Source organism: Novosphingobium sp. (assembly GCF_024642085.1).
In the GTDB taxonomy this organism is placed as follows: Bacteria; Pseudomonadota; Alphaproteobacteria; order Sphingomonadales; family Sphingomonadaceae; genus Novosphingobium.
In genome coordinates this window covers 1-56,597 of the sequence record NZ_JAHEBV010000015.1, presented here as the reverse complement: position 1 = coordinate 56,597, position 56,597 = coordinate 1, and the positions used below count along the sequence as shown (strand labels likewise).

At 60.1% G+C, this 56,597-nt stretch carries 55 protein-coding genes and 2 tRNA genes (1 of these 57 running past the window's edge); 19 read left to right on the top strand and 38 right to left on the bottom strand.

Features of this window, described 5'->3' with window-relative positions:
* Window positions 1-750, top strand: the 3' portion of a protein-coding gene (locus Q0L62_RS08270; protein WP_296678774.1) for an MFS transporter. 561 nt of this gene lie to the left of the window's left edge; only the last 750 of its 1,311 coding nucleotides appear in the window; the start codon falls outside the window, past its left edge; it ends in the stop codon at window positions 748-750.
* Here the strand turns inward: Q0L62_RS08270 and Q0L62_RS08265 are convergent.
* A complete protein-coding gene (locus Q0L62_RS08265; RefSeq protein ID WP_296678772.1) occupies window positions 747-929 on the bottom strand; it encodes a hypothetical protein in 183 nt (60 codons plus the stop codon). The two genes, Q0L62_RS08270 and Q0L62_RS08265, sit on opposite strands and share 4 nt — an antisense overlap.
* A 147-nt stretch (window positions 930-1,076) precedes the next feature.
* On the opposite strand from Q0L62_RS08265, the gene Q0L62_RS08260 reads away from it, so the two are divergent.
* On the top strand, window positions 1,077-2,747 hold the full coding sequence (locus Q0L62_RS08260; RefSeq protein WP_296678770.1) for a thiamine pyrophosphate-binding protein: 1,671 nt from the start codon (window positions 1,077-1,079) through the stop codon (window positions 2,745-2,747).
* Here Q0L62_RS08260 and Q0L62_RS08255 read toward each other — a convergent pair.
* Window positions 2,744-3,169: an EVE domain-containing protein gene (locus Q0L62_RS08255; protein ID WP_296678768.1), complete on the bottom strand. Its 426-nt coding sequence runs from the start codon at window positions 3,167-3,169 to the stop codon at window positions 2,744-2,746. The two genes, Q0L62_RS08260 and Q0L62_RS08255, sit on opposite strands and share 4 nt — an antisense overlap.
* A gap of 62 nt (window positions 3,170-3,231) precedes the next feature.
* On the opposite strand from Q0L62_RS08255, the gene Q0L62_RS08250 reads away from it, so the two are divergent.
* The 8 genes from Q0L62_RS08250 to Q0L62_RS08215 all read left to right on the top strand — a co-directional run bounded on the left by Q0L62_RS08250 (window position 3,232) and on the right by Q0L62_RS08215 (window position 11,483).
* Window positions 3,232-4,170, top strand: a complete 939-nt coding sequence (locus Q0L62_RS08250; protein WP_296678766.1) for a 2-oxoglutarate and iron-dependent oxygenase domain-containing protein — start codon at window positions 3,232-3,234, stop codon at window positions 4,168-4,170.
* 107 nt (window positions 4,171-4,277) lie between these two features.
* On the top strand, window positions 4,278-5,930 hold the full coding sequence (locus Q0L62_RS08245) for an EAL domain-containing protein (protein WP_296678764.1): 1,653 nt from the start codon (window positions 4,278-4,280) through the stop codon (window positions 5,928-5,930).
* 47 nt (window positions 5,931-5,977) lie between these two features.
* On the top strand, window positions 5,978-6,790 hold the full coding sequence (dapF, locus tag Q0L62_RS08240) for a diaminopimelate epimerase (protein ID WP_296678762.1): 813 nt from the start codon (window positions 5,978-5,980) through the stop codon (window positions 6,788-6,790).
* Between the two features lie 57 nt (window positions 6,791-6,847).
* Window positions 6,848-7,966, top strand: a complete 1,119-nt coding sequence (locus Q0L62_RS08235; protein ID WP_296678798.1) for a MiaB/RimO family radical SAM methylthiotransferase — start codon at window positions 6,848-6,850, stop codon at window positions 7,964-7,966.
* Entirely contained in the window at window positions 7,963-8,886 is a 924-nt protein-coding gene (gene ftsY / locus Q0L62_RS08230) for a signal recognition particle-docking protein FtsY (RefSeq protein ID WP_296678760.1), read from the top strand. Before Q0L62_RS08235 ends, ftsY begins: the two co-directional genes overlap by 4 nt.
* Entirely contained in the window at window positions 8,886-9,563 is a 678-nt protein-coding gene (locus Q0L62_RS08225; RefSeq protein WP_296678759.1) for an inner membrane-spanning protein YciB, read from the top strand. Before ftsY ends, Q0L62_RS08225 begins: the two co-directional genes overlap by 1 nt.
* Window positions 9,564-9,680: 117 nt before the next feature.
* Window positions 9,681-10,253 carry a urate hydroxylase PuuD gene (locus Q0L62_RS08220; protein ID WP_296678757.1) on the top strand — a complete coding sequence of 191 codons (573 nt, stop codon included), beginning with the start codon at window positions 9,681-9,683 and terminating at the stop codon, window positions 10,251-10,253.
* A gap of 81 nt (window positions 10,254-10,334) precedes the next feature.
* Window positions 10,335-11,483 (top strand): aminotransferase class I/II-fold pyridoxal phosphate-dependent enzyme, encoded by a 1,149-nt coding sequence (locus Q0L62_RS08215; protein WP_296678754.1) that lies wholly within the window; start codon window positions 10,335-10,337, stop codon window positions 11,481-11,483.
* On the opposite strand, the gene Q0L62_RS08210 is transcribed toward Q0L62_RS08215, so the two are convergent.
* The 10 genes from Q0L62_RS08210 to Q0L62_RS08165 all read right to left on the bottom strand — a co-directional run bounded on the left by Q0L62_RS08210 (window position 11,480) and on the right by Q0L62_RS08165 (window position 19,700).
* Window positions 11,480-13,438, bottom strand: a complete 1,959-nt coding sequence (locus Q0L62_RS08210; RefSeq protein ID WP_296678753.1) for a potassium transporter Kup — start codon at window positions 13,436-13,438, stop codon at window positions 11,480-11,482. The genes Q0L62_RS08215 and Q0L62_RS08210 overlap by 4 nt on opposite strands.
* Window positions 13,439-13,556: 118 nt before the next feature.
* On the bottom strand, window positions 13,557-14,204 hold the full coding sequence (locus Q0L62_RS08205; RefSeq protein WP_296678751.1) for a tetratricopeptide repeat protein: 648 nt from the start codon (window positions 14,202-14,204) through the stop codon (window positions 13,557-13,559).
* Window positions 14,201-14,614: a cytochrome c-type biogenesis protein gene (locus Q0L62_RS08200; RefSeq protein WP_296678749.1), complete on the bottom strand. Its 414-nt coding sequence runs from the start codon at window positions 14,612-14,614 to the stop codon at window positions 14,201-14,203. Before Q0L62_RS08200 ends, Q0L62_RS08205 begins: the two co-directional genes overlap by 4 nt.
* Window positions 14,611-15,171 carry a redoxin family protein gene (locus tag Q0L62_RS08195; RefSeq protein WP_296678747.1) on the bottom strand — a complete coding sequence of 187 codons (561 nt, stop codon included), beginning with the start codon at window positions 15,169-15,171 and terminating at the stop codon, window positions 14,611-14,613. Before Q0L62_RS08195 ends, Q0L62_RS08200 begins: the two co-directional genes overlap by 4 nt.
* Window positions 15,168-17,111: a heme lyase CcmF/NrfE family subunit gene (locus Q0L62_RS08190; protein WP_296678745.1), complete on the bottom strand. Its 1,944-nt coding sequence runs from the start codon at window positions 17,109-17,111 to the stop codon at window positions 15,168-15,170. Before Q0L62_RS08190 ends, Q0L62_RS08195 begins: the two co-directional genes overlap by 4 nt.
* A complete protein-coding gene (gene ccmE / locus Q0L62_RS08185) occupies window positions 17,108-17,554 on the bottom strand; it encodes a cytochrome c maturation protein CcmE (protein WP_296678796.1) in 447 nt (148 codons plus the stop codon). Before ccmE ends, Q0L62_RS08190 begins: the two co-directional genes overlap by 4 nt.
* 8 nt (window positions 17,555-17,562) lie before the next feature.
* Window positions 17,563-17,703 carry a heme exporter protein CcmD gene (locus Q0L62_RS08180; RefSeq protein ID WP_296678743.1) on the bottom strand — a complete coding sequence of 47 codons (141 nt, stop codon included), beginning with the start codon at window positions 17,701-17,703 and terminating at the stop codon, window positions 17,563-17,565.
* Window positions 17,696-18,427, bottom strand: a complete 732-nt coding sequence (ccmC, locus tag Q0L62_RS08175; protein WP_296678741.1) for a heme ABC transporter permease CcmC — start codon at window positions 18,425-18,427, stop codon at window positions 17,696-17,698. The genes Q0L62_RS08180 and ccmC overlap by 8 nt, the downstream gene beginning before the upstream one ends.
* 94 nt (window positions 18,428-18,521) lie before the next feature.
* Window positions 18,522-19,586 (bottom strand): Glu/Leu/Phe/Val dehydrogenase dimerization domain-containing protein, encoded by a 1,065-nt coding sequence (locus Q0L62_RS08170; RefSeq protein WP_296678739.1) that lies wholly within the window; start codon window positions 19,584-19,586, stop codon window positions 18,522-18,524.
* A gap of 37 nt (window positions 19,587-19,623) precedes the next feature.
* Window positions 19,624-19,700, bottom strand: a tRNA-His gene (locus tag Q0L62_RS08165).
* A 342-nt stretch (window positions 19,701-20,042) separates the two neighbouring features.
* Here Q0L62_RS08165 and Q0L62_RS08160 point away from each other — a divergent pair.
* Window positions 20,043-20,330 (top strand): PilZ domain-containing protein, encoded by a 288-nt coding sequence (locus Q0L62_RS08160; RefSeq protein ID WP_367183277.1) that lies wholly within the window; start codon window positions 20,043-20,045, stop codon window positions 20,328-20,330.
* A gap of 67 nt (window positions 20,331-20,397) precedes the next feature.
* On the opposite strand, the gene rpmE is transcribed toward Q0L62_RS08160, so the two are convergent.
* The 10 genes from rpmE to pyrH all read right to left on the bottom strand — a co-directional run bounded on the left by rpmE (window position 20,398) and on the right by pyrH (window position 29,928).
* On the bottom strand, window positions 20,398-20,625 hold the full coding sequence (gene rpmE, locus Q0L62_RS08155) for a 50S ribosomal protein L31 (RefSeq protein WP_296678737.1): 228 nt from the start codon (window positions 20,623-20,625) through the stop codon (window positions 20,398-20,400).
* An 80-nt stretch (window positions 20,626-20,705) separates the two neighbouring features.
* Window positions 20,706-21,194: a 3-hydroxyacyl-ACP dehydratase FabZ gene (gene fabZ, locus Q0L62_RS08150; RefSeq protein WP_296678735.1), complete on the bottom strand. Its 489-nt coding sequence runs from the start codon at window positions 21,192-21,194 to the stop codon at window positions 20,706-20,708.
* A gap of 22 nt (window positions 21,195-21,216) precedes the next feature.
* Window positions 21,217-21,921, bottom strand: coding sequence for an OmpH family outer membrane protein (locus tag Q0L62_RS08145; protein ID WP_296678733.1), 705 nt, complete (start codon window positions 21,919-21,921; stop codon window positions 21,217-21,219).
* Entirely contained in the window at window positions 21,921-24,743 is a 2,823-nt protein-coding gene (gene bamA / locus Q0L62_RS08140) for an outer membrane protein assembly factor BamA (protein WP_296678731.1), read from the bottom strand. Before bamA ends, Q0L62_RS08145 begins: the two co-directional genes overlap by 1 nt.
* A gap of 178 nt (window positions 24,744-24,921) precedes the next feature.
* Window positions 24,922-26,034: an RIP metalloprotease RseP gene (gene rseP, locus Q0L62_RS08135; RefSeq protein WP_296678729.1), complete on the bottom strand. Its 1,113-nt coding sequence runs from the start codon at window positions 26,032-26,034 to the stop codon at window positions 24,922-24,924.
* 4 nt (window positions 26,035-26,038) lie between these two features.
* Complete coding sequence (gene dxr / locus Q0L62_RS08130; protein ID WP_296678727.1) at window positions 26,039-27,193, bottom strand: 1-deoxy-D-xylulose-5-phosphate reductoisomerase; 1,155 nt, start codon at window positions 27,191-27,193, stop codon at window positions 26,039-26,041.
* Window positions 27,190-27,948, bottom strand: a complete 759-nt coding sequence (locus Q0L62_RS08125; RefSeq protein ID WP_296678725.1) for a phosphatidate cytidylyltransferase — start codon at window positions 27,946-27,948, stop codon at window positions 27,190-27,192. Before Q0L62_RS08125 ends, dxr begins: the two co-directional genes overlap by 4 nt.
* The gene (uppS, locus tag Q0L62_RS08120) at window positions 27,935-28,579 is read right to left on the bottom strand and encodes a polyprenyl diphosphate synthase (protein ID WP_296678794.1); all 645 of its coding nucleotides are present in this window, start codon (window positions 28,577-28,579) and stop codon (window positions 27,935-27,937) included. The genes Q0L62_RS08125 and uppS overlap by 14 nt, the downstream gene beginning before the upstream one ends.
* A 67-nt stretch (window positions 28,580-28,646) precedes the next feature.
* Window positions 28,647-29,204 (bottom strand): ribosome recycling factor, encoded by a 558-nt coding sequence (gene frr, locus Q0L62_RS08115; protein WP_296678723.1) that lies wholly within the window; start codon window positions 29,202-29,204, stop codon window positions 28,647-28,649.
* 4 nt (window positions 29,205-29,208) lie between these two features.
* Complete coding sequence (pyrH, locus tag Q0L62_RS08110; RefSeq protein ID WP_296678793.1) at window positions 29,209-29,928, bottom strand: UMP kinase; 720 nt, start codon at window positions 29,926-29,928, stop codon at window positions 29,209-29,211.
* Between the two features lie 87 nt (window positions 29,929-30,015).
* Here pyrH and Q0L62_RS08105 point away from each other — a divergent pair, with 87 nt between their 5' ends.
* Entirely contained in the window at window positions 30,016-30,864 is an 849-nt protein-coding gene (locus tag Q0L62_RS08105; protein WP_296678721.1) for a metallophosphoesterase, read from the top strand.
* A 70-nt stretch (window positions 30,865-30,934) separates the two neighbouring features.
* Here the strand turns inward: Q0L62_RS08105 and tsf are convergent, their stop codons facing one another.
* The 4 genes from tsf to Q0L62_RS08085 form a co-directional block, all read right to left on the bottom strand.
* On the bottom strand, window positions 30,935-31,861 hold the full coding sequence (gene tsf, locus Q0L62_RS08100; protein WP_296678719.1) for a translation elongation factor Ts: 927 nt from the start codon (window positions 31,859-31,861) through the stop codon (window positions 30,935-30,937).
* A 76-nt stretch (window positions 31,862-31,937) separates the two neighbouring features.
* Entirely contained in the window at window positions 31,938-32,759 is an 822-nt protein-coding gene (gene rpsB, locus Q0L62_RS08095; protein WP_296678717.1) for a 30S ribosomal protein S2, read from the bottom strand.
* A gap of 572 nt (window positions 32,760-33,331) precedes the next feature.
* On the bottom strand, window positions 33,332-34,072 hold the full coding sequence (locus tag Q0L62_RS08090; RefSeq protein ID WP_296678792.1) for a phosphatidylcholine/phosphatidylserine synthase: 741 nt from the start codon (window positions 34,070-34,072) through the stop codon (window positions 33,332-33,334).
* Between the two features lie 38 nt (window positions 34,073-34,110).
* Window positions 34,111-34,860, bottom strand: coding sequence for a phosphatidylserine decarboxylase (locus Q0L62_RS08085; protein ID WP_296678715.1), 750 nt, complete (start codon window positions 34,858-34,860; stop codon window positions 34,111-34,113).
* A gap of 100 nt (window positions 34,861-34,960) precedes the next feature.
* Between Q0L62_RS08085 and Q0L62_RS08080 the strand changes: the two genes are divergently transcribed.
* On the top strand, window positions 34,961-36,070 hold the full coding sequence (locus Q0L62_RS08080) for a phosphatase PAP2 family protein (protein ID WP_296678714.1): 1,110 nt from the start codon (window positions 34,961-34,963) through the stop codon (window positions 36,068-36,070).
* On the opposite strand, the gene Q0L62_RS08075 is transcribed toward Q0L62_RS08080, so the two are convergent.
* Entirely contained in the window at window positions 36,031-37,158 is a 1,128-nt protein-coding gene (locus tag Q0L62_RS08075; protein WP_296678713.1) for a beta-ketoacyl-ACP synthase III, read from the bottom strand. The genes Q0L62_RS08080 and Q0L62_RS08075 overlap by 40 nt on opposite strands.
* Window positions 37,159-37,200: 42 nt before the next feature.
* Window positions 37,201-37,286 (bottom strand) — tRNA-Tyr (locus Q0L62_RS08070).
* A 212-nt stretch (window positions 37,287-37,498) separates the two neighbouring features.
* Here Q0L62_RS08070 and rlmB point away from each other — a divergent pair.
* A complete protein-coding gene (gene rlmB, locus Q0L62_RS08065; protein WP_296678791.1) occupies window positions 37,499-38,242 on the top strand; it encodes a 23S rRNA (guanosine(2251)-2'-O)-methyltransferase RlmB in 744 nt (247 codons plus the stop codon).
* A 20-nt stretch (window positions 38,243-38,262) separates the two neighbouring features.
* Window positions 38,263-39,120: a hypothetical protein gene (locus Q0L62_RS08060; protein ID WP_296678711.1), complete on the top strand. Its 858-nt coding sequence runs from the start codon at window positions 38,263-38,265 to the stop codon at window positions 39,118-39,120.
* A gap of 45 nt (window positions 39,121-39,165) precedes the next feature.
* Here the strand turns inward: Q0L62_RS08060 and Q0L62_RS14440 are convergent, their stop codons facing one another.
* Window positions 39,166-39,696, bottom strand: a complete 531-nt coding sequence (locus tag Q0L62_RS14440) for an energy transducer TonB (protein ID WP_367183274.1) — start codon at window positions 39,694-39,696, stop codon at window positions 39,166-39,168.
* 208 nt (window positions 39,697-39,904) lie between these two features.
* On the opposite strand from Q0L62_RS14440, the gene argJ reads away from it, so the two are divergent.
* Together argJ and Q0L62_RS08050 are read left to right on the top strand one after the other, a co-directional pair.
* Entirely contained in the window at window positions 39,905-41,131 is a 1,227-nt protein-coding gene (gene argJ / locus Q0L62_RS08055; protein WP_296678709.1) for a bifunctional glutamate N-acetyltransferase/amino-acid acetyltransferase ArgJ, read from the top strand.
* Window positions 41,128-41,934 (top strand): inositol monophosphatase family protein, encoded by an 807-nt coding sequence (locus tag Q0L62_RS08050; RefSeq protein ID WP_296678707.1) that lies wholly within the window; start codon window positions 41,128-41,130, stop codon window positions 41,932-41,934. Before argJ ends, Q0L62_RS08050 begins: the two co-directional genes overlap by 4 nt.
* Here Q0L62_RS08050 and trxA read toward each other — a convergent pair.
* The 9 genes from trxA to Q0L62_RS08005 all read right to left on the bottom strand — a co-directional run bounded on the left by trxA (window position 41,931) and on the right by Q0L62_RS08005 (window position 55,480).
* Window positions 41,931-42,251 (bottom strand): thioredoxin, encoded by a 321-nt coding sequence (gene trxA, locus Q0L62_RS08045; RefSeq protein WP_296678705.1) that lies wholly within the window; start codon window positions 42,249-42,251, stop codon window positions 41,931-41,933. The genes Q0L62_RS08050 and trxA overlap by 4 nt on opposite strands.
* A gap of 74 nt (window positions 42,252-42,325) precedes the next feature.
* The gene (gene addA, locus Q0L62_RS08040; RefSeq protein ID WP_296678703.1) at window positions 42,326-45,787 is read right to left on the bottom strand and encodes a double-strand break repair helicase AddA; all 3,462 of its coding nucleotides are present in this window, start codon (window positions 45,785-45,787) and stop codon (window positions 42,326-42,328) included.
* Window positions 45,784-48,771: a PD-(D/E)XK nuclease family protein gene (locus Q0L62_RS08035; protein ID WP_296678701.1), complete on the bottom strand. Its 2,988-nt coding sequence runs from the start codon at window positions 48,769-48,771 to the stop codon at window positions 45,784-45,786. Before Q0L62_RS08035 ends, addA begins: the two co-directional genes overlap by 4 nt.
* Window positions 48,764-49,474, bottom strand: a complete 711-nt coding sequence (locus Q0L62_RS08030) for a nucleotidyltransferase family protein (RefSeq protein WP_296678790.1) — start codon at window positions 49,472-49,474, stop codon at window positions 48,764-48,766. Before Q0L62_RS08030 ends, Q0L62_RS08035 begins: the two co-directional genes overlap by 8 nt.
* Before the next feature lie 5 nt (window positions 49,475-49,479).
* Entirely contained in the window at window positions 49,480-50,463 is a 984-nt protein-coding gene (locus Q0L62_RS08025) for a phosphotransferase (protein WP_296678699.1), read from the bottom strand.
* The gene (tsaE, locus tag Q0L62_RS08020) at window positions 50,460-50,903 is read right to left on the bottom strand and encodes a tRNA (adenosine(37)-N6)-threonylcarbamoyltransferase complex ATPase subunit type 1 TsaE (RefSeq protein WP_296678698.1); all 444 of its coding nucleotides are present in this window, start codon (window positions 50,901-50,903) and stop codon (window positions 50,460-50,462) included. Before tsaE ends, Q0L62_RS08025 begins: the two co-directional genes overlap by 4 nt.
* A complete protein-coding gene (locus Q0L62_RS08015) occupies window positions 50,900-53,257 on the bottom strand; it encodes a PAS domain-containing sensor histidine kinase (protein ID WP_296678697.1) in 2,358 nt (785 codons plus the stop codon). The genes tsaE and Q0L62_RS08015 overlap by 4 nt, the downstream gene beginning before the upstream one ends.
* Before the next feature lie 139 nt (window positions 53,258-53,396).
* Entirely contained in the window at window positions 53,397-54,815 is a 1,419-nt protein-coding gene (ahcY, locus tag Q0L62_RS08010) for an adenosylhomocysteinase (RefSeq protein WP_296678696.1), read from the bottom strand.
* 206 nt (window positions 54,816-55,021) lie between these two features.
* On the bottom strand, window positions 55,022-55,480 hold the full coding sequence (locus Q0L62_RS08005) for an S-adenosyl-L-homocysteine hydrolase (RefSeq protein WP_296678695.1): 459 nt from the start codon (window positions 55,478-55,480) through the stop codon (window positions 55,022-55,024).
* A 185-nt stretch (window positions 55,481-55,665) separates the two neighbouring features.
* Between Q0L62_RS08005 and Q0L62_RS08000 the strand changes: the two genes are divergently transcribed.
* Both Q0L62_RS08000 and Q0L62_RS07995 read left to right on the top strand, forming a co-directional pair.
* The gene (locus Q0L62_RS08000; protein WP_296678694.1) at window positions 55,666-56,145 is read left to right on the top strand and encodes a peroxiredoxin; all 480 of its coding nucleotides are present in this window, start codon (window positions 55,666-55,668) and stop codon (window positions 56,143-56,145) included.
* Window positions 56,146-56,155: 10 nt separating this feature from the next.
* The gene (locus tag Q0L62_RS07995) at window positions 56,156-56,509 is read left to right on the top strand and encodes a DUF3147 family protein (protein WP_296678693.1); all 354 of its coding nucleotides are present in this window, start codon (window positions 56,156-56,158) and stop codon (window positions 56,507-56,509) included.
* Window positions 56,510-56,597: the final 88 nt, after the last annotated feature.

Here is a 56,597-nt window from a genome sequence, read left to right as displayed (position 1 = left end):
GCGATTGTAGGCTATTTCGTAAGCCGGCAGGTTCCCCCTGCCCCCCCGTTTCACGAGCCCGAACCGCTCGATTATCATTTCATCCGCGCCTCGATCGATCTGGTGCGCAACACCAGCCATGACCGGCGCGTGTTTCTGGCTATCATGGCGATCAGCTTTTTCTGGACCATCGGCGCGGTGCTGTTCGTGCAGTTTCCGCCGCTGGCCAAAAACGTGCTGACCGCCAGCAAGGAAGTCGCCAGCCTGTTCTTGGTAATTTTCTCGATCGGTGTTGCAGTCGGATCGATGTCGGTCAATGCGCTGCTCAAGGGCACCGTTTCAGCGCGCTATTCACCGCCCTCGGTAGTGCTGATGGGACTGTTCGTGGTGGGCTTTTTCTTTGTGTGCCGGCAATGGGTGCCGCATCCCGAAAACGATTTGATGGACGTGCAAACGTTCATCGATCAGCCGCTGGCCGTCGCGCTGATGATCTGTCTGCTGGGAATAGCCGTCGCTGGCGGGATGTTCGTGGTCCCGCTCTATGCTTTTCTGACAACCTTTGTTGACAAGTCCCAGACATCGCGGACCATCGCGGCCAACAACATCGTGAACTCTGGCGCAATGGTAATCGGATCACTGATGGCCAGCGGACTGTCGTTTGGCGGTGTGCCAATTGTCCACCAGCTGCTGCTCAGCGCCGCGATGTGCCTGGTATCTGCCTGGATCGCAGCGCAGCTGGTAAAAGCTGAGCGCGCGGCGGCCATCGCCTAACCGAAATAGACGGCTGCCGCTACAAAGCTGGCGCTGTACATCGCTGCCACGTCTTTCAGATCGCCCAACCGCCAGCGGTTTGACGAAACGGGAACGACGCCCTGACGAACATGGGGGGGAAGACTGGCGCGGAACGGGTGCCGGGCAGCCTCATCGGTCAGGACAAGAGTTCTTCTCATGAAGACAAGTTAAGACTTTCTTCACCATCCAACTACCCGGAAAATCGTGGTTAATCTCCACATTCCCGCTCTGGCACAGTAACCATTCCCGGTCACCATGGCGCGCCCTGCGTTGCCCCGGCGCGGCTTGCCCGCTACATCCCGCAAATGACCGAAACCACAGCTATCACCGGCGGGCGTTTGCTCGTCGATTGCCTGGTCGCACAAGGCTGCGACCGCATCTTCACCGTGCCGGGGGAAAGCTTCCTTGCCGTGCTCGATGCGCTGCACGACACGCCGCAGGTGCAGACCGTAATCTGCCGCCAGGAAGGCGGCGCGGCGTTCATGGCCTGCGCCGACGGAACCATGACTGGCCGGCCCGGAGTCTGCTTTGTCACCCGCGGCCCTGGCGCCACCAATGCTTCGATCGGCGCGCATGTGGCGCTCCAGGATTCGCAGCCGATGCTGCTGTTTATTGGCGATGTAGACCGCGCAATGAAAGACCGCGAAGGTTTTCAGGAGGTCGATTTCGGACAGATGTTCGCGCCGCTGGCCAAGCTGGTGCTGCGCATCGACGATCCGCGCCGTATCCCCGAATACGTTGCCCGCGCCTGGTCTACTGCGCTGGCAGGTCGCCCCGGCCCGGTAGTGATCGCCCTGCCCGAAGACATGCTGCTGGAAACGGTGAGCGCAGTGTCTCCGCGCCCGTCGATCCATCGGCCGGCTCAGCCGCCCTGCCCCGATGCCATGGCCACACTGATGCAGATGATCGCCGATGCCGCCGCGCCTGTCGCCATTGTCGGCGGCGCAGGCTGGCACGCCAAGGCGCGCGAACATTTCACCGCCTTTGCCGAGCGAATCGGATTGCCCGTGGCCGGCGCGTTCCGCCGCCAGGACGCGATTTCAAACGCCAGCAATGTCTGGGCCGGCAACCTGGGCTATGGTCCCGGTCCCAAACTGGTTGAACGGATCAAGCAGGCCGATCTGGTTCTGGCCATCGGCGCCCGGCTGGGCGAGGCGACGACCGACAGCTACACGCTGATCACGCCGGATCATCCAGATCAGATCCTGGTCCACGTCCACCCCGATCCCGAGGAACTGGGCCGGGTCTACCGTCCCGATCTGGCGATCTGCGCCGACATGGCCGAGTTTGCCGAAGTCGCGGCGCTGTGGGACGACGATGTCCTGCCATTCGATGCAGGCGAAGCTGCGCACATGGAATGGCTTGACTGGACTACGGCCAAGCCTGCGCCTTTCGCGCTCGACATGGCGGCCTGCGTCACTGCAATGCGCCAAACCTGGCCCGATGATACGATCATCTGCAACGGCGCGGGCAATTTTTCAGGCTGGTGGCATCGCTATTGGCATTACAACGGTTTTCCCGTGCAGCTTGCCCCCACCGCCGGGGCGATGGGATATGGCGTTCCCGCAGCCGTGGCCGCCGCACTGCGCTATCCCGAACGGCAAGTCGTGGCGCTGGCGGGTGACGGCGATTTCCTGATGAACGGGCAGGAACTGGCCACCGCCATGCAGTACGGCTGTGACCTGACCGTGATCCTGATCGACAATGGCACCTACGGCACGATCCGGATGCATCAGGAACGCGAGTTTCCCCGCCGGATTTCCGGCACTACGCTGCACAACCCGGATTTCGCCGCTTTGGCGCGCGCTTTTGGCGGCTGGGCCGAGCGGGTGGAAACCACCGCCGCGTTTACCGCGGCCCTGGCCGAAGCGCAGCACCGCAAGGGCCTGCGCCTGATCCATGCGCTGATCGAGATCGAGCAGCTGAGCGCAGGCGGCGCGACAATATCTGGCTTGCAAGCGCGGGCGCAACCCTAGGCAGCGCGTTCCGACAGTTTGAGCACATGCTTCCATTCCGCCGGCTTGACCGCCGACACGGAGAGCCGGAACTTGGTCAGAAGATCCATGTCGGCCAGCGCCTTGTCGGCCTTGATCTCTTTGAGCGTAACGGGCCGGGTCAGCTTGCGCATGGGCTTTAGCTTCACGGCAGACCAGCGTCCTGTATCATCCGTCGGGTCCGGAATGTTGGATGCCGTAATTTCCGCTATTCCAACGATTTCCAGCCCGATGTTGGAATGATAGAAAAATACCTGATCGCCTGGCTGCATTGCCCGCAGATTAAGGCGCGCGGTGTAATTGCGGACCCCGTCCCAGGTGCCCTCACCCTCTGTCACCAGATCATCCCAGCTATAGACGTCGGGTTCCGATTTCATCAGCCAGTAGGATGTCTTTTTGCTCATGCCACCACTCAAAAAACGGTCTATGCGCGCGCCATAGACAGATTCTTCCGGACACGTCCACCATGCCACTCGATACCCTGCCCGTACTTTCCCTGAATGACGACAAAGCCAGCTTTGCCCAGGCCATCGGTGAAAGCTTTCGCACCTTCGGTTTTGCCCTGGTCAAGGATTTCGCCATTGATCGCGATCTGATCGATCGTGCGTGGACGCTCTCGGAACGCTTCTTCGCGCTGCCTGATGCCGAAAAGCGGGGCTACCATGATCCGTCGATTGGCGGCGCGCGCGGCTATACTCCGTTCGGAATAGAAATCGCCAAGGATGCCAAGCATCACGACCTGAAAGAGTTCTGGCACGTCGGGCGCGACCTGCCGCCCGGCAGCCCGCTGGCTGACGCTTCGATGCCGCCGAACGTATGGCCAGCCCGGCCCGAAGGCTTTCACGAAGTTTTCAGCGAGCTGTACCGTCAGTTTGACGCTACAGGTGCCACGATCCTGTCGGCAATCGCGCTCTATCTCGGGCTGGACGAAAATTGGTTCGACAAGGGCATCGCAGAGGGCAATTCGGTCATGCGGCTGCTGCACTATCCTCCGCTCAAGAACCTAGAGGGCGAAGCGATCCGCGCCGGCGCCCACGGTGATATCAACCTTATCACGCTGCTGCTTGGCGCCGAAGAAGCCGGCCTTGAACTGCTGGGCAAGGACGGCCAGTGGATCAGCGCATCGCCCCCGGAAGGCGCGATGGTGATAAACGTTGGCGACATGCTGGAGCGCATGACCAATCATGTCCTGCCCTCCACCATTCACCGGGTGCGCAATCCCAATCCCGAACGCGCCGCTTTCAGCCGCTATTCGATGCCATTTTTCCTGCACCTGCGCAGCGATTTCCCAATTTCCACACTGCCCCAGTGCGTAAGCGCAAGCAATCCGGACCGCTATCCCGAACCGATCCTTGCGGATGACTTCCTGCAGCAGCGCCTGCGTGAAATCGGTCTGAAGAAGTAGCCGCCGCAGTCCCGGCTGGGCGTTGAACCGACCGCTTTAACAAACCTTTCAGCAAAAGCTGCCAATATCGCCTGCAAACAGAAGCAGGGGCGATCGCCATTTCCGTGATGGGGCACGACACGACAAGGGACAGCCAAGGCGATGCGGCCGCTAGCCGCAGCGCCAGTCGGGACCTGTTGACGCTGGGCACCGTAATGGCTGCCCTGGTGTTGCTGATCGGAACCGGAAGCACGGTCGTACCCAATGCGATAGCTACCCTGGCCGGCCGCGGGACCGAGCCGGACAACCTTCTGGCAACGACGTTCCTTCTGAACATCGCGCTGATCGTGTTCGGCTGGCGCCGTTACCGCGACCTGGTTGGCGAAGTGCGCGAACGGCGCAACGCCGAAGAGCAGGCGCGTATCCTGGCCGAAACTGATCCTTTGACCGGCTGCCTCAATCGCCGTTCGATCGGGCCGGCGACAGACCGTCTTATTGCCGACGCTTCATCGAGGGGCGAAGTCGTTGCATTTATCATGCTCGACCTGGACAATTTCAAGCAGGTCAATGATCTTCACGGCCACGCGTCCGGTGATGCGCTGCTAAACGAAACGGCGCGGCGGATTTCACGGCTGTTGCCCAGCGGCGGCCAACTGGCACGGATCGGCGGCGACGAGTTTGCCTGCATAGTGCCGTTTATCAGCTCTCAGTACGAAGCGATCGACCGCCTTGCGGAAAAGCTGATCGAAGCTGTCGCCGAACCGCTGGTTATCGATACCTTGTCGATTGAAGCGTCCATTTCGATCGGGGTTACCCGCAGCGATACAGATGGTGCCCGGCACAGTGCACAGGCACTGCTGCACATGGCGGATATAGCCATGTATCATGCCAAAAAACACGGCCGGAATCGCCATTACTGGTTCGAGGCGAGCATGGAGAGTGAACTGCGTTTTCGCAGCGAACTGGAGACCGGAATCCGCCGCGGCCTGGCCAATGATGAGTTCGTGCCATATTACGAAAAGCAGATTGATCTGGCCACCGGCGATCTGGTCGGCTTTGAAATGCTCGCGCGCTGGAACTCGCCGTCGCTGGGGGTGGTCAGCCCGGAACTTTTCATTACCATTGCCGAGGAAATCGGCGTCATCGCCCAGCTATCCGAGATGCTTATTCGCAAGGCGATCGGCGATGCACGCACGTGGAATCCGCAACTGACTCTGTCGGTGAACATTTCACCGGTGCAACTGCGCGATCCATGGTTTGCGCAAAAGCTTTTGAAACTGCTGGTCGAAGGCAATTTTCCGCCCAGCCGCTTTGAAATTGAGGTGACGGAAAGCTGCCTGCACGAGAATATCGGACTGGTCCGCTCGATGATAACGAGCCTTAAAAACCAGGGCATCCGCGTCAGCCTGGATGATTTTGGCACAGGATACAGCTCTTTGTCGCAGCTTCGCTCCTTGCCATTCGACCGGATAAAGATCGACCGAAGCTTTGTTACCAATCTGCCCGAAAACAAGGAAAGTGCGACGATCGTCAAGACCATTGCCGCCTTGGGCAAAGGCCTGGGACTGCCTATCACGGTAGAGGGTGTGGAAAACGAAGCGGTGCTGCGCGAGTTGAGCCGCTATGGCACGTTCAAGGCACAGGGTTATCTCTACGGTTTCCCGGAACCGTCCGATCGCACTGCTGCTGAACTGGCCCAGCTCAATCTGCTGCTTGAAGCGCCCATCCCGTCTGATGATGACGCGGACTATGGCAGCAATGACCGGGCCGCCCTGGGCTGATCCTGCGCAGACTTTACGCCGTCCACGCCGGGGCCTAGAGCGCGGCAATGCGGATTGCTTTCACCAAAATGCACGGGCTGGGCAACGATTTCATCGTGCTGGATGCGCGCGCGGCCCCGCTGCCTGAACTCACCCGGGCGTTTGCGTCCGCGCTGGCTGACCGGCGGACCGGTATTGGCTGTGACCAGCTGATCGTGATCGACCGGTCCGAACGCGCAGACTTTCGGATGCGCATCTTCAACGCTGATGGCGGTGAAGTGGAAGCTTGCGGCAATGCCTCGCGTGCGGTTGCCTTGCTGCACGGCAAGCCTGCCCGGATCGAAACGGCGGGCGGAATGATCGAAGCGCTCCCGACTGACGGCGGCATCGCCATCGACATGGGCGAACCGCGATTTGAATGGGATGCGATACCCCTCGCCTATGCCATGGACACGCTGTCGATGCCGGTGGCGTGGGAAACGCTTGAACAGCCGATCGCCGTCAACGTCGGGAACCCCCACGTCGTTTTTTTCGTGGACGATTGCGATGCAGTCGAACTTGACCGATTGGGTCCCGAAATTGAGCACGACCCCCTGTTCCCGCAGCGGATCAACGTAAACGTCGCCACGATAATGGCGCGCGATGCGATCCGCCTGCGGGTGTGGGAGCGCGGAGTCGGGCTGACCCGGGCTTGCGGCACAGGCGCCTGCGCGGCCGCCATTGGCGCGATGCGGCGGGGATCGGTCGACCGCGCGGTGACGGTTTCTTTGCCTGGCGGACCTTTGCGGATCGAATGGAACCAGGCCGGGCGGATCATTATGACCGGCCCGGCAGCAGAAAGCTTTCGCGGCACCTTTGACGCCCGCGATTTCGGAGGCTGAGCGGTGGCAGACGTGGTGTCGCTGGGTTGCCGGCTCAATCTTTCCGAAAGCGAAGCGATGCGCTCGATGCTGGCCGCTGAACCCGACCTGATCGTGATCAACAGCTGCGCAGTGACCAGCGAGGCGGTCCGCCAAACCCGCCAGGCAATCCGCCGGGCGCGCCGCGACCGTCCCGCAGCGCGCCTGATTGTCACAGGCTGCGCGGCTGAGATAGATCGCGCGCGGATCGGTGCGATGCCCGAAGTCGATGGGTTGCTCGCCAATGCGGCAAAGCTTGATCCGCGCGCCTGGAACGTTGCGCCAATCGCAGCTCTGCCATCTCAGGAACGGCACACCCGTGCCTTTGTGGCGATACAGAACGGCTGCGATCATGCCTGCACGTTTTGCGTGATCCCGCAGGGACGCGGCGCGGCGCGATCCATGCCGGTGGGGCAGATCCTGCGCGCGATTGATACGCATCTGGACGGCGGGGTTCAGGAGGTAGTCCTTACCGGGGTAGATCTGACCAGTTGGGGCTGCGATCTTGCCGGCCAGCCGGGGTTGGGTCAGGCGGTCGAAGCGATCCTCCGCGCTTTCCCCACTCTTGCCCGCCTGAGGCTGTCATCTCTGGACGGGGTGGAAATCGATCCGCTGCTGTTCGAACTGCTGACAACCGAGGCGAGGATCATGCCGCATGTCCATCTGTCGCTGCAACACGGCGATGACCTGATGCTCAAACGGATGAAGCGCCGCCACCTGCGCTGCGATGCGGCGGGTCTGGTCGAACGACTCAAGGCGCGGCGTCCCGACGTGGCGATCGGCGCCGATCTGATCGCCGGCTTTCCAACCGAGGACGAGGCCGCCCATCACGCCAACCTGACAATCATTGCCGAGCTGGACGTTGTTCACGGCCACGTGTTTCCCTACTCGCCGCGCCCGGGTACACCGGCTGCACGGATGCCCCAGGTGGATGGAGCCTTCATCCGCCACCGGGCCGCCGCTTTGCGGGCGCAAGTCGCCGTCCAGCGACGGCTGTGGCTGGACGCGCTGGTGGGTCAACCGCAACAGGTGCTTGCCGAACGCGACGGGACCGGCCATGCGCAGAACTTCGCCCGGGTGCAACTGCCCCCCCAAACCCCTGCCGGAACCATCGTGACTCTGACCCCAACCCGCGTGATCGAAGGCCTGTTGGCATGAGCGAGGAAACCTGGTCCGACCGCGTTTTGGGCGGCTTTCGCAAGACTTCGGAACGACTTGGCGAGAACCTTGCCGGCATTGTCAGCAAGACCCGGCTGGACGATGCCCAGCTTGACGAACTGGAAGACGCGCTGATCCTGTCGGACCTGGGCCCGCGCGCAGCGGCACGGATCCGCGAACGGCTGGCCAACGAACGGTTTGAACGCGGCGCCGATGAACAGGCGATCAAGGAAGCCATGGCCGCCGAAATCGCTGCAATCCTGCGCCCAGTAGCCATACCGATCGACATTGTCGCGTTCCCCCGCCCGCAGGTAATTCTGGTGATCGGCGTCAACGGATCGGGCAAGACCACGACCATCGCCAAGCTGGCCCACCTGTTTCAGGAGCAGGACTATTCGGTGATGCTGGCCGCAGGCGATACCTTCCGCGCTGCCGCGATCGACCAATTGGGCATCTGGGCTGAACGTGTCGGCGTGCCAATCGTGTTCGGCGATGAAGGCGGCGATCCGGCGAGCGTCGTCTTCGATGCGGTCCAGGCCGCTACTGAAGAAGGCACAGATGCGCTGATCGTCGATACTGCCGGCAGGCTCCACAACCGCCGCGAACTTATGGAAGAATTGGCCAAGATCCGCCGCGTACTTGGCCGCCTCAATCCTGAAGCGCCGCATGACGTGGTATTGGTGCTCGACGCCACCAACGGACAGAATGCGCTGCAGCAGATCGAAATCTTCAAGGAAGTCGCCGGGGTAACAGGGCTTATCATGACCAAGCTTGATGGCACTGCGCGCGGGGGCGTACTGGTTGCCGCAGCAGAGCAATATGGCCTGCCGATCCACGCGATCGGCGTCGGAGAAAAAATGGAAGACCTGCGCCCCTTCGATCCCGAACTTGTCGCTCGCGTGATTGCAGGAGTGGTATGATGGACACGCAAACCCCCGTGCCTATGAGCGCCAAAAGCAAGTCAAAGTCAGGCTTGCTCACCTTGCTGGTCGACTACGGCCCTATCATTGTTTTTTTCGCGGTTTACAGAATCTATTCGCCCAAGGATCACGCCAGTTTGGCGGAAATCGCAACGGTTATACGGGCCACGGCCAGCTTCATGGTCACTGCCATCATCGCCCTGATTGTCTCCAAATGGAAGCTTGGCCGGATCGCCCCGATGCTATGGCTGTCGACTGCGATGATCGTCGTATTTGGCGGCTTGACGATAGCGTTTCAAAACGCCGCCTTCATCCAGCTCAAACCGACGTTAATCTACCTTTTGTGCGGCATCGCCCTGCTGATCGGAGCGTGGCGCGGCAAGGCTTTGCTGAAAGTCCTGCTTGATGCGGCTTTTGAGGGGCTTGATGATGCTGGCTGGATTAAATTGTCCCACCGTTGGGGCTGGTTCTTTTTGTTCCTGGCTGCGTTAAACGAGGTGCTGCGTCACCTATACAACCAAGAAAACGGCGGGCTGGAGACGTGGATTGGGATGAAGTTGTGGGTCTTTTTGCCGCTGACTTTTGTCTTTACGTTCACCCAGTTACCGATGCTGCTGAAACACGGACTGGCACAGGACGCCCAGAACGAGGTTGTCACCGACCCTTTGCATGACTGAGCACAAGTGCGCAAAAGAGCATGACAAAGCTGGCCAACCGCGCCTAGACTGGGTGTGTGCCGGCCGCGTTGCAGCTATGGATCAAATATCGCTTCGAAAAAACTAAAGGGGGAAGCAATGGGCAAGTTTTTTGGAAATCTGCATCTGGTGCTGGCAACCGGCCTTGTCGCCACTGTTCTGGTAATGTGGCATTTCAGCGGTTCGGCGCCTGTCGACGCCAATTCGTTACTGCGATGGGCACACGTGTTCTTCGGCATTGTATGGATCGGCCTGCTCTATTACCTGAACTTCGTTCAAGTGCCGACTATGCCCTCAATCCCGGCAGAACTTAAGGGCGGTGTTACCGGCTTTATCGCACCTAAGGTGCTGTTCTTTTTCCGCTACGGCGCGCTGTTCACCGTGCTGACTGGGCTCGGCATTGCGGTCGTTTCAGGTTATGCACACCAGGCTATGACGTTCAGCGGTGAAGGCAATGTCAACCTGATCGGGCTGGGCATGTGGCTGGCTATCGTGATGGCAGCCAACGTTTGGTTTATCATCTGGCCCGCGCAAAAGAAGGTTCTCGGCATAGTCGAGGCTTCAGCTGAAGAAAAGGCGGCCGCAGCGCCACGCGCGCTTTACGCCAGCCGCACTAACACGCTGCTGTCGTTGCCGATGCTCTACTGCATGGTCAGCGCCAATCTGGGCTGATCATAGACAGAGTTGATTAGCGCGGTGGTCCAGCCGGGCACTGCGCTTTTCTTTTGTGCACCGCGGCGATAGGCCAAAGCCATGACCGCACAGATAGAGCCCTTTCACGCCATCAAGATTAGCCTTTTGGCCCATGAACTGAAGGCATCGGGCCGTTCGGTAATACACATGGAGTTTGGCCAGCCGTCCACCGGCGCGCCCAGTGCGGCAATTGCCCGCGCCCACGAAGTGCTGGACAGCGATCCGATGGGCTATTGGCAAAGCCCGTTCCTCAAAGAGCGTATCTGCGCCCATTATTTCGACAACCACGGGGTCACGATTGATCCTCGACAAATCGTCCTGACGTGCGGTGCTTCGCCCGCACTGGTCCTGGCGCTTTCCGTGCTATTTGCGCCTGGTGCGCGCGTTGCTATCGCGCGGCCCGGTTACGTAGCCTACCGCAACACCCTCAAATCGCTGCATTTGGAGCCTATAGAACTCGATTGCGGCTCCGATACAGGCTTTCAAATCACTGCTGCATTGTTGGCCAACTTGGATCCGGTTCCAGACGGCCTTATCCTTGCTAGTCCAGCCAACCCCACCGGCACGATAATTCCCCGTGCCGAATTGGTTGCCATCGCCGCGCTGTGTCGACAGCGCAGCATCGCGATCATCTCGGACGAGGTGTATCAGGGAATAAGTTATGGTCCGGAAACGCCGTCGCTGCTGGAGGTTGACCCTGAAGCGTTGGTGATCAACAGCTTTTCCAAGTATTTCAGCATGGCCGGTTGGAGGCTCGGCTGGCTGGTTGCGCCACATTGTCATGTCAACGCCGCCGTAGCACGGATGAGCAACCTGTTTCTTACTCCGCCCTCGCTCAGCCAGCATGTCGGACTGGTGGCAATGGATTGCCGGGACGAGTTGAATGCCAATCTGGCAACCTACGCTCGCAACAGGTCCCTTCTGCTCGATGCTTTACCTGGCATGGGGATCGGCAAGTTTGCCCCGCCCGACGGCGCGTTTTACATCTACGCCGACGTATCGGAATTTACCGACGACAGCATGGACTTGTGTCTGAACCTGCTGCGTGACACAGGCGTCGCGGTCGCTCCGGGAATCGATTTCGACCCTGTCGACGGCCATCATTACCTTCGCATCAGCTTTGCCGTTTCGACACCCGAAGTCGAAGAAGCAATCGCGCGCTTGTCACGGTGGTTTGCAGGCCGAAAACCCGGCCAGCGCAGTTCCTAGATTTCCACCTGGCTACCCAGTTCAACTACGCGGTTGGACGGCAATCGGAAAAACTCCATCGCGCTAGCGGCATTGCGCAGCATCCACGCAAAGAGCTTTTCGCGCCAAATTGCCATGCCTGGTTTGGCTGAAGCGATAAGGGTCTGGCGACTGAGGAAAAAGCTGGTTTTCATCATTTCGAATGGCCCTCCGCACATGGATGCCGCCGTCAACGCGGCCGGCACGTCAGTTTCCTCAAGGAAACCGTAACGCAGCTTAAGCCGGTAAAACCCATCGCCCAATTCTTTCATCGAACACCGCTCACCCGGATCGACATAAGGCACATCTTCGATCCCCACGGTAAGGATCACTACACGTTCGTGCAGCACCTTGTTGTGCTTGATGTTGTGCAGCAGAGCCGAAGGCACACCACTTGCCGCACTGGCCATGAAGATCGCAGTTCCCGGCACGCGGCTAGCGCTTGAATGGGCGCTCTTGGCAAAGACCTCCATGGGGATCGAACCTTCGGTCATCGATTGGCGCATCAGCAGCCGCCCGCGCGACCAGGTTGTCAGCAGAGTAAAGATAAACAGGCCCATCGCCAATGGCACCCAGCCGCCTTGCGGTACCTTGATCAAGTTCGCGCCCAAATAGGCCAGATCAACCACAATAAAGACAGCAAGCAGCGGTAGGGCCTTCCATACAGGCCAATGCCACAGGCTGATCAGAACCGCCGCAATTAAAACCGTATCGATGAACATCGCTCCGGTCACCGCAATGCCGTATGCGGCCGCCAGATTGCTGGACGAACGGAAGAACAAGACCAGGACGATGACCATGATCATAAGGCCCCAATTGATCACCGGAATATAGATCTGGCCCTGTGCTGCCGCGCTGGTGTGCTTGATTTGCATGCGCGGCATGAAACCTAGCTGGATTGCTTGGTGCGTCAGGCTGAATGCTCCCGAGATCACCGCCTGGCTGGCAATGATTGTAGCGGCCAGAGCCAGGAATATCACCGGTATGCGCACAAAATCGGGGATCATCAGGAAGAATGGATCCTTGATCAATGCTGCAGCGGCTTCAGGGGAAGACTGGCTTAACACCATGGCCCCCTGACCCATATAATTAAGCATCAGGCAGGGCAGAACGAAAGCCATCCAGCTGGCCCCGATCGGTTTGCGACCGAAATGCCCCATATCAGCGTAAAGCGCTTCTGCTCCCGTCACCGCCAGCACCACACTGCCCATCGCCACAAATGCTCGGAACCCGTCGACCATGAAAAAGCGAACTGCGTTGAGCGGGTCGAGTGTGGCGATAATTATTGAAGGCATTTCGGCCATGTGGCTTATGCCCAATGCGGCCAAGGTGAGAAAATAGCATATCATGATCGGCCCGAAGAGTTTGCCGACCTTATCTGTTCCGCGGGACTGGATCGCGAATAGCCCGAAAAGTATTGCCACAGCGAGCGGCACGATGAAGGACTGAAAAGCCGGGTGAACGTATTGAAGACCCTCTGTTGCCGACAGCACCGACATCGCCGGGGTTATCATCGAATCGCCGTAAAAAAGGGCCGTAGCAAACACGCCCATAAGGACCAGTGGACCTGTCCAGCGCGCACCTTCGGTTTTGCGGCTGATCATGGCAAGAAGCGCCAGACTGCCACCTTCGCCCTTGTTGTCAGCCTTCATGATGGTGAGGACGTATTTGAACGTCACCACAATCATCATTGACCAGAAAACAAGGCTAAGCACGCCTTCAATATGAACGGGATCAACCCGGATCCCCGGCGCGCCGTGGTGTGACGCAAAGGTTTCGCGGAACGCATAAAGCGGGCTGGTACCGATGTCGCCAAAGACCACGCCAATGGCTCCAATTGCCAGTGGCAGCAACTTTCCGTGATGGTGACCATGACTGCCTGGAGCCGGTTCAGGAGGAGCGAGAGTTTCAGCGTCGCTCGGGTTGGAAACGCTCATACTTGCATGTGCCCCTGATTGTTCTGCGTCACGCCGATTTTAACAGCCGGCACAAGCTGCTGCGAAGTAGCATCATGGCAGAAACCGAGCAACAAGCCGACGCTGAAGGTTCCCGACGTCATTGAGTCAATTGCCCTGAATCTCGTGCCGCGATAAACGCGTCAAGTCGCGCCAGCCGTTGCTCCAAATCGGCCCGCCACGGTGCTGACGCTGGAGATCGAGCCAACAGCCGCGACCAACGCAACCGTCCTTCATCCAGCTGCCCGTTCGTAGCAAGCGCCAGACCCTCGAAATAATCGGGCCCAGGATTAGCAGGATCCGCCGCAGCGGCCTTTGCAAAAGCAAATTGGGCGGCCGGCGTGAGTACTCCATCGGCGTGGGCAACAAGGTCATTAGCCATGGCAAGCCAAGCATCAGCATTTCGCGGATCCTTTTCCACGGCTGCGACAAGAACGCCCGCAGCGTCGCCATAGTTCCCGTTGCGCGCCAGTCCGTCGGCGATTATGCTCCATTGGTTGGCAGACCGTGCGCCGCTCGACGACAGCGCCTTGCGCGCTTCCACCAAGTCGGCTCCAGACGATCGGCCCTGCGCTGAAGCAGTCTTGGGCGCGCCCGGTAGTTTTGGGTTTGTCTGCCATGCGAAACCCGCCGCGCCCAGCATCAATGCCGCACCAGCGGCCTCCCACCCCGGGCGAGGCGCTTTGAGCACTAACGCCATGAAGGCAAAGGTGGCGGCTCCAAGCAGTCCTATCATCAACCAGGTCATGCGCTGTCCCCTTTGCCAAAACGCTTCCGAAGGACGAGTGCCGCCAGGGCCACGAAAGCCGCAGGTGCCACGAACAGTGGCCAGGTCTGCAAACCTATATGCGGCTTGTAGCTGACGTAGGAACCATAGCGTTCAACCAACCAGGCCCGGATCGCTTCAGGACTCTCTCCCTGCGCTATTCGCAGTCGCACCTGATTGCGCATATCACCGGCGATTGGCGCATCGGAATCCGAAATTGCTTGGCCTTGGCATTGGAGGCATCGCAACGTGTCCATCAGCGCTTTGGCACTGTCTTCCTGTTGTGGATCGTCAAGTTGGCGATACGCGTAAGGCGCGGGCGGCAACTTGTCCTGTGCGGTAGTTGGCACGGCAACCAGCAGCAGCGTTGCGGCGAACAGCAAACGGATCAATGCTCTGCCTCCTTGAGCCGCGCGAGGATTATTTCTACCTGTTCGGGTCGGATATCGCCGATGTGCTGATAGCGGATGATCCCGCGGCCATCGACTATGAAGCTTTCTGGAACGCCCGAAGAGCCGATGGCAAACTGAACAGCGCTGACATTGTCGGCCCCGATGCGTGAATAGGGATTGCCATTTCGGGCGAAAAATAACCTTAGATCAGCCTGCGTGTCGCGGATTGCGACGCCGTCGATCTCAATTCCCGAGCGGCGCAGTGCCTCCAACTGCGGCGCCTCGGCGGCACAGGGCACGCACCAGCTGGCGAAAATGTTGAGCAATCGAGGTTTGCCACCGACAAAGTTCGTATGGGCCAGCCCGGGGATATCCGGAATCGCTGGCTTCAGGGAAAATGCCGGCAAAGGCTTGCCAATCATCGCACTTTGCACTTCGCGGCTGGCCGGTCGCAGCAGGCCGACCAAGACTAGGGCCACAAACCCAGAGAAAAGCGCTAGCGGAAGCCACAGGGTAAGACCTGATGTTTTGACCAAAGGGACACTGGTATCGCTCATCGGCCTTGACGCTTTCGGCGATAGGCGATCATGTTGACAGCAACAAGTCGGCGTAGATCGCTAGCAACGCGGCCAGTCAGCGCCAACAGTCCTCCCAGCGCGATCAACACGCCACCCAGCCAGATCAGTGTAACAAACGGCTTCCACCACAGGCGTAGTTGCCAGCGCCCGCCTTCTACCTGATCACCAAGTACGACGTAAAGCTGGCCATTCCAACGCGTGTGCAGCGCCGATTCATTAGTCTGCTGAAAAGGAGCCCAGAAGCTGCGTGACTGAGTGCGCAGGATGACTGTGTGATCGCCCTGATAAGTGGCCGCTAGCGCGCCTTCCAGCGCTGTCCAGTTGGGCCCGGCGACCGGCATGATTGTTTGCAGTTCTACCTTCCACGGACCCACATCGGTCGTTTGGCCTATCCGAGCGGCAATCAGGCGCTCCTTGGTAAAAGCGCTGTCCGCCGCCATGCCGAACAACGCGACGGCCACGCCGAAATGGGCAAGAACCATTCCCCATAACGGAAGCGTGACCATGCGTAGCCGCCGTCCTGAGAGCGGCATTAATGAAGCGACGAGCAGCCCGGCCGCCACCATCATGCCAAGCGCAGGAAGAGCGCTGGCCCCTTTGACCAGCATGAAGATCATGCCTCCAGCAGAGAAAAAAGCAGGCGCGATCAGGCGACGGCCGATCCGAACCAGCTTATCGCGCCGCCAGCGCAGCAGCGGTCCAACGCCCATCACGACCAGCATCGGCAGGACAAACATTGCGCTCATCGGATTGAAATAAGGCGGGCCGACAGACACCTTGTTTCCCATGGCTTCGGCCAGCAACGGGTAAAGTGTACCGATCAGGACAATACCCAGCGTTGCCGTTAGCATTACGTTATTGCAAACAAGCGCGCCTTCACGGCTGGTCACGGTAAAGCGCTGCCCTTCAGTAACTGTCGCTGCGCGCAGCGCAAAGAGAAGCAACGCCCCGCCGATGTAGATTGCCAGCAGGACCAGGATAAAAGTCCCGCGCGTTGGATCAACCGCGAACGCATGAACACTTGTCAGGATACCGGAGCGCACCAGAAATGTACCGATCATCGACATCGAAAAAGCGACCACGCCAAGCATGACTGTCCAAGCGCGCAGTGCGTTGCGCGAGGCAAGTACGCTGACTGAATGGAGTAGCGCCGTGGCAGCTAGCCAAGGCATCAGACTGGCGTTCTCGACCGGATCCCAAAACCACCAACCGCCCCAGCCCAGCTCGTAATATGCCCAATACGAACCCGCCGTGATTCCAAGCGTAAGGAATATCCATGCCCCCAACACCCATGGTCGCATCGTACGCGCAAACAATGGCGATACTTCGCGTGTGATCAGAGCGCCTACCGCAAAGCTGAAGGCAATCGAAAGGCCGACATAGCCAAAATAAAGCGTAGGCGGATGAAAGGCGAGGCCAGGATCTTGCAACAACGGGTTTAGGCCCAGCCCTTCCGGCGGGGCTGGGTTTAACCGTTCAAACGGGTTGGAAGCCACTAGCAGGAAGGCGTAGAACCCGATGCTGACAAAGGCTTGAGCACCAAGCGTGGCCAGCATCGCGCGCTCTGTCAGGCGCCGCTCGACCAAAGCTACGAAAGCTCCTGCAAGACCCATGATCGTAACCCACAGCAGCATTGAGCCTTCGTGGTTTCCCCAGGTCCCGGCAATCTTATACAGCAGCGGCTTGGCCGAGTGTGAGTTCATAGCGACCAGCTTGACCGACAGGTCGGTTCGCCAAAACAGGGCAATCAGCGCGCCGAAGGCTGCAGCGGCAAGCAGCCCCTGGACAATCGCAGCCGGCCGCACCAAGCCGGCCAACACCGGGTTGTCGCGCCTGATGCTCAGCCCAGCTGCGACCATTTGCAATATCGCCAGTGCGGCAGCAAACCACAGAGCAGCCAAGCCAAAGTTTGCAATCACCGCGTTTCCTTAACTTTGCGGCGAGCCTGTGCTTCTGTCATATCTTTCATTTCGCGGGGCACATACTTCTCGTCATGCTTGGCAAGGAGATTATCCGCCAAAAAAGTGCCATCGGGCAAAATCCGTCCTTCGGCGACAACACCCGAACCCTCCTTGAACAAGTCGGGAGCGATCCCCTTGAATTGCACTGGCACGCGCGACTTGTCGTCGCCGACGATGAAAGAAAGGGTGACCCCATCAGCGCCTTTCTTCAACGACCCCGCCTCAACCATTCCACCAAGTCGAACTGCGCGCCCGACCTCAGGTGGATCATTGGCGATCTGGGTCGGCAAGTAGAAGTAGCTGGCTTGATTACGCAGCGCCCAAGCAGCCAATAGCCCCGCTCCGGTCATCGCAGCTAGCGCGATCAGGACAAGGATCAGCCGTTGATGTTTGGCCTTTATAGGACCGCTCACCGTTCTCGACCCCGTTCGCGGCGCGCTTCGGCTTTGCGCATTGATAACCAAGCCCACGCTGCAAGTCCGCAGGTGACCGCGAACGTAAGCCCGTAGGCGGTCAGAACGAAAGGCCAATGATTGAGACCTTCAACCATCGGCGGCCTGCATCGCACGGCGGCGCAGGCGCGCTTCGGCCTGTTGATTAGCAAGGATCGTCCGCATTCGGGCTAATACGATGCCGCCAAAGATCACTGAAAATGCAAACGTTGCGCTTAACAGTCCGACAAGAAACGGTGCCGCCATTTCCGACTTTCCTGCCGACAGTGACGGTGGTTGGTGCAGGCTGTTCCACCATAGCACTGAATAGTGGATAATCGGGATGTTGACCGCGCCAACTAGACCAAAGATGGCAGGAATCCCCGAACGGCTCTGTCCGTCACGCGTCGCCGCATCGGCTAGTGCGATATAGGCGAGATAAAGAAATAACAGAACCAACATTGATGTAAGCCGCCCGTCCCACACCCACCATGTACCCCATGCCGGACGGCCCCACAGCGAACCGGTTACCAGGCACAGCGCCGCAAAGACTGCCCCAGGCAAGGCTACAGCCCGGGCCGCGATGCCCGCCAGAGGATGGCGCCACACCAGTTCGGTCAGACTGGCAACCGCAATGGCTATCCACCCTCCCATGGCGAGCCAGGCGGCCGGCACGTGGACGAACAGAATACGGACCGATTCGCCCTGCAACCGCTCTGCCGGGGCACCCAGTAATCCCCAGACCAATACTGCCGCGGCAAGAGCTAACCCGGATATCAGCAGCGGCGCTGTCAACAGGCGCGCGAGCCGCAAAAAGCGGGCAGGATTGGCGAAGCCATGCATGGGTGCGATCCGTGTAACTCTGGCGCCCTTTGGCACTGCGAGAAGCGTGCCGCAAGGCAATTGCGCACATCCCGGACGGCACGGCTGCGCGGTGTTAGCGTCCAATCAATGATTGTGCCATCGCGTCGGCAACCTGATCGCTGGACCGGCCGGTGCTGGCAGCATCGGCCCAAATCTGCAGCAAGCGGTTCGGTATCTGCTCAATCCGTCGGCGTACCGTTTCAAGGGTGCAAGTTTCGCCTTGTTCGCGCGCCAGGTATTCCAATGCGACCGCGATGATGCCGCCGGCGTTGATGACGTAATCGGGCGCGTAAAGAATGCCTCGCGCGGCAAGCGTCTGGCCGTGCTGCCGCCGGGCCAATTGGTTGTTGGCACCTCCAGCCACAACCGGCGCTTGAAGGCGGGCAATGCCGGCATCGTCCAGGACTGCGCCCAGCGCATTTGGGCTGAACACATCACATGGAATATCCATGATGGCGTCTGGAGACGCCTGCTGCACGCCCAGTTCTGCCGCCAGCCCGGCGGCGCGAACCTGATCAACATCGGCAAGCGTTAGCTTTGCTCCTTCGGCAGCCAAGAGCCGGGCCAAGCCGCCGCCAACGCTACCGGTCCCCTGAACCGCTACATGCACGCCGGACATGTCAGCCTTGCCAAGCTGTTGTTTCACAGCTGCCTTGATCCCCAAGAAGATACCATAGGCCGTAAACGGCCCGGGATCGCCCCCTGCACTGCCGCCCTGCGTAACAGGAAGTCCGGTGACATGGCGCGTGCGCCGCGACACGGCGACCATGTCAGCTTCGCTGATCCCGACATCTTCGGCGGTAACATAGCGACCGCCCAGACTTTCGACCGCATCGCCAAAGGAAGCCAGCATCGCGGGTGTCTTTGTTCGATCGGCATCGGCCAGGATAACAGCTTTGCCGCCGCCCATCGGCAGCCCGGCCATCGCATTCTTGTAGCTCATCCCCCGGGACAGGCGCAGCGCGTCACGCATTGCCATGGCTGGATCGGCATAATGCCAAAACCGGGTGCCGCCAGCGCCAGGGCCAAGGTGGGTCGAATGCAAAGCAATAATCGCGGTCAAGCCGCTTTCCCGGTCACGCACGAAGTGCACGGTTTCGTGGTCATCGAAATCAGGTTCTTCCCAGAATGCCGGCACGTGCGTTTCCCCAATAGGGCACGCGCATCAGAAAAGCTGGGGCGACCGATGGGGTTCGAACCCACGACCTCCGGTACCACAAACCGGCGCTCTAACCAACTGAGCTACGATCGCCATAACCTCGCGCGCGTGCCGAGACGCGGCGCCATAGGTAGCTCCGGTCAGGCCTGCAAGCCTTGTCCGATGCAGGCGCGGCCTCTTGCACAACAGGCCAGTAATGGGAAGCGAAAACTGCGCAAGATTCTGCCAGACGTAATTTTCTTACACAGCGGTTTCGGCGGTTGTTGACTGACAGCGAATCCTGTCGGCGACTGAACCCGTCCTGCTTCAACGATGGTTGGTAATTGCTTAACCATCGCTGCGTAAGATGCCGTTCCAATATGCAGACATTCGGGGAATTATCCGTTGACTAGCAATGCCAAGGTGCAGGACCGACTGGACGGTGACAAGCGCCCCATGACACGCCGTGCCATGCGCCAGTCCGCATCAGCAGCGGTCTTGGTGAGTTCATCGCATGGCAACAGCATATCTGCGCGCCTCAACGATATTTCGACCTATGGCTGCAACGTCGTCGCGGATGCCGATTGGATGCGCTGCGGAATGTTCGTGTCAATTCAGCTTACCGCTGAAAAATCGGTCCAGGCTATTGTCCGGTGGATTCGCAGCGGATCATGCGGCGTGGAGTTCTTGCGCCCCATTCCCGACGGCGATGCCGACACCCTTGCAGCGCAGTGGAATATCTGACGAAAAAGGGCGCCCCCTGAGGACGCCCTGTTCGTGACTATCGCGCCGGCAATACGGCCCGCAGCAATCAGTTTTTCTTAAGAGAAAGCCCGCCAAAGCGCTTGTTGAACTGTGCAACACGGCCACCCGAATCAAGCTGACGCGTACCACCGGTCCAGGCCGGATGCGAAGTAGGGTCGATTTCCAAAACGAGCGTGTCGCCTTCCTTGCCCCAGGTGGAGCGAGTTTCGAAGACGGTGCCGTCGGTCATCTGCACCTTGATCATGTGATAGTCGGGATGGATATCGGACTTCATCGAACTGTACCTTCACGAGCGACCGGTTCCGACCGGCCTGGAATGGGAAGCGGCGCGCATAGCCGCGCGCGACGAGGAAATCAACCCTGGGGAGGATCGGCTACCATAGCGGTGAACTGCGCATCGCAGGTCGTCTTGCCCTCAACCGAAGCCTTGCCCCAAAACTTGCACACCCGCGACCGTTTTTGCACGAAGCCAACCTCAAGATCGAGCAGTACTCCCGGCTCGACCGGGGCGCGGAACTTGGCTTCGTCGATCGACATGAAATAGACCAGCTTGCCCGAACCCGCCAGTTCCAACGTTTCAATCGCCAGGATCGCCGCAGCTTGGGCCAGCGCTTCAATCTGCAGCACCCCGGGCATGATCGGCCGGCCCGGAAAATGGCCCTGGAAGAACTGCTCGTTGAAAGTCACGCCTTTGACGGCATGGATTTTTTCACCGATCTCCAGCGTTTTGACCCGGTCCACCAGCAACAGCGGATAGCGGTGCGGCAAAGCGTGAAGTATCTTCTGGATATCGTAGACGGGGACCGCGCTAGCCGCCCCCGTCTCGTTTTGGGTATCGCTCATCGGTGCCCCCGTGCGATCTCGCCTATCGGCTTTCGGGCTGCGCACCAGCCGGACGCGCAGCAGCTGGAGCTGCACCCTGCTGTGCGGCTTGGGCAGCCCGTGCTTCGCGGATCTGGCGCGGCTCCCATCCAGCAGGCGGACTCAAGGTTGCGCTCGGCAGGACACGATTGAGTTCGTTGACGATGTCCTGGCTCAGGTCATAGCCCGACGAGGTGCTGATAATCACCGACTGCGGAGCCAGCAGCAAAGTAACGTTGCGGCGCGCCATGACCGCCTTGACGGCAGCGTCCATCTTGTCCTCAAGCTGTTCCTTCACAAATTCACGCGAATAAACGACCGGCTTGATGATGTTGTTCAGTTCAGCCTTGCCGGATTCTTCCAGCTTCTGAAGACCGGCTGCCTGGGTCTGCAGCGCCGCCTGGTTTGCCCCGGGGGCTGCTGCATCCTTTTGCAGCTTTGCCGACAAGGTCTGCAATTGTGTCTGCAGTGCCTTACCGCGGGCTTGATATTGGTCGATTGTGGCCTTGTATGTCACCGGACGCTGTTGCTCCGCGGTGCGAAATGCGCTGGTGTTGACCATGACGGCCTCCAGATCGGCAACGCCAAGGCCGGGGACGACCGGGCCAGTGGCAGCAGCGGCAACAGGCTTTGTCTGGGCCAGGGCGGGCTGCGCAGCCAGTGCCAGCACGAAACCGGCGCCAAGAATGGGCTTGAGAAGGTTCTTCATCAGAATTGCGTTCCTACGTTGAAAGTAAAGGTTTTGGTGTCGTCGCCTTCGGCCTTGGTCAGGACCTTGGCAAAGTCGATACGGAAAGGTCCGAATGGCGAGTTCCAGTTGACGCCAATGCCGATTGAAATGCGCGGCTTGATGGTGTTGCCATAGAAAAAGTCCTGGAATGCCGGATAGGTCGAGCCCAGAGCGTTGACGCCGTCTCCGGTTCCTATGCAGGTTGCCGGAAGCGTCGGTGTGGTCGGGCTGGCAATAACAGTCGGAGTGCCATTGCAGATCTGCGAGTACTGGGGCACGCCAGACGCATCGCGGGTCGGGAAGAACAGGCCGTTGACCAACACGGATTCCAGTCGTGGCCGGGTAATGCCCCAAACAGCGCCCGCATCCATGAATAGCGAAGGGCGCAGACCCAGTGACTTGGCGCCCGAGCCCAACGGGATTTCAAGTTCGGCGCGGGTCAGGTAATAATACCGTCCGCCGATCGCATCATCCTGCCAGGTCGTGCGATCTTCGTTGACGGTATCGGGGGTCAGATAATTGTAGCCGGTGCTGCAAGCTGCACCCGCGCCAACAATCTGACGGTCAGCAGGTGCCGTTGGCGTTGTGGTAACGGCTGGCCTGAAACACACGTAATTGAGACCGTCAACGGTGCCATCGGCATTCGTATCCTGATAGAACTTGCGCACCACACGCGGGCCGACACCGCGGATGTCGAAGCCGCGAATTGTCGGTTCGCCCAGATAGAACCGATCGGTCAGGAATACGCCGTCAATGCCGTTTACGGTATCATTCTTGCGTCCAAGCGATTTCATCGCGCCAGCTTCACCGCGAACCGAGAATATGAAGCCTTTGCCGACCGGGAAATACTTGGCGGCATTCAGGCGAAGCCGCGCATACTTCACAGATCCGCCCAATCCGGCAAACTCAGTCGTGACGGAGACCGAGTTGCCGCGCGTTGGGTGAACACGGCTGTCAAGTGTATCGTAAATCAGCGAAAGGCCCAGCATCGAAGTGGTGCGCTTGCCGATGGCATCACACAGATATCGGCCTGCAATGATCGGATCGCACTCAAACGAAGGCGGGTTCTGCCGATCAGAATAGTACTGATTGCGATCGACCGATATGTCGTCGTAATTGAAGGTATAGCTGCCTACCGCCGAAATATACTCGGTCAGCGCCAAGCCTGCGCGTACCGACAAGCCCGTGGTCTTGTTCTGGTATAGCGTGTTGCGGTTTGTGTTGATGTAATTGAAATTATTGTAGTCGCGGCGATAGACACTGGCCCCCAGCGACACGTTTTTGTCGAACAAGTACGGTTCGGTAAAGCTGACCTCTGCACTTTTCGAATATTGCGAATAGCTGAGACTGAGCCCCACCGTCTGACCGCGGCCGCGGAAATTGCGCTGTTGGATCGAACCCTGGAAGATCAGCTTTTCAAGGCTCGAATATCCAGCCGAGAGCTGCAGTTCGCCGGTCGGCTTTTCCTCGACATTGGCTTCCAGTATTATCCGGTCGGGCGAAGCGCCCGGCTTTTGTTCAACTTCGAACTTTTCCTGGAAATAGCCCAGCGAGTTGATACGCGCGGTCGAACGTTTGACCTGAAGCGAATTGAACGCATCGCCTTCTGCCAGACGAAACTCGCGGCGGACAACCTTGTCCTGGGTCAGCGTATTGCCGTTGACGTCGATTTTTTCAACATAGACACGTGGTGCCTCTGCAATGTTGAAGGTAAGACCCATCGTAAGGTCTTCCTTGCTGCGTGCATAGTCCGGTCGCACGTCGGCAAAGGCATACCCGAATGCGCCCAGCGTGGTGTTGAGCTGCTCGATCGTATCCTCGACCTTCTTGGCGTCGTACCAGTCGCCCTTCTTCATGGGCAGAGTGGCCGCAAGACGTGTATCGTCAAAGTCGCGCAGTTGGCTTTGCACCTTGACGTCACCGAACTTGTAGCGCGGACCTTCCTCGACCACGTAGGTCAGGATGAAATCGCGCTTATCGGGGGTCAATTCGGCCACCGCTGATACGATCCGGAAGTCGGCATAGCCCTTGGTCAGGTAAAATTGACGCAGTTTCTGCTGGTCAAAAGCCATCTTGTCGGGATCGTAACTGGTGCCCGAGCTGAAAATCTTGGTGATCCCTGCCTGCTTGGTGATCATTTCACCGCGCAGCTCTCCATCGCTGAACTGCTCGTTGCCGATAATGTTGATCGCGCGGACCTTGGATTTGGGCCCTTCGGTAATCTCAAAGACTATGTCGACGCGGTTCTGATCGAGCATGACCATCTTGGGTTCGACACTGGCGGCAAAGCGTCCCTGGCGCTTGTACAACTCGATAATGCGGGACACATCAGCGCGCACCTTCGACCGGGTGAATATCTGGCGCGGCGCCATTTTGATCTCGGGAAGGATCTTGTCTTCCTTGATCCTCTTGTTGCCTTCAAGGACGATGCGGTTGATGACCGGGTTTTCTTTGACCTGGATGGTCACTACGCCATCACTGTTGATGATCTGGACATCGGTAAACAGTTCGGTTGCGTACAGATCTTTCAGCGCCTGGTCTGCCGCCTGCTGGGTGTACGGCTGGCCGACCCGCATCTTAATGTACGACATGATGGTATCGGGCTCGAGCCGCTGCGAGCCGGCGACGTTGATCGCCCTTATCGCGACAACTGCGGGCACTTCGGGCGCGGCAGGGGCCGGTGCCGCAGCCGTGGCTGCTGCTTGGGCCAATGCCGCGGTCGGCAGACCCGCAAGGAACGTCGTTCCGAGCAAGACCGCCGCAATCGCGGTTGCCCGACGGGCAGTTTCGTTGCGTTCCATTGTCTGGCAAATCATCGGCACGACAGTTCCCGTAAGTTGTGCTTCACGCCGGCCATATCGCCCCGAACCCCAGGACCACCCGCGCGTTACAGATATGTCGCCGCCCTCTGCCCGATGCTGACCCTTCGATCAAGCACAGTTGCCGCGCAAATCCGCAAGTATTTCGCGTCCCTCCGGCTTAGCTACCGAAGACGGGCAGCGAAGCAAGATCGTTGAAAGTGACGAACAGAACCAGCGCCAGCACAAAAGCCAGACCAGCGCGGAACGCCCATTCCTGACTGCGCGCGCCCAGCGGTTTGCGGCGGACTGCTTCCGCGGCATACATTGCCAGGTGCCCGCCGTCTAAGACGGGAATTGGCAGCAGGTTGATGAATGCCAAATTAATTGAAATGGTGGCAGCGAAAAGGACCATGGCTGCCCAGCCCAGAGACATGGTCTGGCCCGAATACTGTGCGATCTTGATCGGCCCTCCCATTTCCTTGGTCGAACGGTCGCCGGTGATTATCTGCCCAAGGCCAATCGCGGTCATTTTGATTGCGGTAACCGAATCCCCGACCCCCACGGCCAATGCCTTACCCAGGCCAACAGGTCGCAATTCGGGCCGTACGCTTGCGATGCCCAGCATGCCCTTGGTCGCCGCACCGCCAAAACCGTCTTTTTCAGTATGGCTCGCCAAAGTCACCGGCAGCGTAATTGTCTGTCCATTTCGCTGTGCAGCCACAGTGATGGTCTTGCCGGGATAAAGCAGAACCTTGCGGGCTATCTCGGTGAAGTCATTTACCGGATCGCCATCGATTGCCACAATCCGGTCGCCCAGTTGCAATCCCGCTGCCTGGGCAGCCGACTGAGGCGCAAATCCGCCGATCACGGGCGGCGTCACACGAATACCATAGGCCATTGCGAACGCAGCGAAAATGGCAACAGCGATCAGAAAATTAGTGAACGGCCCGGCAAATACAATGACGGCGCGTTGCCACAGTCTTGCGCCGGGGAACGTGCCCTTCAGGTCTGCCCTAGCGGCCCCTTCGAGCGCCGGATCGGACTGGCCGGTGGCGTTCATGTCGCCCGCAAACTGGACGTAACCACCCAGCGGAATGGCCGATAGCTTCCACCTGGTGCCGCGCTTGTCGGTGCGGCCCCAAAGTTCCTTGCCAAAGCCAACCGAAAAGGCATCCGCGCGCACCCCGAACATGCGTCCGGCCAGATAGTGGCCGAGTTCGTGGAGCACGACCAGCGGTCCCAAAACCAGGATGAACGCCAGAATGGCAGTAACTGCAAAAGGCATCTGCATTGGCTTAGACAAGCTCCAACATCTGGCGCGCCACACTTCGCGCCTCTGCATCGATTGCGATGACTTCATCCAGCGATGCCGCGGCTGGCGGAACATAGCGCGCCAAAAGTTCCTCGACCGTTACTGCGATACGCGTGAACGGCAGGTGTCCGGCGAGAAATGCCGCGACAGCCATCTCGTTGGCGGCATTCAGCACTGCTGGCGCGGCTCCGCCAGCTGCAGCCGCCTCACGCGCCAGGCGCGTTGCGGGAAAACGATCTTCATCGGGGGGGCGGAAGGTGAGCTCGCCCAGCCTGGCCAGATCAAGCGGCGGACACGGCGTGTCCATCCGTTCTGGCCATGCAAGACACGACGCGATGGGCACTCGCATGTCAGACGGTCCAAGCTGGGCAAGGGTCGATCCGTCGCGGTATTCCACCATCGAATGCACCACGGACTGAGGATGGATAATGATCCGCAACGCATCTAGCGCGACGGGAAACAAGTGCCACGCCTCTATCAGTTCGAGGCCCTTATTGAACATGGTGGCGGAATCGACGCTGATTTTAGCCCCCATCGACCAGTTTGGGTGCTTTACCGCCTGGGCCGGAGTTGCTGCCGCCAACTGCGCCATCGACCAGTCGCGGAACGGGCCACCACTGGCAGTCAGCGTGATTGAGCGGACATACGCGGGGTCGTTCCCCGCCAGGCACTGGAAAATCGCGTTGTGTTCGCTGTCCATCGGCAAAAGCACGGTTCCGCATCGCGCGACTGCTGCCTTCATGACGTCACCAGCAGATACAAGGGCCTCCTTGTTAGCGAGGGCCACGGTACGACCTTGCTCAATCGCTGCCATAGTGGGCGCAAGTCCTGCGCAGCCGACGATCGCCGCAATAGTGATATCGACCGGGCGCGCCGCTGATTCGATCAGTGCGCCCGCTCCGCCTGCTGCCTCGATCCCTGATCCGGCCAGCGCATCGCGCAATTCGGGCAGACAGGTTTCGTCAGCCACGACAGCCACTTCCGCATCAAACCGGCGTGCGAGGCGGGCCAATTCCTGCGCCTGGCAATTGGCGGTCAAAGCGGCAACTCTCCAGCGGTCCGGCTGCCGCGCGATCAGGTCAAGTGTCGAGCCGCCGATCGATCCAGTTGCTCCAAGAATGGAAATGCGCCTTGTCATGCCGGGCTCGGCAGCAACGAGGCGCCGCTGAGCAAGCGCCCGCCGATGATCAGCAGACCGAATACACCGACTGCAAAATTAAGGGCCAACAGACCGTCGACCCGGTCGAACAAACCGCCATGGCCTGGGATCAGCTTGCCTGAATCCTTTACGCCGGCACGCCGTTTCATCCAGCTTTCGAAGAAATCACCAGCCTGAGCGGTGACCGCCGCAAGCGTGCCGCCAACCAAAGCCAGGGGCAGGTGGCGGCCGAAGCGCTCAATCTCGCAGTGGCCGAATGCTGGATCATAACACGACAGCCAAGTGGCATAGCCCGCGATAACCAATGCGGCTCCTCCAACTCCACCGTAAAGGCCCGCCCACGTTTTTTTGGGGCTGAGTTTTGGCGCGATCTTGGGGCCGCCAAATGTCCGTCCGCTAAAATAAGCGCAAACATCGATAGCAACGACTACAAGAACCATCAGCAAAGTTCGGCTAAGTCCGAACGCATCGAGACGCAGGATCAACAGTGTTGTCGCTGCTACCACGATATAAACGAATCCGCCGATCATCCATCCAAGACGCTGTCCGGCACTGGTCGCAAAACCGCGCACCAGACCTGACCATTCCCAGTAAACGCCCGTCGCCACCGATGCGACGAACAGCGCCCAAACCGGTCCGCCCAGCCAGATTGCAGTTCCAGCTACGGCTACCATGACAAACGCGGAAAGGCTGCGCTTGCCCAGATCGGAAGCCGTCTTTTCAGCGTCCGCCATAACGCCGCTCCCGGTTCGCAAAGGCGTTAAGCCCTTCGCGCAGATGATCAGGTGTAAAGTCGGGCCATAATACATCGGTGAACCACATTTCAGCATAGGCAACTTGCCACAGCAGGAAGTTCGATAACCGCATTTCGCCGGACGTACGGATCAACAGGTCGACTGGTGGAAGACTGGCTGTGTCCAGTTCAGCATCGATCGCTGCAACAGTAATTGGCCCTTTGGTGGCAGCAATTTTTGCTGCACGGGCTATCTCGTCTTGCGCGCCATAGTTGAGCGCGACGACGAGCGTAGTGCCATTATTCTCCGCCGTGCGTGTCAATGCATCTTCCAGCAAGCAAACAATATCACTAGCTAAAGATTTGTAATCGCCGATAATTTTCAATCGAACATTGTTATCGACGAACTCTTGCAAATCATCCTGGATATAGCGTTTGAGCAGCGCGAACAGTGCCGACACTTCTTCTTCCGGACGGCGCCAGTTTTCGGTTGAAAAAGCGTAAAGGGTCAATGCTTCCAGGCCCATGTCGCGAGCGGCGCGAACTAGTGTGCGGACCGCTTCGACCCCGCGTTGATGGCCTACGGCGCGCGGCAGGTGCCGCGCCTTGGCCCAGCGCCCGTTGCCATCCATAATGATGGCGACGTGACGGGCGGCGCTCAATGCCCTTCCGCCCGCTCATCCTGAGCTTGGCAAAAGATCACCGGCCGAGGATTTCCTGTTCCTTCTGCGCCGCAACTGCGTCGGCATCCTTGATCATCTCGTCGGTCAGCTTCTGAACCTCGGTTTCACCGCGTTTGCGGTCGTCTTCAGAGATTTCTTTCTTGGTTTCATCTGCCTTGAGGTTATCAATTCCGTCGCGGCGGACATTCCGGATCGCGATGCGCGCCTTTTCGGCATAAGAATGAGCCAGCTTTGCCAGTTCCTTGCGACGTTCCTCAGTCAGGTCGGGGATCGGGAGACGGATATTGTTGCCATCGTTAATAGGATTGAGGCCCAATCCTGCCGAGCGAATGGCCTTTTCAACCGGAGTTACGTTGGACTTGTCCCACACCTGAACCGAGATCATTCGCGGTTCCGGCGCCGAAACCGTCGCCACCTGATTGAGCGGCATCTTGCTGCCATAGACTTCGACCACGATCGGATCCAGCAAGGCAGTATTGGCTCGTCCCGTGCGCAGGCCGCCCAGATCGCTGCGCAGTGATTCCACCGCTCCTTTCATCCGCCGTTCAAGATCGGCCCTGTCATATTTGGCCATGGGATCAGCCCTTTCTTACGATTGTTTGGGTCCCCTCGCCGCGCAAAACTTTGGCCAAGTTGCCCTTTTCGCGGATTGAGAAAACAACGATGGGAATGTCGTTGTCGCGGCATAGCGCGACTGCGCTGGCATCCATGACTCTAAGATTTTGTGCAAGCACTGTATCATAATCCACTGAATTATAACGTTTTGCACTTCTATTTGTCTTCGGGTCGCAATCGTAAACACCATCCACTGAGGTGCCTTTAAGCAGTGCATCGCAGCGCATTTCTGCAGCGCGCAAGGCGGCGCCGCTGTCTGTCGTGAAATAGGGCGCACCGACACCGGCGGCGAAAATCACTACGCGGCCCTTTTCGAGGTGCCGTTCGGCGCGGCGGCGAATTACGGGCTCGCACACTTTATCCATCTCGATTGCCGATTGCACCCGGGTCGGCACGCCAAGCTGTTCCAGCGCATTCTGCATGGCGAGCGCGTTCATGACCGTGGCGAGCATGCCCATATAGTCTGCCTGCGCCCGGTCCATTCCCTTGGCCGCTCCGGCCATTCCGCGAAAGATGTTTCCTCCGCCAATCACCAGGCAGAGTTGCAGCCCGGTTTCCTTGGCTTCTTTCACTTCTTTGGCCAGCTCGGCAACAAACTCGGGATCAATCCCGAACTGCTGGTTGCCCATCAGCACTTCGCCTGACAGTTTCAGCAAGACACGCTTGTAGTCGGGCTTGGACATGGTGGGTGAGCGATCCTCGGGCAGGTAAGGCAATGGCCGTGGTCCTTAGCCTCCCTTGGCATGTTTGGTAAAGGGAGCGCAGCGAAAATGCCGAGTGGAAATCGCGGTTTGGTGGTGCGCCGGATTGGTTTGGCCAGCGCCTTGATCACGGCGATGCTTGTCGGAAAGGCGTTGCACGATACGCTGAGCGATCCGATCGTGCGTCGAGCCGAAGTCACTCTGCCCGGTCTTGCGCCACATGGCGCGCCGCTCCGTCTACTGGTCATGTCCGACATGCACGTTGCCGGTCCGGACATGCCGCCCAAACGGCTGCGCAGGATCGTTGCGCAGGTCAATGCATTGCGGCCCGATTATGTGCTGATCACTGGCGACCTTATCAGTGACCGAAATCTTGCATCACGCCATTACCCACTCGCTGAGGCCATAGCACCCTTGGCAGGCTTGCAGCCGCGGATAGGAGTGGCCGCCGTTCTGGGGAATCACGATCACTGGCGCAATGCGGCACTAGCGCAGCGCGAGCTGACCAAAGCTGGTGCCATAGTGCTGCGCAACCAAGCTGTGCGGATCGGTCCGCTAACAGTCGGCGGGATTGACGACGATTTCAGCGGCCATGCTAATACGGGCGCGACGGTTGCAGCCATGCGCCGGCTTGGCCCGCCCTACGTCGTAATCAGCCATAGCCCTGATCCATTTCCGGATTTGCCAAAGGACGTTACGCTGATGCTGGCCGGACATACCCATTGCGGACAAATCCGCCTGCCGCTGATCGGCGCGCCGGCGCACATGTCCCGTTACGGGAACCGCTATGCTTGCGGCCGGATCGAAGAGGGCACTCAGACACTGTTCGTGACCGCCGGGCTTGGCACCAGCGTCTTGCCGTTCCGCTTCGGCGTCAGTCCTGACGTGTGGCTGGTTACGATACGGTCGGCGTCCTGAACGCAGAACGGGGCGCGAACCCGTAGGTTGCGCCCCGTCCAGTTCGGCCCAAGATAAAAGAGCCTGCGGCTTAAGCCAGACCGGCAGCAGCAGCCACTTCGGCGGCAAAGTCACTTTCGACCTTTTCGATGCCTTCGCCCAGCTGGAAGCGGACATAGTCAACCAGTTCGATCTTGGCGCCTGCAGCCTTGCCGGCTTGATCTACGACCTGCGCGACCGGAGTTTTGTTGTCCATGACAAACAGCTGGCTAAGGAGTGCATTTTCTTTTGCAAACTTGGCCACTGCTCCGTCAACCATCTTGGCCTGAACGTCGGCGGGCTTGCCGCTTTCAGCCGCCTTTTCTGCCGCGATCTTGCGCTCACGCGCAATCATATCCGCGTCGAGGCCTTCAGCATTCAGCGCCTGCGGAAAAGCAGCCGCAATGTGCATTGCAATCTGCTTGCCCAACGGCTCCAGCACGTCGGCTCCAGCTTCGGATTCGAGTGCAACGAGCACACCGATCTTACCCAGGTTTGGCGCGGCGGCGTTGTGCATATAGGGAACAACCACGCCCTGCTTGACCGCAACGGTCTTCATGCGGCGAACCTGCTGATTTTCACCGATGGTCGCAACATTGTTGGTCAGCTTGTCTTCAACCGTGCCGCCGCCCGGATAAGCCGCGCTCTTGAGAGCATCAATATCATCCGAACCCTGGCCCAGCGCAACTTCTGTCGTCTTGCGGACAAAATCCTGAAACTGTTCGTTCTTGGCAACAAAATCGGTTTCCGAGTTCACTTCAACAGCGACGCCCGTTGTTCCGGCAACAGCCACGCCGACCAGGCCTTCAGCAGCGGTGCGGCTGGACTTTTTGGCTACTGCGGCCAAGCCTTTGGCGCGCAGCAGATCGACCGCAGCTTCCATATCGCCGCCGGTTTCTTCCATTGCCTTCTTGCAATCCATCATGCCGGCGCCAGTGCGCTCCCGCAAATTTTTCACGTCAGTGGCGGTGTAAGCCATTGCGCATATCCTTCTGAAATTGAAACGTGCGGCCGGGCCATCAGACCCGGCACGCAAGGGGTACAGATTGGCCAGTTCAGGCTTCGGTCGCGGTTTCTTCGACCGAGACATCATCGGCGTTGGGCGCTTCGCTTGCTGCCGGAGCTTCGATCACGGCCTCTTCAATCGGGGCTTCATCCATCGCGCCAATGTCGGCGCCCGAATCGACCACACCTTCGCGGTGGCCCTTGGTCGCAGCAGCGGCAATGGCATCGCAGTACAGGCGCACAGCGCGGCTGGCGTCATCGTTGGCCGGAACCGGGAAAGCGATTCCATCAGGCGACACGTTCGAATCGAGGATCGCCACGACCGGGATGCCCAGCACGTTGGCTTCCTTGATTGCCAACTCTTCCTTGTTGGCATCGATCACGAACATCACATCGGGAATGCCGCCCATATCGCGTATACCGCCCAGCGAAAGTTCCAGCTTGTCGCGTTCGCGGGTCAGTTGAAGCACTTCTTTCTTGGTCAGGCCGGCGGTGTCACCCGCAAGCTGCTCTTCAAGCGTCTTCATGCGCTTGATCGACTGGCTGATGGTTTTCCAGTTGGTGAGCATGCCGCCAAGCCAGCGGTGGTTGACAAAGTGCTGGCCGCAGGCGCGCGCGGCGTCTGCAATCGGCTGCTGCGCCTGGCGCTTGGTTCCGACGAAAAGCACCTTGCCGCCTGCCCGAACGGTGGCGTCGACAAAGTCGAGCGCGCGGGCCATCAACGGCACGGTTTGCGATAGATCAAGGATATGGATGCCGTTACGCGCGCCGAAAATATACGGCTTCATTCGCGGATTCCAGCGGTGTGTCTGGTGACCGAAATGTGCTCCGGCCTCGATCAACTGCTGCATTGTGACGGTAGGTGCCGCCATAATTCAATTCCTTCCGGTTATGCCTCTGGAAAGCTGGAACCGTGCGGATTAGCCCGCTTCGGCACCGGTTTTGGTGCTTTCCATGTGAATTCGCTTGCGTGATACAAACCAGCGAAATTGGCCGTTCTGTCTGCAAGCTGGGCGCCCTTAACCGCGCGGGACTAACATTTCCAGCCCTAATTTGCCGACATAGATATTATCAGCCGATACAAGCCCCAACATTGCCGCTTGACATCTATGGAACAAATAGGGAACATACGCACCGTGGGGACCGATGGGAACCATTAACCAAGCTGCGGGTTATCCACAAGCAGTACACACCTTGTTCACATAAATTCGAACAGGGGCGCGGCGAAGGACGGACATCATGTTGGTTTACGCAGTTACCACCCTTTTTGCTTTTGCTGGGCTTGCAGCCGTGTTTGCGATCGCCGCAGCTTGGCTAACCGCTCTTCCACAGATCAGAGCGTTGCGCCGCGACCTTGAAGCTTGTGAACATCGCCTTTTGGTTACGGCGCGTATTTTCGAAACGGTTACAACGTGTGATGACGGCAAGATTGTGCGCCTGCCGGTCAGGGCGCGGATGATGCCCCTGCAGGCGTTGCGCGACGCCGCGTGACGCGCGAATACTGCACCATACCGATGGGCAGTATCGTAAGATAGATTCCACAGATTCCAATAAGGGTCCACCACGGTTCGGTAAGGGCCGCGGCCCCAGCGACGATTCCGATAAGCAAAATTGCCTCCAGGCGAAGGTTGCGCCGTGGTCTCAGCTTACCCCAGCTTAGCGTGGGCAAGCTCGATATCGTCAACAAAGCGATCAAAACCAGCCACAAGCCGACAGTGAGCGGATGACGTAGCAGCGTCTCTCCTGGAAATGTAAAACTTAGGTACATAGGCAGGAAGGCTAGCCCGGCACCTACGGGCGCCGGCACTCCGGTCAAGAACCCTGCGACCTTGCGCGGTTCTTCCGGGAGATCAATGCGCGCATTAAACCGGGCTAAGCGCAGCGCCATGCTGACTGCAAAGGCCAGAGCAGCGAACCATCCCAGTCGCGGAACGTCCTGCAATGACCACATGAAAAGCACGAGCGCAGGCGCGACGCCAAAAGAGACATTGTCAGCAAGACTATCGAGTTCTGCGCCAAAGCGTGACTGGGCCTTCAGTAGCCGGGCAATCCGGCCATCGATCCCGTCAAGAAGCCCGGCCAGGATAATTGCGCCCACGGCCTTTTCAAACTCGCCTGTTATGGCAAAGCGAATTCCCGTGAGACCGGCACAAAGCGCAGCGGCTGTAATCGCATTGGGAACCATAGCGCGCAGGGTCAGGCCTCCCGGCAACCGCCTTGAGGTCACTGGGCAACGCCCTCAATCAATGGTTGTTGACCGATCTCAGCCAGCACGGTCTCGCCCGCGATGGTTTTTTGCCCCAGCAGGACCATAGGCTCAGTCCCGGCGGGTAGATAAACATCGACCCGGCTGCCAAAGCGGATCAGTCCAACGCGCTGTCCGGCGGCAAGCATGTCACCCGGTTTTACGAAGGGGATGATGCGTTTTGCGATCAAGCCCGCAATCTGCGTAAAGCCGATCTGCAGTCCATCGCCGCGCTCCACCAGAATGTGCTGACGTTCATTTTCTTCGCTCGCCTTGTCGAGCCCGGCGTTCATGTACTTACCAGGGATATAAACAACGCGACGAACAGTGCCGCCAATCGGTGTGCGGTTGATGTGAACATCGAACACCGACATGAATATTGACACCCGGGTAATCGGTTCTGTCCCCATGCCCGGCATCCCACTGCCGTCGTCAATCTGGAGTTCGCGCGGCGGCGCGGTTTTAGTAATCAATGTGATCAGTCCGTCTGCCGGCGCTATGATCAGATTGTCGCCGCGCGGGGTCACACGCTGCGGATCGCGGAAGAAAGCAGCGATCCCCAAAACCAGCACGCCGGTTGGCCACGCGAGTGTTTCCCACGCCATGAAAGCGAAGAACGCCGCAATTGCTGCCGCCAGCAGCGCAAACTTGCGGCCTTCAGGGTGAATGCTAGGCCAGTTCCAACCGGCCTGACCGCGTCCGCGGTTATCGAGTATTTCTCCAGACATCGGCCCCATCTAGGGCTTTGCCAGGAAGGCCACAAGCACAGCGTGGCCCACAAAAACCGATTAACAGCTTGGATACCATGGTAGTGCTAGGAAAACTGCGATGGACGCCGTCAAACAGCATGTTTTTGACCAAGGACCTTTCGCCCGGATCGCATTGAGCGTTCGGCGAGACCTGCCCGTCATTGCCATCACACTGTTTATGTTCCAGATTTGTGCGATTGTCCTTGCAACCCGGGGGATCAGTTACCAACCGGATTCGCTGATCTTGAATGCCGAACTTTATATCTGGGCGTTGGGTCTGCTTGGCGTGATTTTGTTGCTAAAGGCGCTTTTGCGAAATCGGCCGGCAAGCCCGGTCGGCTATCTCTTTCAAGAGTACCTCGGTAATCCGCTCTTCCTGGAGAGGATAATTGCAGGCCTGCCAATTCTGGCAATGCAGATTGCACTCCTTCCATTCTTTTCGGCAATTAAGTCTGCCATCCCGACATTTCATGTCTATAATTGGGATCGAACCCTAATCGCTCTAGACCGGCAGCTCTTTTTCGGCACCGACCCATGGAGGATTTTGCAGCCGGTTTTAGGTTTTGCCCCGGTCACCGCCGCTCTTGCAGTTATCTATGTCGCTTGGCTCGTATTGAATTACGTTGGTTGCGCGTGGTTTCTTTATGCTCGGATCAGCGACGTAGTGCGCCGGCAATTCTTTCTGTGCTTCGCGCTTAGCTGGGCGTTGATTGGCGGGGTCATGGCCTCGGCGATGGCATCTTTTGGTCCGGCTTTTATCGGACCGCTTACCGGCAATTCGCATTTTATTGCCCAGATGTCTTATCTTCGATCTGCCAATATGCAGATCCCGATCGTATCGCTGAACGTACAGAATTTGCTGCTGGCCCATTTCAACGACAGCGACACTGGCCTGGGCAGCGGCATCAGCGCAATGCCATCTATGCACGTGGCGATTTGCATGCTCTTCTATCTAGCCGTCCGAGCTATTTCACCGCGTCATGGCAGGTGGTTTATGGCGTTCCTGATCCTGATCTGGGTCAGCTCTGTCCATCTTGCCTATCACTATGCCGTCGACGGGCTGGTTTCGATTGTTGCGGTCGCGATCCTGTGGATTATGTCGGGGTCGTTTATCCGGTGGTGGGATAACAAAACTTCATCCGATCCGCGTCAACAGACCTTTCTCACAAAGACTGTCCCTGCCGAATAGCCTGCTCCAAACGAGCAAATAAGGCCCAGGTCACCACTTACGAGGTCCGCCTGATGCAGGTGGAAGGCAATAATGGAACCCGCGCTGGAGGTGTTGCCATAGGTATCAAGCACGGTCGGACTTTCGTCTTCGCTCGCCTCGTGTCCCAGAACGCGCTGTGCGATCAGGCGGTTCATCCCCTGGTTGGCCTGGTGCAGCCACAGCCGCCTCAGTGCAGCCGGATCAAGGCCCAGTCTTCCGGCTTCCTCAATGATCATAGCCGCGACCATGGGAACGACTTCCTTGAATACCTTTCGCCCTTCTTGCACGAACAGCTTGTCCGCAGCGTCAGCAGTTTCAGGAGTGGCGCGATTGAGGAACCCGAAATTGTTGCGGATGTTATTCGAGAACACTGTCTTGAGTTTTGTGCCGACGATTTCCCAGTGCGCCGTGGGCGCCATTTCTCGTGACTCGACCAGCACAGCCGTAGCGACATCGCCAAAAATGAAGTGGCTGTCCCGATCCCGCCAATTGAGATGGCCCGAACAAATTTCCGGGCTGACGACCAGCACCGAACGGGCGTGGCCGGCGCGCACATAGTCTGCAGCTGTCTGTATCCCGAAAGTTGCCGACGAGCAGGCGACATTCATGTCAAAGCCAAACCCTTCGATGCCAAGCGCCTCCTGAATCTCGATCGCCATTGCTGGATAGGCACGCTGCATATTGGATGCAGCGCACAGCACGGCATCGACATCCGATGGCAGGCGCCCGGCCCGCGCAAGCGCGTCACGCGCGGCTTTGACGCCGATTTCGGCAAGAACCGAGATATCCTCGTTCGGACGCTCGTCCCAGCGGGGCGCCATAATCGCGGGGTCCAGGATTGGCGGCTTGTTGATCACGTGGCGCGCCTTGATCCCACTGGCCTTTTCGATGAACTCGACCGAACTAGGCGACAGCTCAGCCACTTTGCCGGCGGCTATCGCGCTGGCGTTATCGGCGTTGTAACGCGCGACATAGGCGTTGAAACTTGCAACAAGTTCATCGTTGGTAATGACATCAGGCGGAGTAAACAGCCCGGTGGCCGATATGACGGGGGTTATTTCGCTCATCCCTGCGCTCTAGTCGCGGCAGGCCGCGGCTTCAAGGGATGGTGGTGGACAGGGGTGGATTCGAACCACCGTACGCTCTCGCGGGCAGATTTACAGTCTGCTGCCATTAACCACTCGGCCACCTGTCCACACCAGCTAGCCGGCGACGGGTTGCCCCGAAATGCAGTACCCAAAAAGGGAACCTCCGGCCGAGGGAAGCGCGCCAATGCCTAAAGGCTAAGGCCCTGTCAACAGTTGCGTAGCGCTGCCGGCGCTGGCAGGAAGCAGCCATGCAACAGGGATTGAACCAGTGAACCGCCAGCGCGAAGGCAAGAAGGCCCTGCGCGGCCGGGCAGGACGTATGCAGGGTGGCCGCGGCTCGGGCCGAGCCAGCACTGGCGCCGTGCGGCTGTGGGGGCGACATGCGGTCGAAGCGGCACTGAACAACCCCGATCGCAACCACCGCAAGCTTTGGGCTACGCGCGAAGGCGTAGAAGCGCTGGACGGTGAACTGCCGGCTGATTTCGCGGTTGAATATGCTGCGCCTGCAGATCTGGCGCGGCTGGTTGCGCGCGACGCCCCGCACCAGGGTTTGGTCCTTGAATGCGACGCATTAGAGGATGTATATCTTGAAGACGTGCTCGATGGTGATCCTTCGCGCCCCGTCCTTGTTCTCGACCAGGTGACCGATCCGCACAATGTTGGCGCAATTTTGCGCTCAGCTGCAGCTTTTGGTGCCTGCGCTATTGTTACCCAGGATCGTCACGCCCCGCCTGAATCCGGCACTGTCGCTAAAAGTGCGTCTGGCGCACTGGAAATCGTTCCATGGGTTCGAGTGGTCAACCTTTCGCGTGCGCTAGAGGACATCGCCGAGGCCGGATACTGGCGCATCGGGCTTGACGGCGAAGGCACCAGTACATTGGCCGAAGCGTTACCCACCGGCCCGGTCGCACTGGTACTCGGTGCCGAAGGCGAAGGGATGCGTCACAACGTGACCCAGCACTGCGATGCTATCGCTCGCCTGCCGATCAGCCGCACGATCGAAAGCCTAAACGTGTCTAATGCAGCCGCTATTGCGCTTTACGCAATTGCAACACGAAGCTGAGCGAGATGGGAGCAAAGCCCATGAATTTCCCCCTTCGGCGCACCATGATCGCTGGATTTGCAGCCGGGCTTAGTCTGCTGCTTGCCGCATGCCTGCTTGCGCCCGGAAAGTTTGTTTCGACCCTCGATCTGCGCCGCGATGGCCATTTCAGCTTCACTTATGTTGGCCAGATTTCCATGCTGGGTTTGTCCAAGCTGGCAGACCTTGATCGAAAGAACGCCGGACCGTTTGCGGCGCAGCCGTGTTTTGACGACGACGATAACGAAACCAAGCGTGAATGCACCAAGGCGGAAATAGACGAGCAGCGCACCCGCTGGGACGCTGACCAGAAAGCAGCCGCAGCCAAATCCAAGAAGGACGCCGAACAGGCGAAGGCCATCTTTGGCGGGATCGATCCTACCAGCCCCCGCGCTGCAGAAGAAATGGCGGAGCGGCTGCGCAAGCAGGCTGGTTGGAAAACCGTCATTTACAAAGGCGACGGCCTCTTCGAGGTTGATTTCGCTATTGCAGGCATAATCGACCATGATTTCGCGTTTCCGACCATAGAGCGATTTCCCATGGCGAATGCTTTCGTCGTGATCAATCGCCGCGCCGATGGGTCGGTGCGGATTGATGCGCCAGGTTTCGGCCCCGCCTCTGGCAGCGGAAACGCGATGGGCAGTTTTGCCGCGATGGCGGCGATGGACAAGGCCAAGGGCGACGCCAAGGTGCCGCTGCCGGAAATGGATGGCACGCTGACCATCATCACCGATGGAAAAATTCTGGCAAACAACACCGAAGAAGGCCCGGTGATCGGCACCACCGGGCAGATGCTGAAATGGATTGTCACCCCGCGCAGCGGCGCAGCCCCGACCGCGCTGGTGATGCTTGGGAACTAAGACAAGCAAAGAATCGCAATCGCCTTAGAGCGGTTGCGGTGCATTCTAGTTAGCCTGTGAAACGTCCTTTGCTTGCTGGGCAGGAACATCGAAGACTTCAATTCTGCGCGTGTAACGTACGCGCTTCGCAACGGGACGCCCTTGTGCGTCAAGGTAGGGGCTCTGAATCGGCATAAAATTGCAGTTCGGAGACGGCCCGACCTTGACGCCGCCTTGTATTGCGGCACCTTCTAACTGTTCAAACTGGCAGTCTGTAGCTGCTCCGTCAGTGCCAATAAGCGCAGAGAAAACCGAAAAACCTGCAGCCGGTGGCTTGGCTGGAACTTTTGGGATCTGCCAACGGACCGAACTTGACCAGCTACCCACAGTCGGTTTGCCAACTGCATTGGTTGCCGGTCTGAATCGTGCGCGCAGAATGACCAGTTCGCAAGTTTTGCGGTCAAGAACGTCGGAGCCGCTGCTCTCTCTGATCGAGCACGACGTAACGGCCCCATCCGGGCTGATCGTCACCGTAAACCGCGATAGTCCCACAGAATCCGTGCGCAATGCTTCTGGTGGATAGTCGCTGGGTGTCATCCAGGTGCCTGGATTACTTATCGGGCTTGCCGCGCGCGGTGTGCCAGCGAAGCTTGGCACCGCGATCATCGTCCCTGCCGCCAGCGCCGAAACCAAAGGAACTTTCATTGACGATGCAATCACTTATCGCTCCGAACTAAATCAACGCTCGACAAAATGGGTTAGTCGACGCTTGCCGCAATGGTCAAGCGAACATAAGGCACGCTTCATGCCTCAGACCGTCTCCCCCCTCGCCCGGCCCTTCCCTGCGATCCCGCCGATCGCTGGCGTGACGCTGCGCGTGGCGCGTGCTGGCTATAAGGATTGGGGGCGCTGCGACCTGACCTATGTCGAACTGGCACAGGGGACCAGCGTGGCCGGGGTGTTTACTCGCAATGTCTGCTGCTCGTCCGAGGTTGAACTGGGCCGCACCAACTTGGCGCAGGGCCAGGCCCGCGCGCTGGTCGTCAATGCCGGCAATTCCAACGCCTTCACCGGTTATCGTGGACGCGAGGCGGTGGAAGCGATCATGGATCAGGTTGCGGCGCATCTGGACTGCGCGCGCGAGCAGGTCTTCGTATCGTCTACCGGGGTAATCGGTGTGCCGCTGCCAAAGGACAAGGCGAAAACAGGGGTCTCTGCCGCACTTACAGAGCAGCCTTGCAGCTGGGAAGATGCCGCCAACACCATCGGCACGACCGATACCTTCGCCAAGGGTGTCGCCGCCCGGGCAGTGGTTGGCGGTAAACCCGTGACTTTGGGTGCGATCATCAAGGGCAGCGGCATGATCGCGCCCGACATGGCAACCATGCTCGGCTTCATCTTTACTGATTGCGCGGTTGAACCGGCCTTCTTGCAGGATGTGCTCAGCGCGGCCAACCGCGATACTTTCAGCTGCATCACGGTAGACAGCGACACATCGACCAGCGACACCGTTCTGGCCTTTGCCACAGGCAAGGCTGGCAACGTGCCGCTTACCGGGTTCGACAGCGCCGGCGCCGATGCTTTTGCCGCCGCGCTGCATGACGTGTGCCGCCAGCTCGCCCATCTGGTAGTGCGCGACGGCGAAGGTGCGCGAAAGTTCATTTCCGTTTACGTCACCGGCGCGTCCAGTGACCATAGCGCACGAAAGGTCGGCCTCGCCATTGCCAACTCGCCGCTGGTCAAGACAGCCATTGCCGGTGAAGACGCCAATTGGGGCCGCGTGGTGATGGCAGTGGGCAAGGCGGGCGAGCCTGCCGACCGCGACACTCTGTCAATCGGGTTTGGCGGCACATGGTGCGCGCGCAATGGCTTGCCTGTGGCAGGTTATGACGAGGGACCTGTGTCAGCGCATCTTAAAGGTCAAGAGATCACAATCGATGTCGATCTTGGCATTGGAAATGGCCGCGCAACGGTTTGGACTTGTGACCTGACTCACGGCTATATCTCGATCAACGCGGATTACCGGTCATGAATGAAATCAGCACCTTTCAAACCGAGATGAGCAAGCTGCTGCGAGAAGTGGCGGCGCGCGCAATAATGCCCCACTTTCAGTCATTGCACGAGGGCCAAATCGAACACAAAGCGGCCGACGACGTCGTGACTGTCGCCGATTTTCAGGCCGAGGAACTTTTAATTGAGGGGCTTTCCAGGATAATTCCCGGCTTGCCCATCGTGAGCGAAGAGGCGGCCCATGCCGATCCGTCTGTGCTGGAACTACTGAAAGGACCTTGCTGGATTGTCGACCCCCTCGACGGCACAAATAATTTTGCCAATGGCAATGGCCCCTTTGGCATTCTTATCGCGATGGCTGAAGCTGGTGAGGCGCATACAGGCTGGATTTACGATCCTTTGTCAGATCGGTTATGCATCGCCCGCCGAGGCAAGGGCGCGTTCATTGGAGGGCAGCGCGTCACTGCCAAAACTACGGGGGAAAACTGTCCGATTGCCGCCATATCCTTGGTCTTTTTGGATCCGGCCAAGCGCGAGGCGATGCGCCACCACATAGCGCCCCATTATACACTGGTCGATATACCTCGCTGCGCCGCAGAACAATATCCGCGCATCGCTCTTGGAGTAAACGACCTTTCGATATTTGAACGCACGCTCGCGTGGGATCACGCCGCCGGGGCGCTATTTGTCAACGAGGCCGGCGGCAAGGTCGCGCGGCTCGATGGCCGACCTTACCGGGTCGATGAAGCCCATCTCCCAGGCCTGATTGGCGCCGCTAGCCCAGCGCTGTTCGACCAGCTTGCCGCGCGATTAGCGCTGCTTTAAAGTTCGCTTTCCAGCCAACCTTTGAGCTGACTCTTTGGCGCTGCACCCAGCTTTTGTGCAACCGGCTGGCCGTTCTTGAACAACACCATCAGCGGGATTGACTGCACGCCATACTTGGCGGCGGTATCGGTGCATTCCATTATATCGACCTTGGCGATCGTCACCTTGTCGGCCAGCTCATCGCTGATTTCTTCGAGCGCCGGGCCGATCATCTTGCAGGGCCCGCACCAGTCGGCCCAGAAATCGACCAGGACTGGCTTATCGCTTTGCAGTACATCGGTGGCAAAGCTGGCATCGGTTACGGCTTTGGTGGCCATTAGAATCTCCTGTGAGTTGGCCCTTAACTTAGGATGCCGCGCGCCAATGGCAACTGCGGCGGGGCAAAGCATTGCTAGATGCCGATCAATGCCTGCTTGTGAACGGCAAGCAGCGCTGGCGGAATGATAAGGAGGCTAGGTGCCTGCGTGTACAATACGGCCGCTTCAACACTGCGCCCGGGATAAACCGCTTCCAGCGCCGCGGCATAGGCTGCCATCTGCCGCAGGATGGCCAATGGCACTTCATCCAGGCTGGCAGGCGGACGCCGCGCGGTCTTATAATCGACCAGCCGGATCCGTGTTCCGTCTATTGCCACTCGGTCGATCGTACCGGCAATCACCTGCCCGCCAACAGTTGCGGCAATCGGTACTTCGGCCAACGATCCAGGTTCAAACAAATCGGCCCAGGCTGAATCGCCAAGCACGCGGATCGCGGATGCGGCCATTTCGGCGCGGCTGTGATGGTCGAGGTCGTTCGCTGACCGAGCCAGCCAAGCCTGCGCAGCGCTGGTCCGTTCGGCGGGTTTCACGTCAGGCAGGCGTTCAAGGAGTTTGTGCATCAACACGCCGCGCCGTGCGGCGACGGAACCGGCACCGGGCGGAAAAGGCGGATCGGCGCTGGCGTCCTGTCCCAGCGAAGATGGTGCGAGCGGACGCGGCGGTCGCGGTTCGGCGGGCGCGGGGCTGTCCAGCCACGGTTCCGGCAGCGGCAATTGAATAACTGTGTTAGCGATTAAAGGCAACGCCGCATCTGTGCGCTCACCGTATTCAAGCCGCGCACTCCACAGCGGGTCATCTATCCAGTCGGCCGCATCAAATAACCCCTGCAGCCGGGCGTACCAGCTGTTGGGCGCCGGTTCGGTTTCGCGCGGGCCCAGCGCACCGGCGATAAACAGCGCCTCTTCGGCCCGGGTCATCGCGACATACAGCAGACGCCAGTGTTCCTGGTGCTCTTCGGCGCGGGCGGTCTGATCTGCCACTGCGATCTTGCCGTACCGCTCGTTTTTGCGAAGCGATGGCAGGGGCACGGTGCGCGGCGTGCTGCTTAGCATACTGGCCGGATCGACCAGTTCCAGCGGGCTGCCCAACGACCGATCGGGGTTATCGGCGGCATCGGCCAGGATTACGATTGGCGCTTGCAGGCCTTTGGAGCCGTGGACGGTCATTACCCGCACCTGATCGCCCTGCTTGCCAGCTTCGCGTTTCAATTCACCGTCGCCGGCATCGAACCAGCGAATAAAGCCCTGCAAACTAGGCACTTCGGCGGTGGCATAGGCGCTGGCGGCGTTGAGCAGTTCGTCGATCGGGTCATTCGCTTCTGCCCCCAGTCGTGCGACCAGCCGGCGCCGACCCAGCCACGGCCCCGTCAGAACCCAGTGCAACAAGGCCAGAGGTGGCTCAAAATCGGCCAGGTGGAGCAGGTCCAGCAGGCTGGACATCGTCTGGTCGACCAAAGGCCCGCGCGTGCGGCGCAAGTGATCCCAAAGCGCCACCTTGTCCGGTCTGTAGCCGTGTTCAAGAAGATCTTCCTGCGTCCAGCCGAGCAATGGCGAGGTCAAGAGACAGGCCAGATTGAGATCGTCGAACGGCTGCGCCGCAAATCGCACCGCCGCCATCAAATCGCGCACCGCAAGCGGAGCCGCCAACCGTAGCCGGTCCACCCCCGCCACCGGCACGCCGGCAGCGTGCAGCCGGCCGACAATCAGCCCGGCCAGTTCCTTGCGTTTGCGCACCAGCACCATAACATCGCCTGCGCGCGCGCGGCGTGCCGTACCCGGCTTCTCGCCCTTGACCAGCGGGAAGCCGTGATCCTGCCATTGCCTGACCTGTTGTGCGATACGGTCGGCCAGCCGGCGGTCGGACCGGGCCAGCCAGGTGTCCACCCCCTCCTCGTCCTGGGACGCATCGTCCTGGCCGCTGCTGACGACCCGCCAGAGCGTGACCATGCCAGGGCGGTCCTGACCGACGTGCGCTTCGGGCGCCTTGTCCAGTCCGAACTTGTCAAAGCCGATCGCCGCGATGGCCCGATCGACAAAATCCAACACACCTGTGGCGGTTCGAAAACTCTGGCTAAGGCCCAAGTCCCGCAATTGCTGCGCCCGGCGATTGGTGTGCGATTGCAATATGTTATCGGCCAGACCGCGCATTTGCTCGCGTACCCGAAGCTGCGCCCTGGCAAAGTTTTCCGGGCTGGTCCCCTGGAAACGAAAAATCGCCTGCTTGTAATCGCCGACCACGAACAGCGTGCGCAGCACATCGCCGCGCAGCCCTTCACCGCTGAAAAAATCGCCGATCAGCGCATCGATGATCTGCCATTGGGCGCCGTTGGTATCCTGCGCCTCGTCAACCAGGATGTGGTCGAACCGCCGGTCCAGCTTGTAACGGATCCACCCCGCCAGATCGGATTGCTGCAACAGATGCGCGGCCTGCCGGATCTGGTCGTCAAAGTCGATCAGGCCTGCGCGCGCCTTCGCCGCGTCCCACGCCAGCGCGAAGCGGCGGCCCAGTTCCAGCGCCGGGGCGAGCCATGCCGCCAACGCAATCAGCGCTTGCCGCTCGCGCACCGCCAATACCGAAACGAGCACGGCTTCAGCGGCAAACACGAAGCTTTCCTCAAACTTCTCCAGTGACTTGTTGTTCTTGACCGTATCTTTTTGGCTGAACAGCACTTTGGTAAGGTCAGGCATCATGGCCAGCCGGGCGTTTGCATCGGCAGCCAACCAGCCGGCAATCACTGCCTTGCCCGCGGCACCAGTCGGGGTCGACCATTGGCCGTAGGCTGATTCGCACAGCTTCAGCGCATCGGTATCGAAGGTGCCGTCGGCGCACAGATCGGCGGCGCTGCAAGCATCGGCGGGCAGCCCGATCAGGCGCCGTACCGCGGCATCCATCGGCGGCTGCCAGGCGCCTGGTCCATGCCACAGGTCATGCGCCTCGGCGCAGCGCAGCAGGTAGCTTTCGACTGCATCGGGCCCCAACCGCTCGGATAGGAGTGCCACGGCGTCAAGGGTGGGCCGATCACCGCTCTGCTGCGCTGCGACCAGCAGGTCGGCCAGCACCTCGCGCAGCAGCAGCTGACGGTCGCGGTCTTCCATAGCGCGGGTACCGGGATGCAGCCCGGCCTCGCTGGGAAAGGCAGCCAGCAGCCACTGCGCAAAGGCGTGGATCGTATCGATTCGCAGGCCCCCGCCCGGGCAGTCGAGCACTTCGGCAAACAGCGTGCGCGCCCGTGCCAGCTCCGCCGGTCCGGATGGCGCGCCGATTGCCTCCAGATCGCGGAAAAGGTCGGTCGGGCTGGCCCGCACCCAGCCTGCCAGCACTTCGTTGATGCGGTTCGCCATCTCTGCGGCACCGGCCTTGGTAAAGGTCAGGCACAGGATTTGCGATGGCGCGACGCCGTCTTGCAGCAGCAGGCGCAGCACACGCGCCGAAAGCACCTGAGTCTTGCCCGTACCTGCCGAAGCGGACAGCCACACCACTTCGCCCGGATCAACGGCAGGAAGCTGCTCGTCAGTCAGCGGCCAGACCCGGCTCATGACTGTGCCTCCCACGCATCCGCACGGGTCTGCCATTCATCCAGCCGCATCAGCTGGTCATAATCGTTATAGCCGCCGATGTCGGGGTTGAGCCGCGCGGTGAACGGTTCATCACCCTTTATCCAGCGCGTTATTGCATCGCGCAGATAGACCTCGATCCGGTCCAAAAACTCGTCACGCGGCAGTCCGGATTTCTTCTGCCCTTCGGGAATGGGTTCGCTGACATAGCCGAACTGCTCGACATCGCGGGACTTGGCCAATGACCAGTATTCAAAGCCGTCGGGGTCGCCGCTGACCCTGGTAAAGCCGCCATCCCGCGCAATCAGGCCAAGCACTCCCAATTGCAGCGCAAACCCTTCCTGGACCATGCGGCCCGATGGCGGCGATCCGGTCTTGTAATCAACCACTACCAGTGCGCCGTCCGCGCGGCGGTCGATCCGGTCGGCGCGGCCGAATACGCGCACCCCGTCGACCTCCATCGCGCCATCCTCTTCACTCAGAACGACGACGCGGCCATCTGCGCTTGCAAGCTGGGCAACCTCGGCGTCGATCCATTCCAGCGCTTTGGCCAGGCGCGGCCACCACAGCGCGCGAACCAGCGGGTGCGTCTGCATTTTGCACAGTTCCGCCTCGGCAAAATCGATCAGATCGCCCGGCCTGCCCCCGGCGCGATGCCATTGCTTGAGGACTTCGTGGACCACCGTACCTTTCCACGCCGCAGTCGGTTCGGCATCCAGCGGATCGAGCGAGCGCAGTCGCAGGATCGCCTGGGCATAAAATTGGTAAGGATCGGAACGCAGACGGTCGATCGCGGTGACCGCCAGCGGCACGTCCCGCTGGGCAGGCGCCGGGTTAGGCGCGGGGCGCGGATAGGACGGTTCGGGATGGGCGCGGTCGATGTTGCGGGCGCGGTCGATGGCGCGGTCCTCACGGTGGTCCTTCGCCAGATCCCCAAGCAGCGCTTCCACACGAAGGACAAAACGGCTTGGGATCACCGGGCCGCCTTCATCGCGGTCGGCCCAGCTCAACACTACTTCAGGCGCGCCCAGTGCACCGGCCAGATCGTGCGCCGACAAGCCGATACGAAACTCACCCGCAGGCACGCCCAGCGCGCGCAGGACGGCAGGCGGCAGCAATGGTTCGGGCGATGCGGCGGCAGGCCAGGTGCCTTCGGTCAGCCCGCCGCAAATGACCAGATCGGCCCGGCTCATCCGGGCTTCAAGCAACCCGTAAATCGCGACGCGCGGGTGGCTTCCCCACGGCGGGCGCACTGCAGCACGGTCCAGCACATCGCGCAGCACGGTGGGCAGGTCATCAGGAGCGACCATGGTGCCAACATCCTGCGCTGCGCTGCGCAGGTCATCGATCTGGCCAGACAGCGCGCGGCCGTCTGCGCCGCCCCACAGACGCAGGCCGCACAGTGCTTCGCTGGCAGCGCAGAGGCTATCCAGCGCTACGGCCAGCGGAACCGGGTCGGTCCAGGCAAGCAGCGGTGCTATCACCCCTTCTACTTCGACCCACCAGCTTTGCAGTCCTTCATCCATCGTCATGACGACATCGCGTATCGGGGAAAGACCGGGGGCGAGGCGCGGTCCGCGCAGCTTGCGATCAAGGCGGCGCGCGTTGTCCAGCCAAGCCGCGCGTTCGCCTGTACCTTGGACCATCGGATGTTCCAGCAAGGCGAGCAATTGAACCGGCGCGGCGGCGCTGGCGGCAACTTCGGCCAGTTGCAACAGTACGCGGCCCGCCGCGGTCTGGGCGAGCGGCTGGCCGGCAGTATCGTCGGCCGCAATATCCCAGCGGCGTAAGTGTGCGACGACCCGCGATGCCAGGCCGCGATCGGGAGTGATTAAAGCCACTCGCCGTTCAGGCACTTCCAACGCTTCGCGGATCAGGATCGCGATCGCCTGCGCTTCTTCGCCGGGGTGGGCCGTGTTCATCAGTCGCACACCGGACAGACGGCGCTGCCCGGCGGGCAGATCGACCCAGCGGGCGCTGGCGCTGGACGGCAGGAACAAGTTGGAGATCGCGCGGCTGCGCTCGGGCGGCGCGGCGGCCAGCCCGGCGCGGTGCCACGGCTCAACCTCGTCGCGGGCAATCCCCATGCGGTTAAGCAGCAGCTTAAGGTGATATTGCGGATGGGTCAGAGCATCACGCTCGCCAAACGGAGGATCGCCGGATGTGGGCGGCGCGCCTGCCGTGCCCAGCAGCGTCCAGGTTTCAACATCCAGCGACAGATCGAGATCGGGAAGGATTACTGCACCGCGCGGCGTTTCCGCCACTACACGCAGCAACTGCGCGAGCGAGGGCGAAGCGCTGGTTATGCCGGCGGCCACCAGAGGGGTAGGCGGCGGCGCAGCTTGCCAGCGCTTGGCAGCATGATCAAACAGCTGGTTGCGCCGTTCTGGCCCGTCAATCTCGCCGCGCTCGGCCAGTTCAAGCTTCCAGCGCGCCAAAACAGCTGCAAAGTGGCGGGTCGATTCGATCCAGTGCTGCGCCTGTTCGCCAACGATCCCGGCTATCCGTTCCTCGATCAGGCGTTCAAAGCCGATGCCTTCGATGGCCAGCCGGTCAATCGTTCGACCCGTATCGAAGGCGAGGCGCAGCAGCGCAGGTGTTGGCGGTGCGCTGTCTCCCATCGTCTCGCGCAGCAGTTCGGCCAGCCGCAGCTGCCGCCGAAGCGGATCGGCGGCATGGGGGATATCGGCGCCCGCGCCCAGCGGGTCCAGAAGGGGACCGAGGGTTTCATCCAGGTCGAGATCGCCCACCACCGCCATGCGCGGCAGCAGCAGACCGCTACCTGAAAGGCGGACGAACGCCTCGGTAATTATACGCTCTGCCCGGCGGCTGGGCAGCAGCAGGGTAAGCCGCGCCAAGCCCAGATCCGCTTCGCTGAAGCGCGGGATCAAGCCGGCGACAAGCGCGTCGGCAAAGCCGCGATGGGCCGCAATCGAATAAACCTGTGGCCCTACCCGCTCAGCCATTTGCCAGCGCAGCCTCGGTAAGGCCGATCGCTTCGGGATAGCCGACATCGAACCACGCGCCATTGTGGACCAGGCCGTGACAGCGGCCTTGCGCAATCGCGCGATCCCAAAACACGTTGGTCGAAAAGACGTCTGCCGGCGGGTCGGTAACGATGTGTCGCGCCAGCATCTGGATCCCGGTCCAGACATAGGGCCGGGCGCGCCTTGGTCCCTCGCGCGAAAGGCGTCCAGCGCCGTCCAGGTCAAAGTCGCCCTGACCCTGGCTATTTCCTGCGCGCTGGGTCGGTACCACCAGCATCATCACGTCCATGCGCTCTGCATCCCACGCCGCTGCCATGCGGTGAAGCGCGTGTTCGTCCGTATCAGCAAACCAGTTGTCGGCGTTGATGCAAAAGAACGGATCGTCCAAGATCAAGGGCAGCGCCTTGATAAGCCCGCCGCCGGTATCGCGCAGCAGTTCCCGCTCGTCAGAGATGACGACATCGAAATCATCAGCCTTGGCGGCTAGATGCGCCTCGATCTGTTCGGGGAAATAGTGGACGTTCACCACGATCCGCCCCACCCCCGCCTCACGCAGCAAGTCAAGCACGTGGTCGAGCAGTGTGGTCCCGGCAACCTTCACCAGGGGTTTGGGCTTGGTGGCAGTCAGCGGCATCATTCGCGTGCCCTTGCCAGCGGCCATGATCATCGCCGTACCGGGCATCTTTTTCATACGGCAATAACGCCGCCGCCCGTCTTGCGCAGTTCGGCGGGTATGTTCTTGTCAAACCACAAGCTGACCGGTTCCAGCGCCGGGTGGGTCAGATCGCGTTCCAGCGCTGCCCAGACACGGGGAATGTAGTCAAGGTAGCGCGGCTTGCCGTCGCGTTTCCACAGCCGCACAAAGATACCTACGATCTTGGCGTTGCGCTGTGCGCCAAGACGGGCGTAATCGCCCAGAAATTCGGCCCCTGCCCCGCTTTTGGAAACGTAATAATCGAACATCTCGGTTTCCAGCGCGGTCGAAACATCGCGCCGCGCATCCTGCAGCAGCGACACCACATCGTAGGCGGGATGGCCGACCAGGGCGTCCTGGAAATCGAGCAATCCCTGCTTTTGCAGCGATCCCAGCAGCATTATGTTTTCGGCATGATAATCGCGCAGCACCGTAACACCGGGGCGCTGGCGCGGCAGCAACTGGCTGACCACATTTTCCCACGCCGCATCATAGGCGGCCGCATCGACGCAAAGACCCTGTGCCGGGCAAAACCATTCGGTAAAAAGCCGTGCTTCGCGAAGGTATTCCGATACACCGTAATTTGTGAACGGCCCCGGTGGCAGGCGGTGCAAGGCGACCAGCGCGTCGATCGCTCCGCGATAGATTTCCGCCTCGTCCTGCGGCCATTCGTCGAGGTATTCGCGCATGCGCACTTCGCCAAAGTCTTCGATAAGCACCAGCCCCCGACCAGGGTCTTCGGCCAGGATCAACGGCGCGCGCAGGCCGTTGGCGTCCAGCCACTTGGCCGCGCGCAAATAAGGCGCGGGATCCTCATGCGGTGGGGGCGCGTCCATCAGCATGGCGCTGCGATCCCCACTGCGGATCCGGAAATAGCGGCGGAACGAGGCGTCACCCGCCAGCGGCTCAATCTCCGCATCGCGCCAACCCGCGCCCGCCAGGAAAGTGTCGATGCCCTCAGGCAACAAATCGGTCATGGCATGCGCCCTAGCCAATCGGCCCCGCCTTCGACAATGGCAATCCGACCCGTTTCCGCAGTTTCAAGACGAAGCGACAAACAGGCCGCTTCATGCGCAAAGCCCCCAGCCAGTTCGGGCCATTCAGCAATCAGCGCTGCACCCTCGCGATAATCATCCAGGCCGATCTCTTCTGCTTCCCGGGGTCGGGTCAGACGATAGAAATCGGCGTGGACCAGTGGCAAGCGCACCGCGGGGGGATCATAGGTTTCGATTATCGCAAAGGTGGGCGATGGCACCTCGCCCTCATGCCCCAAGGCCGCGATGATCGCACGGGCCAGCGTGGTCTTGCCTGCACCAAGTCCGCCAGACAGCGCCACTACGTCGCCTGCGCGCAACTGCGCGGCGATGCGCCCGCCAAAGGAACACGTCGCAGCAAGGTCCGGCAGCGCAACTTTCACGGCAACTCGACAATCGCCGCCGTGCCTTGTCCTGGTTCGGACAGCAGTTGCAGCGATCCGCCATGTGCCTCGATCAGCTGGCGCGCCAATGGCAGTCCCAGCCCCTGACGCCGCTCGATCGTCTTGCCGTCGGCGCTGACCTTTATTCCTTCCATCGCGCGGGCCAGCGTGGTCGCATCCATCCCGGAACCGTTGTCTGAAACCACGATCTGCGCCTTGCCTTTGCGCCCGGTCAATTCGACCAGAATGCGCCCGTCCTGCGGGGTCGCGGCGATAGCGTTATCGATCAGATGTCCCACCGCGCGGCCCAGGCGGCGTCGATCTCCGGTCAGGCGCCCTGCGCTGCGATCGCCGCGCATGTCCAGCGTGATATTGCCGGCCTTGATTGCTGGCGAACGCTCCTCGACCAGCTTGGTGACAAAAGGCAGAAGGTCGATCTCCTCCTCGGCCAGCGGAAGCATCCCCGCTTCGCTTTGCGACAGGTCGAGCACATCGTCGATCTGCTCTCCCAGCCGCGCGACAGAAGTAAGAATCGCCGCAACATACTCGTCGCCCTGTTCGGACAATTCCCCGCCCAGTCCCGCCTGCAGCAGTTCGGCAAAACCGCCGATCGAGGTCAGCGGGGTACGGAACTCGTAACTCATCGTCGCAAGGAAGCGGGTTTTCATTGCGTCCGCTTCTTCCAGCGCGGCGTTGCGCTGTTTGAGCGCATCTTCAGCCTTCTGGCTGTCTGTTATGTCAAGCACGGTTAGCAGCCCGTTGCCATCGGGCAGCGGCACGCCGGCAAACTCGAGTGTGCGCCCATCGGCGAGCGCTGCGCGCCCGGTGGTCTGCTTGCGGTCCAGCGTCGCTGATCGGATGGCATCGCCCACTTGCCGGACCCGGCCGGGATGAACCAGACTCAAGCCGATCTTCTCTAGCAGCACTTCGATGCGGGGATGCTCGTCCAGAAAACTGTCTTCCAGTCCCCAGTCGGCGGCAAAGCGGCGGTTCCACAGCTGCATCCGGCCATCGGGAGAAAACACCGCGACCGATTCGAACAGGCTGTCGAAGGTTGCCGTGCGAGTGCGCAGCAGGGTGTCGCGCACCGCTGAGAGGCGCAGCTGCTCTGTCCTGTCCTCGGCAATCAGGATCATCCCGCCATCCGGCAAGGGCTGGGCAACGATGCGCAGGTGCGTGCCATCCGCCAGGGTCCAGGCCTCTTCCTGAGGGCCGCTGGCCAGGAACCAGGCCGCCCGCTCGCGCCGCCATGCAGGAAAGTCCCGCGCTTCGGGCACCCGCCCGCCATCCCGCGCCAGGTCGAGCAAACGCTCAAACAGCGGCGGATCGAGCATGGTTGCGGGCTTCAACGCAAAGATGCGCTGGAACGGCTGGTTGGCAAAGGTTAGCTGGCGTTTGGCATCGAACTGCGCAACGCCAGCCGAAAGCTGATCAAGCATGGCGCGCTGGGCATCGCGAAAAGCGCGGAAATCTCGGCCCAGTTCCTCCATCTCCTCAACATCAACGGCGTATCCCGCAATCCCTTCACTGCCCAGCGGCAAATCGGACACGCGCAATGCCCGGCGTTCACCGTCAATCGTTGCAGAAACCATCCGTTCGATCGGAAGCTTGCGGGCGAATGATTGCAGCGCCACCTGACGCGCGGTCAGGCCGTCGACCGATTCGATCAGTTCAACCCCGTCTTCTGCGACCGTGCGCGCATCGTCCCCAGCCACGGCACGGACATAGGCCTGGTTGACCAGTCGCAGATCGCCATCGGGGCTGCGGAACCACATCGGCATGGGCGCGGCTTCGATCAGGCCAACCAGCGCAGCAAAATCGCCCCGCGCTCGTGATGCATCCTCACGCAGCTGAACCAGTTCGCTTTCGCTATCGGAAAAATCAAACACCCAGACCAGCGCTGCTCCACCCGGCGAAACCTGTGGATCGGCAAGATGCCCGCGCAGGGCGAGGCTGCGCGACGATCCGCGCGGGGTAGCGACCATCCGGAACGGCGCGGCAGTTCTCTGGGTGCGGCGCACCGCCTCGGTCAGTTCTGCAAGTTTTTCAGCGGTAAATCCGCCCGTCCCGCCTGCGATCCCTTCGCCGTCCAGTTCGGTCAGGAAACGCGGAACTTTTTCAAGGCCAAGCCAGTTGGCCAGTCGCTGCGGCGCCTCAATCTTGCCGTCAACCCGGACCAGCAGCGGCACGGCAGGGCTTTCATCAACCATGCGGCCCAGACGTACTGCATGGCGCTGGCTCGATTCGGCACGTTTTTGCCGGGTGCGCGCAGCCAGAATCACCCCGATCGCCGCGACTGTCCAAGCGGCCATCAACAGACCGAGCAGAACCATCGCTGTGGGGGTAAGCGTCATGTCTCCCAGCTATGCGCGGGGGGCGGCAATGGCAAGCGGCAGCGCGCCGGCTTCGACAAGCTCAGGCTGAGCGGAAATCGGAATTAGACCAATGCCCGCTAAGGCCAGGCTTGCCGAAGCATAAACGCCGACCGCGCCGTCAGTACCGGTAGTGGTCCGGCTTGAACGGCCCGGCCTGCGGCACGCCAATATAGTCGGACTGCTTCTTGCTCAGCGTGGTCAACTTGACCCCCAACTTTTCCAGATGCAGCGCCGCAACCTTCTCGTCCAGATGCTTGGGCAGGACGTATACTTCGTTCTTGTACTCGCTTGCCTTGGTGAACAGTTCGATCTGCGCCAGTGTCTGGTTGGTAAAGCTGCTGCTCATCACGAAGCTGGGGTGGCCAGTTGCGCAGCCCAGATTGACCAGACGGCCCTTGGCCAGGATCAGAATCTGCTTGCCATCAGGAAACTCAACCAGATCGGTGCCGGGCTTGATTTCCGACCACTTGTAATTGTCTAGCGCGGCAATCTGGATCTCGCTGTCAAAGTGGCCGATATTGCACACGATGCTCATCGGCTTCATCGCCTTCATGTGTTCTGCTGTGATCACATCCTCGTTGCCGGTGGCAGTGACGAAGATATCGCAGCGGGTCACGGCTTCTTCCATCGTCACGACTTCGTAGCCTTCCATAGCCGCCTGCAGCGCGCATATCGGATCGATTTCGGTCACCATCACCCGCGCGCCGCCCTGGCGAAGCGATGCGGCAGAACCCTTGCCGACATCGCCGAACCCGGCAACGCAGGCGACCTTACCCGCCAGCATGACGTCGGTGGCGCGGCGAATTGCGTCAACCAGGCTTTCCTTGCAGCCATAGAGGTTGTCGAACTTCGACTTGGTGACACTGTCGTTCACGTTGATTGCCGGGAACGGCAGCTTGCCGTCCTTGGCGATCTGGTAAAGGCGGTGGACCCCGGTGGTGGTTTCTTCCGATACACCCTTGATGTGAGCAACCGACATCGTCAGGTAACCGGGCTTGGCCTTGACGAAAGCCTTCAGCGCGCGCTGAAACTCGATCTCTTCAGCATTGGTCGGTTCGGGCATGGTATCGCCCGCTTCAAGCCGCGCGCCCCACAGGGCAAACATGGTGGCATCGCCGCCATCGTCGAGGATCATGTTGGCAGTCTGGCCCGAGCCATCGTCCCAATCGAAAATCCGTCCGACATAGTCCCAGTAATCTGCCAGGCTTTCACCCTTTACGGCAAAAACCGGAATGCCCACTGCAGCAATCGCCGCGGCGGCATGGTCCTGTGTGGAATAGATATTGCAGGTTGCCCATCGAACATCGGCGCCCAGCGCGGTAAGCGTTTCGATCAGCACCGCGGTCTGGATCGTCATGTGGAGCGATCCTGTAATCCGCGCGCCCTTGAGCGGCTGCGAGGTGCCGAACTCGTGCCGCAGGGCCATCAACCCTGGCATTTCGGTTTCGGCAATACGGATTTCGGCACGGCCAAAATCAGCCAGACCAAGATCGGCGATTACATAGTCCTTGGCGGCAATGTCGGCTGCGCTGGCCACAGGGCAAACTCCTTGAAAGTATCTTGCAAGCAGCACCGACCGAATGCGAAAAAGGCGGCGCCATAACTGACGCCGCCCTTAGCCTCTGATGCGCGCAGAGGCAAATATAAAGATTTCTTTATATCAACTACCGCGGATGCGCACGCCGCCTTGCAGACTGCCTACTCTGTCGAAATCACCGACAAGCGTTCCCCGGCAAAATGATTTTACCGGCGCGCGTAAGTATATTGACCGCCACCGCCTTCACCGAGCAACTGATCGGCCGCTTCAACCAACGGACCGGAACCCTTGGCAGCTGCAAGGCCGCTGGCAACTTTCTTGAGCTGGTCGCAGCCGAGCCACGGGTGGCCATTGCCGTAGTCGTTGGCCATGGTCACACTGATCTTGTCAAGCGCGCGGGCTGCGCCGACGATACCGTGACGCTTCGCCAGATTTGCTTTCATTTCACGACTGGCGGCGTTCAGTTCTGCGATATGGTTCGTCGTAAACCTGCCGTAGTCGGCCTGAAAGTTGTATTGCGTGGTGCGGCAGCGCAAACCAGTCACCATCAGCATGATATCCAGACGGCGCAGCTTTTCCGCCTGACCCATCGAACCGGCTTGCGCCGGAACCGAAACCAGCATCGATACAGCGGCAAGTCCTGCCGCGACCCCCTTGACGTTCATGTGCAGTCTCCCCGCAGGATCGATTCCTGCCGGGGAACATTCGTCCCAATCCTTTTACTTAAAGTTAAACCGGCCCGGTAAAGCGAAATTAACCATGACCGCGGTGTTGCCCTCACCGCGCCTCACCCTATATCCGGCAGGCAATTCGCAACGCGCGCCAGGCGCCATGACAAGGAGACACGGACATGACGATTTCGGTAGGGGACAAGCTGCCCGACGTGAAGCTGGTCAAGGCGACCGAGGCCGGCCCTGAAGCCGTGCAAAGCGCCGATTATTTCAAGGGCAAGCGCGTCGCGTTGTTCTCCGTTCCCGGTGCGTTCACGCCGACCTGCTCTGCCAAACACCTGCCCGGCTTCGTTGACAAGGCGGCTGACCTGAAAGCCGCAGGGATCGATGAAATCGTTGGTACTGCGGTCAACGATCCCTTTGTCATGGGCGCCTGGAACAAGGCCGCCGGGAGCGAGGCGATCACGATGCTCGCCGATGGCAATGGCGATTTTGCCGAAGCCGTGGGTCTGACCATGGATGGCAGCGCCTTTGGCCTTGGCAAGCGCGGCCAGCGTTTCTCGATGGTCGTCAATGATGGCGTGGTCGAACAGCTTAACGTCGAAGCTCCGGGTGAGTTCAAGGTTAGCAGCGCCGAGCATATGCTGGGTCAGCTCTGAGGCAAGCACAGTGTGGGGGCAGCTGGCGATCAAAGCGATTGTTTCGGGAATCGTTATCGCCGCTGCCTCTGAACTGGCGCGCCGCAATCCCGGCTGGGGCGGCCTTGTTGCCAGCCTGCCGCTGACCACGCTGATTGCTCTGCTGTGGTTGTGGCGCGGCAACCCTGATCCGGTACGCGCGGCGGACTTCATGATCGGCACATTCGCTTACGTCATCGCCGCCCTGCCCTCGTTCGTGATCATCGCCATGCTGCTGCGGCGGGGCTTCGGCATCACCCCGGCACTTGTCGCCGGAGCGTTGGCGGCCATCACGGGTTATCTTTTGCTGATGTGGCTGGGCCGCCGGTTCGGCTTGCCGGTCTGATTCAGGCCGGAATGGCGTACGTTACTGTAGCCTGTCCGACGATGTACGCCGGATCGTCCTGCCACAAACGCACATCCACCGTTGCCAG

Coding starts and splice junctions, on each gene's coding strand:
- Q0L62_RS08035 (WP_296678701.1), bottom strand. CDS start 48,771: ATGGCTGAGCGGGTAGGGCCACAGGTTTATTCGATTGCGGCCCATCGC.
- trxA (WP_296678705.1), bottom strand. CDS start 42,251: ATGGCCACCAAAGCCGTAACCGATGCCAGCTTTGCCACCGATGTACTG.
- dapF (WP_296678762.1), top strand. CDS start 5,978: ATGCGGATTGCTTTCACCAAAATGCACGGGCTGGGCAACGATTTCATC.
- Q0L62_RS08260 (WP_296678770.1), top strand. CDS start 1,077: ATGACCGAAACCACAGCTATCACCGGCGGGCGTTTGCTCGTCGATTGC.
- rlmB (WP_296678791.1), top strand. CDS start 37,499: ATGCAGGGTGGCCGCGGCTCGGGCCGAGCCAGCACTGGCGCCGTGCGG.
- Q0L62_RS08085 (WP_296678715.1), bottom strand. CDS start 34,860: ATGTCTGGAGAAATACTCGATAACCGCGGACGCGGTCAGGCCGGTTGG.
- Q0L62_RS08235 (WP_296678798.1), top strand. CDS start 6,848: ATGCGCTCGATGCTGGCCGCTGAACCCGACCTGATCGTGATCAACAGC.
- Q0L62_RS08015 (WP_296678697.1), bottom strand. CDS start 53,257: ATGACGCTTACCCCCACAGCGATGGTTCTGCTCGGTCTGTTGATGGCC.
- Q0L62_RS08050 (WP_296678707.1), top strand. CDS start 41,128: ATGAATGAAATCAGCACCTTTCAAACCGAGATGAGCAAGCTGCTGCGA.
- Q0L62_RS08145 (WP_296678733.1), bottom strand. CDS start 21,921: ATGAAGAACCTTCTCAAGCCCATTCTTGGCGCCGGTTTCGTGCTGGCA.
- Q0L62_RS08180 (WP_296678743.1), bottom strand. CDS start 17,703: ATGGTTGAAGGTCTCAATCATTGGCCTTTCGTTCTGACCGCCTACGGG.
- Q0L62_RS08215 (WP_296678754.1), top strand. CDS start 10,335: ATGACCGCACAGATAGAGCCCTTTCACGCCATCAAGATTAGCCTTTTG.
- Q0L62_RS08205 (WP_296678751.1), bottom strand. CDS start 14,204: ATGACCTGGTTGATGATAGGACTGCTTGGAGCCGCCACCTTTGCCTTC.
- Q0L62_RS08075 (WP_296678713.1), bottom strand. CDS start 37,158: ATGAGCGAAATAACCCCCGTCATATCGGCCACCGGGCTGTTTACTCCG.
- rpsB (WP_296678717.1), bottom strand. CDS start 32,759: ATGGCGGCACCTACCGTCACAATGCAGCAGTTGATCGAGGCCGGAGCA.
- Q0L62_RS08080 (WP_296678714.1), top strand. CDS start 34,961: ATGGACGCCGTCAAACAGCATGTTTTTGACCAAGGACCTTTCGCCCGG.
- Q0L62_RS08245 (WP_296678764.1), top strand. CDS start 4,278: ATGGGGCACGACACGACAAGGGACAGCCAAGGCGATGCGGCCGCTAGC.
- Q0L62_RS08090 (WP_296678792.1), bottom strand. CDS start 34,072: ATGGTTCCCAATGCGATTACAGCCGCTGCGCTTTGTGCCGGTCTCACG.
- Q0L62_RS08220 (WP_296678757.1), top strand. CDS start 9,681: ATGGGCAAGTTTTTTGGAAATCTGCATCTGGTGCTGGCAACCGGCCTT.
- Q0L62_RS08210 (WP_296678753.1), bottom strand. CDS start 13,438: ATGAGCGTTTCCAACCCGAGCGACGCTGAAACTCTCGCTCCTCCTGAA.
- ccmC (WP_296678741.1), bottom strand. CDS start 18,427: ATGCATGGCTTCGCCAATCCTGCCCGCTTTTTGCGGCTCGCGCGCCTG.
- Q0L62_RS08030 (WP_296678790.1), bottom strand. CDS start 49,474: ATGCCCGGTACGGCGATGATCATGGCCGCTGGCAAGGGCACGCGAATG.
- fabZ (WP_296678735.1), bottom strand. CDS start 21,194: ATGAGCGATACCCAAAACGAGACGGGGGCGGCTAGCGCGGTCCCCGTC.
- ftsY (WP_296678760.1), top strand. CDS start 7,963: ATGAGCGAGGAAACCTGGTCCGACCGCGTTTTGGGCGGCTTTCGCAAG.
- addA (WP_296678703.1), bottom strand. CDS start 45,787: ATGAGCCGGGTCTGGCCGCTGACTGACGAGCAGCTTCCTGCCGTTGAT.
- Q0L62_RS08225 (WP_296678759.1), top strand. CDS start 8,886: ATGGACACGCAAACCCCCGTGCCTATGAGCGCCAAAAGCAAGTCAAAG.
- frr (WP_296678723.1), bottom strand. CDS start 29,204: ATGGCCAAATATGACAGGGCCGATCTTGAACGGCGGATGAAAGGAGCG.
- Q0L62_RS08105 (WP_296678721.1), top strand. CDS start 30,016: ATGCCGAGTGGAAATCGCGGTTTGGTGGTGCGCCGGATTGGTTTGGCC.
- pyrH (WP_296678793.1), bottom strand. CDS start 29,928: ATGTCCAAGCCCGACTACAAGCGTGTCTTGCTGAAACTGTCAGGCGAA.
- Q0L62_RS08000 (WP_296678694.1), top strand. CDS start 55,666: ATGACGATTTCGGTAGGGGACAAGCTGCCCGACGTGAAGCTGGTCAAG.
- rseP (WP_296678729.1), bottom strand. CDS start 26,034: ATGCAGATGCCTTTTGCAGTTACTGCCATTCTGGCGTTCATCCTGGTT.
- Q0L62_RS08025 (WP_296678699.1), bottom strand. CDS start 50,463: ATGACCGATTTGTTGCCTGAGGGCATCGACACTTTCCTGGCGGGCGCG.
- tsf (WP_296678719.1), bottom strand. CDS start 31,861: ATGGCTTACACCGCCACTGACGTGAAAAATTTGCGGGAGCGCACTGGC.
- Q0L62_RS08005 (WP_296678695.1), bottom strand. CDS start 55,480: ATGAACGTCAAGGGGGTCGCGGCAGGACTTGCCGCTGTATCGATGCTG.
- rpmE (WP_296678737.1), bottom strand. CDS start 20,625: ATGAAGTCCGATATCCATCCCGACTATCACATGATCAAGGTGCAGATG.
- Q0L62_RS08265 (WP_296678772.1), bottom strand. CDS start 929: ATGAGAAGAACTCTTGTCCTGACCGATGAGGCTGCCCGGCACCCGTTC.
- Q0L62_RS08250 (WP_296678766.1), top strand. CDS start 3,232: ATGCCACTCGATACCCTGCCCGTACTTTCCCTGAATGACGACAAAGCC.
- argJ (WP_296678709.1), top strand. CDS start 39,905: ATGCCTCAGACCGTCTCCCCCCTCGCCCGGCCCTTCCCTGCGATCCCG.
- Q0L62_RS14440 (WP_367183274.1), bottom strand. CDS start 39,696: ATGACACCCAGCGACTATCCACCAGAAGCATTGCGCACGGATTCTGTG.
- Q0L62_RS08255 (WP_296678768.1), bottom strand. CDS start 3,169: ATGAGCAAAAAGACATCCTACTGGCTGATGAAATCGGAACCCGACGTC.
- Q0L62_RS08125 (WP_296678725.1), bottom strand. CDS start 27,948: ATGGCGGACGCTGAAAAGACGGCTTCCGATCTGGGCAAGCGCAGCCTT.
- Q0L62_RS08060 (WP_296678711.1), top strand. CDS start 38,263: ATGAATTTCCCCCTTCGGCGCACCATGATCGCTGGATTTGCAGCCGGG.
- dxr (WP_296678727.1), bottom strand. CDS start 27,193: ATGACAAGGCGCATTTCCATTCTTGGAGCAACTGGATCGATCGGCGGC.
- uppS (WP_296678794.1), bottom strand. CDS start 28,579: ATGGATGGCAACGGGCGCTGGGCCAAGGCGCGGCACCTGCCGCGCGCC.
- bamA (WP_296678731.1), bottom strand. CDS start 24,743: ATGGAACGCAACGAAACTGCCCGTCGGGCAACCGCGATTGCGGCGGTC.
- Q0L62_RS08160 (WP_367183277.1), top strand. CDS start 20,043: ATGACACGCCGTGCCATGCGCCAGTCCGCATCAGCAGCGGTCTTGGTG.
- Q0L62_RS08195 (WP_296678747.1), bottom strand. CDS start 15,171: ATGAGCGATACCAGTGTCCCTTTGGTCAAAACATCAGGTCTTACCCTG.